The 56,914-nt window shown below is 73.1% G+C and carries 53 protein-coding genes and 2 pseudogenes (1 of these 55 cut by a window edge); 37 read left to right on the top strand and 18 right to left on the bottom strand.

Annotated elements, in window-relative coordinates; genetic code table 11:
• The 3 genes from ACH495_RS20315 to ACH495_RS20305 all read left to right on the top strand — a co-directional run.
• Positions 1-817 carry the 3' portion of a heme o synthase gene (locus ACH495_RS20315; RefSeq protein ID WP_396859289.1) on the top strand. Its footprint begins 143 nt before the window's first position, so only the last 817 of its 960 coding nucleotides appear in the window; the start codon falls outside the window, past its left edge; it ends in the stop codon at positions 815-817.
• Between the two features lie 242 nt (positions 818-1,059).
• Positions 1,060-1,392: a hypothetical protein gene (locus ACH495_RS20310; RefSeq protein ID WP_396859288.1), complete on the top strand. Its 333-nt coding sequence runs from the start codon at positions 1,060-1,062 to the stop codon at positions 1,390-1,392.
• Between the two features lie 13 nt (positions 1,393-1,405).
• A complete protein-coding gene (locus tag ACH495_RS20305; protein WP_396859287.1) occupies positions 1,406-2,323 on the top strand; it encodes a RimK family alpha-L-glutamate ligase in 918 nt (305 codons plus the stop codon).
• Positions 2,324-2,553: 230 nt separating this feature from the next.
• Here the strand turns inward: ACH495_RS20305 and ACH495_RS20300 are convergent, their stop codons facing one another.
• Entirely contained in the window at positions 2,554-3,168 is a 615-nt protein-coding gene (locus tag ACH495_RS20300; protein ID WP_396859286.1) for a TetR/AcrR family transcriptional regulator, read from the bottom strand.
• A 61-nt stretch (positions 3,169-3,229) separates the two neighbouring features.
• Here ACH495_RS20300 and ACH495_RS20295 point away from each other — a divergent pair, with 61 nt between their 5' ends.
• Complete coding sequence (locus ACH495_RS20295; protein ID WP_396859285.1) at positions 3,230-3,919, top strand: lysostaphin resistance A-like protein; 690 nt, start codon at positions 3,230-3,232, stop codon at positions 3,917-3,919.
• 37 nt (positions 3,920-3,956) lie between these two features.
• On the opposite strand, the gene ACH495_RS20290 is transcribed toward ACH495_RS20295, so the two are convergent.
• Positions 3,957-5,624, bottom strand: coding sequence for a right-handed parallel beta-helix repeat-containing protein (locus ACH495_RS20290; RefSeq protein ID WP_396859284.1), 1,668 nt, complete (start codon positions 5,622-5,624; stop codon positions 3,957-3,959).
• A gap of 66 nt (positions 5,625-5,690) precedes the next feature.
• A complete protein-coding gene (locus ACH495_RS20285) occupies positions 5,691-6,635 on the bottom strand; it encodes a heme A synthase (RefSeq protein ID WP_396859283.1) in 945 nt (314 codons plus the stop codon).
• A 116-nt stretch (positions 6,636-6,751) separates the two neighbouring features.
• Between ACH495_RS20285 and ACH495_RS20280 the strand changes: the two genes are divergently transcribed.
• The 11 genes and pseudogenes from ACH495_RS20280 (at position 6,752) to ACH495_RS20230 (ending at position 16,776) form a co-directional block, all read left to right on the top strand.
• Positions 6,752-7,489: a helix-turn-helix transcriptional regulator gene (locus ACH495_RS20280; protein ID WP_396859282.1), complete on the top strand. Its 738-nt coding sequence runs from the start codon at positions 6,752-6,754 to the stop codon at positions 7,487-7,489.
• On the top strand, positions 7,486-8,916 hold the full coding sequence (gene sufB / locus ACH495_RS20275) for a Fe-S cluster assembly protein SufB (RefSeq protein ID WP_181569380.1): 1,431 nt from the start codon (positions 7,486-7,488) through the stop codon (positions 8,914-8,916). Before ACH495_RS20280 ends, sufB begins: the two co-directional genes overlap by 4 nt.
• A gap of 101 nt (positions 8,917-9,017) precedes the next feature.
• Positions 9,018-10,163 (top strand): Fe-S cluster assembly protein SufD, encoded by a 1,146-nt coding sequence (sufD, locus tag ACH495_RS20270; protein ID WP_396859281.1) that lies wholly within the window; start codon positions 9,018-9,020, stop codon positions 10,161-10,163.
• The gene (locus tag ACH495_RS20265) at positions 10,163-10,489 is read left to right on the top strand and encodes a non-heme iron oxygenase ferredoxin subunit (RefSeq protein ID WP_396859280.1); all 327 of its coding nucleotides are present in this window, start codon (positions 10,163-10,165) and stop codon (positions 10,487-10,489) included. Before sufD ends, ACH495_RS20265 begins: the two co-directional genes overlap by 1 nt.
• Positions 10,489-11,262 carry a Fe-S cluster assembly ATPase SufC gene (gene sufC, locus ACH495_RS20260; RefSeq protein WP_281936327.1) on the top strand — a complete coding sequence of 258 codons (774 nt, stop codon included), beginning with the start codon at positions 10,489-10,491 and terminating at the stop codon, positions 11,260-11,262. The genes ACH495_RS20265 and sufC overlap by 1 nt, the downstream gene beginning before the upstream one ends.
• Positions 11,263-11,268: 6 nt before the next feature.
• Positions 11,269-12,573, top strand: coding sequence for a cysteine desulfurase (locus tag ACH495_RS20255; RefSeq protein WP_396859279.1), 1,305 nt, complete (start codon positions 11,269-11,271; stop codon positions 12,571-12,573).
• Positions 12,573-13,031: pseudogene (gene sufU, locus ACH495_RS20250) on the top strand (Fe-S cluster assembly sulfur transfer protein SufU); the annotation flags it as partial. The gene ACH495_RS20255 and the pseudogene sufU, both read left to right, overlap by 1 nt.
• A 71-nt stretch (positions 13,032-13,102) precedes the next feature.
• Positions 13,103-13,504, top strand: a complete 402-nt coding sequence (locus ACH495_RS20245) for a metal-sulfur cluster assembly factor (protein WP_396859278.1) — start codon at positions 13,103-13,105, stop codon at positions 13,502-13,504.
• Positions 13,505-14,034: 530 nt separating this feature from the next.
• Entirely contained in the window at positions 14,035-14,667 is a 633-nt protein-coding gene (locus ACH495_RS20240; RefSeq protein ID WP_396859277.1) for a LysE family transporter, read from the top strand.
• Positions 14,668-14,768: 101 nt separating this feature from the next.
• Positions 14,769-15,407, top strand: coding sequence for an acVLRF1 family peptidyl-tRNA hydrolase (locus tag ACH495_RS20235; protein WP_396859276.1), 639 nt, complete (start codon positions 14,769-14,771; stop codon positions 15,405-15,407).
• 163 nt (positions 15,408-15,570) lie between these two features.
• Positions 15,571-16,776, top strand: a complete 1,206-nt coding sequence (locus ACH495_RS20230; RefSeq protein ID WP_396859275.1) for an RCC1 domain-containing protein — start codon at positions 15,571-15,573, stop codon at positions 16,774-16,776.
• A gap of 88 nt (positions 16,777-16,864) precedes the next feature.
• Here ACH495_RS20230 and ACH495_RS20225 read toward each other — a convergent pair whose 3' ends face one another.
• Positions 16,865-17,782 carry a neutral zinc metallopeptidase gene (locus tag ACH495_RS20225; protein WP_396859274.1) on the bottom strand — a complete coding sequence of 306 codons (918 nt, stop codon included), beginning with the start codon at positions 17,780-17,782 and terminating at the stop codon, positions 16,865-16,867.
• Between the two features lie 246 nt (positions 17,783-18,028).
• On the opposite strand from ACH495_RS20225, the gene ACH495_RS20220 reads away from it, so the two are divergent.
• Complete coding sequence (locus ACH495_RS20220) at positions 18,029-19,636, top strand: ABC-F family ATP-binding cassette domain-containing protein (RefSeq protein WP_396859273.1); 1,608 nt, start codon at positions 18,029-18,031, stop codon at positions 19,634-19,636.
• Positions 19,637-19,765: 129 nt separating this feature from the next.
• Here ACH495_RS20220 and ACH495_RS20215 read toward each other — a convergent pair whose 3' ends face one another.
• Positions 19,766-20,368 carry a cadmium resistance transporter gene (locus tag ACH495_RS20215; RefSeq protein ID WP_396859272.1) on the bottom strand — a complete coding sequence of 201 codons (603 nt, stop codon included), beginning with the start codon at positions 20,366-20,368 and terminating at the stop codon, positions 19,766-19,768.
• Between the two features lie 228 nt (positions 20,369-20,596).
• Here ACH495_RS20215 and ACH495_RS20210 point away from each other — a divergent pair, with 228 nt between their 5' ends.
• The 3 genes from ACH495_RS20210 (at position 20,597) to ACH495_RS20200 (ending at position 23,738) form a co-directional block, all read left to right on the top strand.
• Entirely contained in the window at positions 20,597-20,824 is a 228-nt protein-coding gene (locus tag ACH495_RS20210; RefSeq protein WP_007072022.1) for a helix-turn-helix domain-containing protein, read from the top strand.
• Between the two features lie 46 nt (positions 20,825-20,870).
• A complete protein-coding gene (locus tag ACH495_RS20205; RefSeq protein WP_396859271.1) occupies positions 20,871-21,638 on the top strand; it encodes an enoyl-CoA hydratase/isomerase family protein in 768 nt (255 codons plus the stop codon).
• Between the two features lie 117 nt (positions 21,639-21,755).
• On the top strand, positions 21,756-23,738 hold the full coding sequence (locus tag ACH495_RS20200; RefSeq protein WP_396859553.1) for an ABC transporter ATP-binding protein: 1,983 nt from the start codon (positions 21,756-21,758) through the stop codon (positions 23,736-23,738).
• A 319-nt stretch (positions 23,739-24,057) separates the two neighbouring features.
• Here the strand turns inward: ACH495_RS20200 and mug are convergent, their stop codons facing one another.
• The 6 genes from mug to ACH495_RS20170 all read right to left on the bottom strand — a co-directional run bounded on the left by mug (position 24,058) and on the right by ACH495_RS20170 (position 28,447).
• Positions 24,058-24,678 (bottom strand): G/U mismatch-specific DNA glycosylase, encoded by a 621-nt coding sequence (gene mug, locus ACH495_RS20195; RefSeq protein WP_396859270.1) that lies wholly within the window; start codon positions 24,676-24,678, stop codon positions 24,058-24,060.
• Positions 24,679-24,807: 129 nt separating this feature from the next.
• The gene (locus ACH495_RS20190; RefSeq protein ID WP_396859269.1) at positions 24,808-25,569 is read right to left on the bottom strand and encodes an SDR family oxidoreductase; all 762 of its coding nucleotides are present in this window, start codon (positions 25,567-25,569) and stop codon (positions 24,808-24,810) included.
• Between the two features lie 32 nt (positions 25,570-25,601).
• The gene (locus ACH495_RS20185) at positions 25,602-26,048 is read right to left on the bottom strand and encodes a hypothetical protein (protein WP_396859268.1); all 447 of its coding nucleotides are present in this window, start codon (positions 26,046-26,048) and stop codon (positions 25,602-25,604) included.
• A complete protein-coding gene (locus ACH495_RS20180; RefSeq protein WP_396859267.1) occupies positions 26,045-26,863 on the bottom strand; it encodes a DUF692 domain-containing protein in 819 nt (272 codons plus the stop codon). Before ACH495_RS20180 ends, ACH495_RS20185 begins: the two co-directional genes overlap by 4 nt.
• Positions 26,860-27,780, bottom strand: a complete 921-nt coding sequence (locus ACH495_RS20175) for a TIGR04222 domain-containing membrane protein (RefSeq protein WP_396859266.1) — start codon at positions 27,778-27,780, stop codon at positions 26,860-26,862. The genes ACH495_RS20180 and ACH495_RS20175 overlap by 4 nt, the downstream gene beginning before the upstream one ends.
• 94 nt (positions 27,781-27,874) lie before the next feature.
• Positions 27,875-28,447 (bottom strand): TetR/AcrR family transcriptional regulator, encoded by a 573-nt coding sequence (locus tag ACH495_RS20170; RefSeq protein WP_107162520.1) that lies wholly within the window; start codon positions 28,445-28,447, stop codon positions 27,875-27,877.
• A 79-nt stretch (positions 28,448-28,526) separates the two neighbouring features.
• Here ACH495_RS20170 and ACH495_RS20165 point away from each other — a divergent pair, with 79 nt between their 5' ends.
• From ACH495_RS20165 to ACH495_RS20155, 3 genes are all read left to right on the top strand, one after another.
• A complete protein-coding gene (locus tag ACH495_RS20165; protein ID WP_396859265.1) occupies positions 28,527-29,369 on the top strand; it encodes a carbon-nitrogen hydrolase family protein in 843 nt (280 codons plus the stop codon).
• A 57-nt stretch (positions 29,370-29,426) separates the two neighbouring features.
• Positions 29,427-30,071 (top strand): HAD family hydrolase, encoded by a 645-nt coding sequence (locus ACH495_RS20160; RefSeq protein ID WP_396859264.1) that lies wholly within the window; start codon positions 29,427-29,429, stop codon positions 30,069-30,071.
• A gap of 170 nt (positions 30,072-30,241) precedes the next feature.
• Positions 30,242-31,168, top strand: a complete 927-nt coding sequence (locus tag ACH495_RS20155) for a serine protein kinase RIO (protein WP_396859263.1) — start codon at positions 30,242-30,244, stop codon at positions 31,166-31,168.
• 178 nt (positions 31,169-31,346) lie between these two features.
• Here ACH495_RS20155 and ACH495_RS20150 read toward each other — a convergent pair whose 3' ends face one another.
• Positions 31,347-31,595 carry a DUF2630 family protein gene (locus tag ACH495_RS20150; RefSeq protein ID WP_107162524.1) on the bottom strand — a complete coding sequence of 83 codons (249 nt, stop codon included), beginning with the start codon at positions 31,593-31,595 and terminating at the stop codon, positions 31,347-31,349.
• Positions 31,596-31,933: 338 nt separating this feature from the next.
• On the opposite strand from ACH495_RS20150, the gene ACH495_RS20145 reads away from it, so the two are divergent.
• From ACH495_RS20145 to ACH495_RS20110, 8 genes are all read left to right on the top strand, one after another.
• Positions 31,934-33,271 (top strand): cytochrome P450, encoded by a 1,338-nt coding sequence (locus ACH495_RS20145; RefSeq protein ID WP_396859552.1) that lies wholly within the window; start codon positions 31,934-31,936, stop codon positions 33,269-33,271.
• Between the two features lie 11 nt (positions 33,272-33,282).
• The gene (locus tag ACH495_RS20140; RefSeq protein WP_396859262.1) at positions 33,283-34,143 is read left to right on the top strand and encodes a terpene synthase family protein; all 861 of its coding nucleotides are present in this window, start codon (positions 33,283-33,285) and stop codon (positions 34,141-34,143) included.
• Positions 34,140-35,693 carry a prenyltransferase/squalene oxidase repeat-containing protein gene (locus ACH495_RS20135; protein ID WP_396859261.1) on the top strand — a complete coding sequence of 518 codons (1,554 nt, stop codon included), beginning with the start codon at positions 34,140-34,142 and terminating at the stop codon, positions 35,691-35,693. Before ACH495_RS20140 ends, ACH495_RS20135 begins: the two co-directional genes overlap by 4 nt.
• Before the next feature lie 80 nt (positions 35,694-35,773).
• Positions 35,774-38,227, top strand: coding sequence for a nitrate- and nitrite sensing domain-containing protein (locus tag ACH495_RS20130; RefSeq protein WP_396859260.1), 2,454 nt, complete (start codon positions 35,774-35,776; stop codon positions 38,225-38,227).
• Between the two features lie 66 nt (positions 38,228-38,293).
• Positions 38,294-38,719: a roadblock/LC7 domain-containing protein gene (locus ACH495_RS20125; protein ID WP_181569355.1), complete on the top strand. Its 426-nt coding sequence runs from the start codon at positions 38,294-38,296 to the stop codon at positions 38,717-38,719.
• Positions 38,716-39,105, top strand: a complete 390-nt coding sequence (locus ACH495_RS20120) for a DUF742 domain-containing protein (protein WP_281938657.1) — start codon at positions 38,716-38,718, stop codon at positions 39,103-39,105. Before ACH495_RS20125 ends, ACH495_RS20120 begins: the two co-directional genes overlap by 4 nt.
• Entirely contained in the window at positions 39,086-39,694 is a 609-nt protein-coding gene (locus ACH495_RS20115; protein ID WP_107162530.1) for an ATP/GTP-binding protein, read from the top strand. Before ACH495_RS20120 ends, ACH495_RS20115 begins: the two co-directional genes overlap by 20 nt.
• Before the next feature lie 16 nt (positions 39,695-39,710).
• Positions 39,711-40,181, top strand: coding sequence for a GNAT family N-acetyltransferase (locus tag ACH495_RS20110; RefSeq protein WP_396859259.1), 471 nt, complete (start codon positions 39,711-39,713; stop codon positions 40,179-40,181).
• Positions 40,182-40,457: 276 nt separating this feature from the next.
• On the opposite strand, the gene ACH495_RS20105 is transcribed toward ACH495_RS20110, so the two are convergent.
• Positions 40,458-43,313, bottom strand: a complete 2,856-nt coding sequence (locus ACH495_RS20105) for an aconitate hydratase (protein ID WP_396859258.1) — start codon at positions 43,311-43,313, stop codon at positions 40,458-40,460.
• 156 nt (positions 43,314-43,469) lie between these two features.
• Here ACH495_RS20105 and ACH495_RS20100 point away from each other — a divergent pair, with 156 nt between their 5' ends.
• Both ACH495_RS20100 and ACH495_RS20095 read left to right on the top strand, forming a co-directional pair.
• Positions 43,470-43,826 (top strand): VOC family protein, encoded by a 357-nt coding sequence (locus tag ACH495_RS20100; RefSeq protein ID WP_396859257.1) that lies wholly within the window; start codon positions 43,470-43,472, stop codon positions 43,824-43,826.
• 23 nt (positions 43,827-43,849) lie between these two features.
• Complete coding sequence (locus ACH495_RS20095; RefSeq protein ID WP_396859256.1) at positions 43,850-44,503, top strand: DedA family protein; 654 nt, start codon at positions 43,850-43,852, stop codon at positions 44,501-44,503.
• Positions 44,504-44,611: 108 nt separating this feature from the next.
• Here the strand turns inward: ACH495_RS20095 and ACH495_RS20090 are convergent, their stop codons facing one another.
• Both ACH495_RS20090 and ACH495_RS20085 read right to left on the bottom strand, forming a co-directional pair.
• Complete coding sequence (locus tag ACH495_RS20090) at positions 44,612-45,340, bottom strand: hypothetical protein (RefSeq protein WP_396859255.1); 729 nt, start codon at positions 45,338-45,340, stop codon at positions 44,612-44,614.
• A gap of 54 nt (positions 45,341-45,394) precedes the next feature.
• Entirely contained in the window at positions 45,395-45,583 is a 189-nt protein-coding gene (locus ACH495_RS20085) for a hypothetical protein (RefSeq protein ID WP_139128748.1), read from the bottom strand.
• On the opposite strand from ACH495_RS20085, the gene ACH495_RS20080 reads away from it, so the two are divergent.
• Complete coding sequence (locus ACH495_RS20080) at positions 45,582-46,274, top strand: hypothetical protein (protein WP_396859254.1); 693 nt, start codon at positions 45,582-45,584, stop codon at positions 46,272-46,274. The two genes, ACH495_RS20085 and ACH495_RS20080, sit on opposite strands and share 2 nt — an antisense overlap.
• A gap of 40 nt (positions 46,275-46,314) precedes the next feature.
• Positions 46,315-46,704 carry a hypothetical protein gene (locus tag ACH495_RS20075; protein WP_396859253.1) on the top strand — a complete coding sequence of 130 codons (390 nt, stop codon included), beginning with the start codon at positions 46,315-46,317 and terminating at the stop codon, positions 46,702-46,704.
• Positions 46,705-46,778: 74 nt separating this feature from the next.
• Here ACH495_RS20075 and ACH495_RS20070 read toward each other — a convergent pair whose 3' ends face one another.
• Positions 46,779-48,287 (bottom strand): APC family permease, encoded by a 1,509-nt coding sequence (locus tag ACH495_RS20070; RefSeq protein ID WP_396859252.1) that lies wholly within the window; start codon positions 48,285-48,287, stop codon positions 46,779-46,781.
• 196 nt (positions 48,288-48,483) lie between these two features.
• Between ACH495_RS20070 and ACH495_RS20065 the strand changes: the two genes are divergently transcribed.
• The gene (locus ACH495_RS20065; RefSeq protein ID WP_396859251.1) at positions 48,484-49,137 is read left to right on the top strand and encodes a GPP34 family phosphoprotein; all 654 of its coding nucleotides are present in this window, start codon (positions 48,484-48,486) and stop codon (positions 49,135-49,137) included.
• Positions 49,138-49,189: 52 nt separating this feature from the next.
• Here ACH495_RS20065 and ACH495_RS20060 read toward each other — a convergent pair whose 3' ends face one another.
• Positions 49,190-49,789, bottom strand: coding sequence for a GNAT family N-acetyltransferase (locus tag ACH495_RS20060; protein WP_396859250.1), 600 nt, complete (start codon positions 49,787-49,789; stop codon positions 49,190-49,192).
• A 188-nt stretch (positions 49,790-49,977) separates the two neighbouring features.
• Between ACH495_RS20060 and ACH495_RS20055 the strand changes: the two genes are divergently transcribed.
• Positions 49,978-50,673, top strand: coding sequence for a cellulose binding domain-containing protein (locus ACH495_RS20055; RefSeq protein ID WP_396859249.1), 696 nt, complete (start codon positions 49,978-49,980; stop codon positions 50,671-50,673).
• Between the two features lie 141 nt (positions 50,674-50,814).
• Positions 50,815-56,310 carry a pullulanase-type alpha-1,6-glucosidase gene (gene pulA / locus ACH495_RS20050; protein ID WP_396859248.1) on the top strand — a complete coding sequence of 1,832 codons (5,496 nt, stop codon included), beginning with the start codon at positions 50,815-50,817 and terminating at the stop codon, positions 56,308-56,310.
• Between the two features lie 71 nt (positions 56,311-56,381).
• On the opposite strand, the pseudogene ACH495_RS20045 reads toward pulA, so the two are convergent.
• Positions 56,382-56,914, bottom strand: a pseudogene (locus ACH495_RS20045) (hypothetical protein); the annotation flags it as partial.

Here is a 56,914-nt window from a genome sequence, read left to right as displayed (position 1 = left end):
CGAGTTGCTGCTGGTGACCACCGTGCCGGCGATGATGCTCGCGGACGGCGGCATGCCGTCGCTGTGGCTGGTGGCCGTGGTGCTGGTCGGCGGCTCGCTCGCCGCCGGCGCGGCCAGCGTCCTCAACTGCTACATCGACCGCGACATCGACCAGCTGATGCGGCGCACCAAGCGCCGGCCGCTGCCCGCGCACACCGTGTCGCCGCGCAACGCGCTGGTGTTCGGGCTGGTGCTGGCCGTGGTGTCGGTGGCGCTGATGGCGGCGACCACCAACTGGCTGGCGGCCGGCCTGACGCTCGCCGCGATCGCCTACTACGACCTGGTCTACACGCTGTGGCTGAAGCGGACCACGGCCGCCAACACGTTCTGGGGTGGCGCCTGCGGGGCCGCGCCGGTGCTGATCGGCTGGGCCGCGGTCACCGGTTCGCTGGCGCCCGCCGCCTGGGGCCTGTTCGCGGTGGTCTTCTTCTGGCAGATGCCGCACTTCTACGCGCTGGCCATCAAGTACAAGGACGACTACGCGCGGGCCGGCATCCCGATGCTGCCGGTGGTGGCGTCGGTCCGGCGGGTCAACGTGGAGATCATCGCGTTCTCCTGGCTGACGCTGCTGTCGTCGCTGGCGGTCTGGCCGCTCGGGATGAGCCCGATCTACGGGGTGACCGCACTGGTGGTGGGCGGCATCTTCGTGGTCGAGGCGCACAAGCTGTGCCGGCGTGCGGCGCGCGGCGAGGCGGTCAAGCCGATGCGGCTGTTCCACTGGTCCACGACCTACCTGACCATCCTGTTCGCCGCCGTCGCCCTCGACGCGCTGATCTGAGCGGTTCTCACCCCGTGCGGGATTTCCGCACGTGAGACGGTTCATCAGAAATTTTCTTCCGTTCCTTCACGGGGGGACAAGCCGGACAGAGCGTGACGATCCTGTGCGGGAGATTCGTCCGCATATGACGGATGAATGGGAGCAAATTGCCTGTGGTTCTCCTTAAACCAGTGGGTAATTGGCATCACATTCAGTTCATGGTTCTCGCACATCCGGGTGGAAGTCTGCTTAGGCTTCGCGTCATGGCAGATGGTTCCGATACGACGCTGACGGCTGATCAGACCCCCGAGCAGGCCTCCAACGGCCTGGTCGCGGGCATCAAGTCGTTCGCCGCCGGGCACGGCGGCGCGAAGGCGGTCATCGAGTACGTCGGCAAGCGCGGCGCACGGATCGTCCTCGTGGGTTCCGACGGGGCGTGGGCCGACCAGTTCGCCGACGGCACCGACGTCGCGCGGCAGGCCTGCGTCAAGGCCGGGGTCGACATCGAAAACGCTTGGGAGCGTGAACTGATGGACCAGATGCGTCCGAGCAACGACCTCTGGCGGTCGATGGCCCGGCGCACGATGGCCCGTTGACACACATAACCGCATGACCAACCACCACCAGTCGACCCGGGGGAAACCCCGGGTCGCTCTCGTCACCTGCGCCGCCCTGCCCGACCTCGACCCGGACGACCGGCTCGTGCTCGGCCCGCTCGCCGCTCGGGGCGTGGCCGTCGAGATCGCGGTCTGGGACGACCCGGCCGTCGACTGGTCCCGGTACGACCTGGTGCTGCTCCGCTCGCCCTGGGACTACGCGTTGCGCCGCGACGACTTCGTCGCCTGGGCGCGTACGGTCCCGACCCTGGTCAACCCGGCCGACGTGGTCGCCTGGAACACCGACAAGCGCTACCTGGCGGAGCTGTCCGGCGCCGGGGTGCCCACCGTGCCGACCGCCTGGGTCGCGCCGGGGGAGAGCTGGACGGCACCCGCCGACGGCGAGTACGTGCTCAAGCCGGCGGTCAGCGCCGGCAGCCAGGACACCGGGCGCTACGACCTGGCCGACCCGGAGCACCGCGAGCTGGCGTCGGCGCACCTGCGCCGGCTCGGCGACGCCGGTCGGGTCGCCATGGTCCAGCCGTACCTCGACGCGGTGGACACCGACGGCGAGACCGCGCTGCTCTTCCTGGCCGGCCCCGACGGCCTGGCGTTCAGCCACGCGATCCGCAAGGGGCCGATGCTGACCGGCCCGGACCGGGGCGAGGCCGCGCTCTACAAGGAGGAGCGGATCGACGCCCGCACCGCCACCGACGCCCAGCGGGCCGTGGCGGGGAAGGTGCTGGCCGCCGTGCCGGGCGGCACCGACCGGCTGCTCTACGCCCGGGTCGACCTGATCCCCGGCCCGGACGGCGGGCCCGTGCTGGTCGAGCTGGAGCTGACCGAGCCGAGCCTGTTCGTCGGGTACGCCGAGGGCGCGCCCGACCGGCTCGCCGACGCGGTCCTCACCCACCTGTCCCGTCGTTCCTGACCGCGCCCTGCCCCGGCGCTGTCTGCGCCCTGTCCCGGCGCTGACCGCCCCGGTCCGACCGCTGGCGTGACCCGCCGCCCGCGACCGCCCCCACCGTGAGACACCCATCGTGTTCCACTCGCCGTCCGTCGACGCCGTCGGTGGAACGCCATGGGTGTCTCAGGTCGGCCCAGACACCCACCGTGTTCCACTCGCCGTCCGCCGGCGCAGTGGTGGGAACGGCATGGGTGTCATGTCGGTCCGTCTGTCGGGGGGCCGGGTGGCGGGGCGAGCCGGGCGAGGTGCCGGTCGATCTCGACGTCGGCGCCGGCGGGGTCCAGGCCGGTGGTCAGCACCCGTACGGTGATGCCGTCCAGCAGGGTGACCAGCGCGGTGGCTTCGGCCTGCGGGTCGACCTGGGCGTCGATCTCGCCGGCCGCGCGGCCGGCCGTGAGCAGCCGTTCGAGGTTCGCCCGCAGTGCCGCCTCGCTCTCCGCCAGCAGCGCCGCGATCTCGTCGTCGACAAGGGCCTCGGCGGTGAGGACGAGCCAGACCCGGGCCTCGAAGGCGCGCTCGGCGTCCAGCGGGACGAGTTCCCGGGCCGCCTGGCGGATCACCTCGGCGGTGACGGGGTCGGCGGGGATCGCGCGGGCCCGCCGCACCACCCGGCTGGCCAGGTGGTCGATGGCCGCCCGGACCATGCGTTCCCGGGTCGGCAGGTAGTGCTGGGCGGTGGCGAGGGCCATGCCGGCCTCGGCGGCGACGGCCCGCACGGTCAGGCCGGCCGAGCCGGCGCGGGCCAGTACGACGCAGGCGGCGGCGCCGAGATGCCGGCGCCGTTCCTCGTGGTCCACCAGTTTGGGCACGCTGCGATCATAGATGGTCGGTCATTTGACCGATATAGGTCAGCGATCTAATCTTGCCGGCATGGACGACACCCGCCGGTTCAGCTGGCTCGACCTGATCCTCGTGTTCGCCGTCGGGATCGGGCTGGCGAACTCCGCGGTGGCGGACTTCGTCGCCCGCGGTCCGGCCGGCCTGGGCATGTCGGAGATGGCGTCGTCGAGCATCGCCTGGGCCGTGATCAACGGCACCCAGCTGGCGGTCGGCCTCGCGGTCGTCCACCACCGGTTCGGCGCGCTCGCCCGGCCACTCGTGCTCCACCGTCCCGGGCGCCGTCAGGTCGCGGTCGGTGTCGGCTGGGGCGTGGTGAAGGCCGTCGGCACGCTCGTCCTGCTGGTGGTCCTGCCCGCCGCGCTTGTCGACGGCGGCGGTGGGGAGGGTGGTTACCCGGACGGAAGCCTGCTGGCCCAGTTCGTCTTCGCGTTCGTCTTCGGCGCCGTCGTCTCCCCGCTGTACGAGGAGATCCTCTACCGGGGCGTGTTCTACCAGGGGCTGGCGGCGCGGCTGCCCGCCGTGGCGGCCATCGTGCTGTCGGCGTCCTTCTTCGCCGTGGCCCACCTGCCCCGCGTCTTCAACACCGTCAGCGCGCTGCTCGCCGGCCTGCTCTTCGCCTGGCTGCTGCACCGCTACCGGAACCTCTGGGTGCCGATCGTCGCCCACGCGGTCAGCAACGGAAGCCTGATCGTGCTTGCCTTCGCCGCCGAGGCCGGCTGACCCCGCCACGGCCGCCGAGAACGGCTGAGGCGCCCGCTCAGTCGCGGTCGGTGTGGTTGCGGTCCCAGCGACCGCCGATCGGCGGGGTGTCCAGCCGCAACGCGGCCGCCGACCCGGCGAGGTCGTTGTCCTCGACCACGCACGACACGCAGCTGCCCGCCTCGGTGATCCACAGCCCGTACGCCTGGGTGTCGGCGTCCCGGTGCCAGATCCGGTTGTCGCGCACCGTGGCGGAGTCGAACGGGGCGGCGACGGTGATCCCGGCGCAGGCCGGCGGCCCGCTGGGCAGCTCGTACGCCGAGCCGGGCTCCGGGGTGGCCTCGTTCCAGCCGGTGGCGCCGTCCGGGCGTACCTCGGCCAGGGAGAGCCGGTCGGCGGTGTTGTCGGCGACCACCGCGTCCCGGGTGCCGACCCGGACGACCTTCCCCCGGTGCCCGCCGGGCGGCCAGTCCGCCCCGCCGTCGGTGACCTCGCGCGGGCCGTAGCGCACCGCGTCGCCCGAGCCCCGGTGGGCGGGCGCGGACCGCTGTCCGTTGTCCCGGATCCGGTTGCCGACGATCGACGCGTCCAGCATCGGCCGGTCGATCCGGATCCCGTCCAGCGCGTTCTCCCGGATGTCGTTGTCCTGGACCACCACGTCCGCCGCCGCGCCCCGGTAGCCGTGGCCCAGGTCGTGCTCGTGGTAGCCGTACCCGCCGTTGTTGCTGATCCGGTTGCCCTGCACCGCGTACGGGCCGGGGGTGTTGCCCATGCTGATCCCGTCGCCGACGTTGCAGTCGATCACGTTGCCGGTGAGCAGGCCGCCCCGCCCGGCGACCCCGGCGGTGCCGTTGGCGGAGACGTCGAAGCCGGCCTCCAGGTTGTTGGTCATGGTGCAGCCGGAGACGATCAGCCCGTCCGCGCCCCAGTCCGAGATGCCGAACCGGTTGGCCTGGCTGTGGCAGCCGATGATGCGGATGCCGCGCGGCGGGTCCCAGTAGTCCTTCTGGAGTTCCAGGAAGATCCCGTTGGTGCCGTTGCCGACCGTGGTGCAGTTGGCGATGGTGAGGCGCTCCACGGCGCCCCAGCCGCCGATGCCGACCCCGATCCCGGCGCCGCCCATCTGCTGGCCGTTGTCCAGTCGGCCGCAGCCCACCACGACCACGCCGTCGATCAGGCTGTCCTGGAGGAAGTCGCAGCCGAGGCCGGTGGCGCCGGTGTGGTGGATGTAGAGGTTGCGGAACACGCCCCGCACGACGTACTGCAGGCCGAGGCCCTTGGCCAGGTAGTCGTACTCGGCCAGGCCCACGCCGGAGCCGTCGATCTCGAAGTCGGCGAACGTGCAGTCGGCGATGTGCCGGTCCCGGTCCGCGCCGTGCTGCACCGTGGTCCAGTAGGCCAGCGGCACCGGGTCGGCGCGGTTGCCCTCGTTGCTGAGCAGGAACCGGGTCGCGGCCGGGCCGGCGCCGATCAGGGACACCCCGCTGCGCCAGACCGTGCCGGCGTCGCGGATCGAGTACAGGCCGGGCGGGCAGTGGATGACCCGGGCCCGGCCGTCGGCGTCGTACCCGGCGCCGAGGCGGTCCACCAGCGCGGCCAGGGCCGGCTGGTCGTTTGTCACCCCGTCCCCGGCGAGGCCGTGCTCGCGGGCGTCGCACCACAGCGGCGCGCCGGCCACCGGCGTCAGCCGCTGCGGGGTGGACGTGGCAAGGCCCTTGCGCGACACCGGCGGCTCCCCTCGGGCGTGCGGTCCGTGGCCGCTTTCCCGCTCCCGCCGGGTGGTAACGCCGGCTCAGGCGGCGGCGCCCACCGGCTCGGCGGCGGGCGCGGCCGGGGCCGCCGGGGCGGCCGGGAGCCGCACCCGGGTGGCCCAGAGCACGCCCAGCGTGGCCAGCAGCACCAGGCAGGAGCCGAGCATGTGCGCGGCGACCAGCACCGCGGGCAGGTTGGTGAAGTACTGCACGAAGCCGATCACGCCCTGACCCGCCTCGACCGCGAGCAGCACCGCGGCGGCCCGGGCGGCGCGCCGCGCGCCGACCGCGCGGAACGCGAAGAACAGCGCCACCGAGAGGCCGATCAGCAGGAAGACGCCGTCCGCGTGCACCTGGGAGATCGCCTCCGGGTCCAGCCCGTTGCGGGCCGCGCCGTGGTCGCCGGCGTGCGGCCCGCTACCGGTCACCCAGGTGCCGACCACCAGCACGGCCGCGCTCACCACTGCGGTGATCCGGGCGAGGGTACGCAGCGGCGCCGGCACGGTCGGCGTCACCGGCCCGTCCGGCTCGCCGGTGCGCCGCCAGAGCGCGTACGCGACCGCGATCACCGCCATCGAGGCCAGGAAGTGCAGCCCGACCACCCAGGGGTTGAGGTTGGTGAGCACGGTGATCCCGCCGAGGACCGCCTGGGCCGGGATGCCGAGCAGCACGATCACGGCCAGCGGCAGCAGCCCCCGGCGGCGGGGGCGCTGGGCGAGGACGGCGAGCACCACGGCGAGCGCGATGATCCCCACCGCGAACGTCAGCAGCCGGTTGCCGAACTCGATCACCCCGTGCACGCCCATCTCGGCGGTCGTGGTGTAGGACTCGTCGGTGCACCGGGGCCAGGTGGGGCAGCCGAGGCCGGAGGCGGTGAGCCGGACGGCCCCGCCGGTGACCACGATCGCCACGTTCGCGATGATCGAGGTGTACGCGAGCCGGCGCAGCAGCGTGGGGGAGACCGGGAACCGGACGGAACGCTTCACCTAGCGAATCCTACGCACCGTAGTTGATCCCGATCGGGTGACTCGGCCGCCCCGGTGGTCGGGATCACCGGACCCCGGGTTTGCGGGCCCCGCGCGAATTACGTAACGTTGCTGTTGTGAAAAACGCGGCAGCGCTGTCCGAAGGGTCGGTGACCAGTACGGTCGCCGGCGCGACGGCGCCCGCCGACCTGTCGACCCGCGACCGGGTCACGCAGCTTCTGCTGGAGCGGGGCGCGACCACCGCCGCGCAGCTCGGTTCGGCGCTCGGCCTCAGCCCGGCCGCGATCCGCCGGCACCTCGACGCGATGCTCGCCGACGGTGACGTGGTCGCCCGGGAGCAGTCCGTGCGCGGCAGCCGGGGGCGGGGCCGGCCGGCCAAGGTCTTCGTGCTGACCGAGGCGGCCCGGGTGCGCTGCGGCACCCACCACTACGACAACATGGCCACCGCCGCGCTCCGGTGGATCGCCCGCACCGGCGGGGCGGAGGCGGTCGCGGCGTTCGCGGCCGACCAGGTCGCCGCGCTGGAGACGCGCTGCCGGGCCGCCATGGAGGACGCCGGCGACGCCCCGCTCGCGCGGGCCGAGGCGCTCGCCGGGGCGCTGACCGCCGAGGGTTACGCTGCCAACGCGTCCACGATCGCCTCCGGCGGCCAGCTCTGCCAGCACCACTGCCCGGTGGCGCACGTGGCCGCCGAGTTTCCCCAGCTGTGCGAGGCCGAGACCGCGGTGATCTCCCGCCTGGTCGGCACCCACGTGCAGCGCCTGGCCACCATCGCGCACGGCGACGGCGTGTGCACCACGCACATTCCCGCCCAGTCCGGTTCCACCGTCACCACTGTGAGGACAGATAGATGACCGAGCAGATCGTCCAGCCCCTGACCCAGGAGGAGCAGCTCGCCGCCCTCGGTCGTTACGAGTACGGGTGGGCCGACCCCGACGTCGCCGGGGCCGCCGCCCAGCGTGGCCTGAACGAGGCGGTGGTGCGGGACATCTCGGCCAAGAAGAACGAGCCGGCCTGGATGCTCGACCTGCGACTCAAGGGCCTGCGGCTGTTCGGCCGCAAGCCGATGCCGGCCTGGGGCGCCGACCTCACCGGGATCGACTTCGACAACATCAAGTACTTCGTGCGGTCCACCGAGAAGCAGGCCACCTCCTGGGAGGACCTGCCGGAGGACATCAAGAACACCTACGACCGGCTGGGCATCCCCGAGGCGGAGAAGCAGCGGCTGGTCGCCGGCGTCGCGGCGCAGTACGAGTCCGAGGTCGTCTACCACAAGATCCGTGAGGACCTCGAGGAGCAGGGCGTCGTCTTCCTCGACACCGACACCGCGCTGCGCGAGCACGAGGACATCTTCAAGGAATACTTCGGCACGGTGATCCCGGTCGGCGACAACAAGTTCGCCGCGTTGAACACCTCCGTCTGGTCCGGCGGCTCGTTCATCTACGTGCCGAAGGGCGTGCACGTGGAGATCCCGCTCCAGGCCTACTTCCGGATCAACACCGAGAACATGGGCCAGTTCGAGCGGACGCTGATCATCGTCGACGAGGGCGCGTACGTGCACTACGTCGAGGGCTGCACCGCCCCGCTCTACTCCTCCGACTCGCTGCACAGCGCGGTCGTGGAGATCATCGTCAAGAAGAACGCGCGCTGCCGCTACACCACCATCCAGAACTGGTCGAACAACGTCTACAACCTGGTCACCAAGCGCGCGGTGTGCCACGAGGGCGCGACCATGGAGTGGGTCGACGGCAACATCGGTTCCAAGGTCACCATGAAGTACCCGGCGGTCTACATGACCGGCGAGCACGCCAAGGGCGAGGTGCTCTCGGTGGCCATGGCCGGTGAGGGCCAGCACCAGGACGCCGGCGCCAAGATGGTGCACGCGGCGCCGCACACGAGCAGCACCATCGTGTCGAAGTCGATCGCCCGGGGCGGCGGCCGCACCTCGTACCGCGGCCTGGTGCAGGTGCTGGAGGGTTCGCACAGCAGCCGCAGCACGGTCAAGTGCGACGCGTTGCTGGTCGACACCATCTCCCGCTCCGACACCTACCCGTACGTCGACATCCGCGAGGACGACGTGTCGATGGGGCACGAGGCGACCGTCTCCAAGATCAGCGACGATCAGCTCTTCTACCTGATGAGCCGTGGCCTGAGCGAGGACGAGGCGATGGCGATGATCGTGCGCGGCTTCATCGAGCCGATCGCCAAGGAGCTTCCGATGGAGTACGCGCTGGAGCTCAACCGCCTGATCGAGCTGCAGATGGAGGGCGCGGTCGGCTGACCGCGTGACCGCGCGGCCCGGACCCGTCGGGCCGGGCCGCGCGGGCTCCGACCCACCCTCCGGTTAAAGACACCGCCGTCGCTGAACAGACCAAGGAAGAGATGACTACCCAGGCTTCCGCGCCGCCCACGACCAAGTCGCAGGCGCTCCGCTCGTACGACGTCGCCGACTTCCCGGCCCTGACCGGCCTGGAGGAGGAGTGGCGCTTCACCCCGCTCAAGCGCCTCCGTGGCCTGGCGGGTGACGGCTCCGGGGCGTCGCGCGGCACGGTCCGGCACGAGTACGGCGACCTGCCCGAGGGCGTCACCGTCGACCGGATCGGCTCCGACGACCCGCGGGTGGGCAGCGTGCTCACGCCGTTCGACCGGGTCAGCGCGCTGGCCTACGGCGCGGCCGAGGACGCCCTGCTGGTGGCCGTCGCCCGGGACGCCGTGGTGGACGCCCCGGTGCGCCTGCGGGTGGTCGGCGAGGACGCCGGCTCGCTCGCGTTCGGCCACACGTTCGTCGAGGTGGGCCGCTTCGCCGAGGTGACTGTGGTGCTGGAGCACGTCGGCTCCGCCACGCTCGCCGACAACGTCGAGGTGACGGTGGCGGACGGGGCGAAGCTGACGCTGGTCACGCTCGCCGACTGGGCCGACGACGCGGTCCAGGCGCAGCACCTGAAGGTGCGGCTGGGCCGGGACGCCAAGGTCGTGCACGTGCAGGTGAGCCTCGGCGGTGACCTGGTCCGGCAGCACACCACAGTGGAATACACCCAGCGCGGCGGCGAGGCCGAGCTGTACGGCCTCTACTTCGCCGACTCCGGTCAGCACCTGGAGCACCGGCAGCTGGTCGACCACACCGTGCCGGACTGCCGCAGCAACGTCGGCTACCGGGGCGCGCTCCAGGGCGACGACGCGCACACCGTCTGGGTCGGCGACGTGCTGATCCGGGCCGAGGCGACCGGCACCGACACGTACGAGATCAACCGGAACCTGCTGCTCAGCGACGGCGCCCGCGCCGACTCGGTGCCGAACCTGGAGATCGAGACCGGCGAGATCGCCGGCGCCGGGCACGCCAGCGCGACCGGCCGGTTCGACGACGAGCAGTTGTTCTACCTGATGGCCCGCGGCATCCCGGAGTCCGAGGCGCGGCGCCTGGTGGTGCGCGGCTTCTTCGCCGAGCTGATCAACAAGATCCCGGTCGAGGACCTCCGCGAGCGGCTCGGCGACGCGATCGAGGCCCGCCTCACGAAGGCCGGCGCCTGATGATCAGGATCTGTTCGACCGAGGACGTGCCGAAGGGCGCCGTGATCAGCGCCGACGTGGACGGCGTGCAGATCGCGCTCGTGCACGGCGAGGACGACGCGTTCTACGCCGTCCGCGACGAGTGCTCGCACGCCGCCGTGGCGCTCTCCGAGGGCGAGGTCTCCGGCTGCACGCTGGAATGCTGGCTGCACGGATCCCGTTTCGACCTGCGTACCGGTGAGCCCACCGGGCTGCCCGCCACCGAACCCGTACCCGTCTACCCCGTCGAGGTCCGCGACGGCGAGATCTACGTCAGCATGACGCCGAGCAATGGAGTGACGCGATAATGAGCACCCTGGAGATCCGCGACCTGAAGGTGTCGGTCAAGCTGCCCGAGGGTGAGCTCAAGCCGATCCTGCACGGGGTCGACCTGACCGTGCGCTCCGGTGAGACGCACGCGATCATGGGCCCGAACGGCTCCGGCAAGTCGACGCTGGCCTACTCGGTCGCCGGCCACCCGAAGTACGAGATCACCGGTGGCGAGGTGACGCTCGACGGCGAGGACGTGCTCGCCATGTCCGTCGACGAGCGGGCCCGTGCCGGCCTGTTCCTGGCCATGCAGTACCCGGTCGAGGTTCCCGGCGTGTCGGTGGCCAACTTCCTGCGTACCGCCAAGACTGCCATCGACGGCGAGGCGCCGAAGCTGCGCACCTGGGCCGGCGAGCTGCGCGGCGCCATGGAGAAGCTCCAGATGGACCCGGCGTTCGCCCAGCGCAACGTCAACGAGGGCTTCTCCGGCGGTGAGAAGAAGCGGCACGAGATCGTGCAGCTCGAGCTGCTCAAGCCGAAGATCGCGATCCTCGACGAGACCGACTCCGGCCTCGACGTGGACGCGCTGCGCGTGGTCAGCGAGGGCGTGAACCGGGTCCGCGACACCGGCGACACCGGAATGCTGCTGATCACCCACTACACCCGGATCCTGCGCTACATCAAGCCGGACTTCGTGCACGTCTTCGTCGCCGGCCGGATCGTCGAGCAGGGCGGCCGGGAGCTGGCCGACAAGCTCGAGGAAGAGGGCTACGAGCGGTACGTCGCCGGGGCCGGCGCGGCACGGGCCTGACCTGCCATGACCTCCATCGCGATCCCGGCGGGCATGCCGCAGTACGACGACGTGCCGCGCCTCGACACCGCGGCGGTGCGGGCCGACTTCCCGATCCTGGACCGGGAGGTCAACGGCCACCCGCTGGTCTACCTGGACAGCGCGAACACGTCGCACAAGCCGCGGCAGGTGCTCGACGTGCTCACCGAGCACTACGCGATGCACAACGCCAACGTGTCGCGTTCGGTGCACACGCTGGGCACCGAGGCGACCGAGGCGTACGAGGGCGCGCGGGCGAAGATCGCCGCGTTCGTCAACGCGCCCAGCGTCGACGAGGTGGTGTTCACCAAGAACTCCACCGAGGCGATCAACCTGGTGGCGTACGCGTTCTCCAACGCCTCGCTGCGCGCGGACGGTGACCCCCGCTTCCGGCTCGGCCCCGGCGACGAGATCGTGATCTCCGAGATGGAGCACCACTCGAACATCGTCCCGTGGCAGCTGCTCGCCGAGCGCACCGGCGCGACGTTGCGCTGGTTCCCGGTCACCGACGGCGGCCGGCTGGACGAGTCCGGGCTGGACGACCTGGTCACCGAGCGGACGAAGATCGTCTCACTGGTGCACGTGTCGAACATCCTCGGCACGGTGAACGCCACCGCCCGGATCACCGAGCGGGTCCGGCAGGTCGGCGCGCTGCTGCTGCTCGACTGCTCCCAGTCGGTGCCGCATTTGCCGATCGACGTGGTCGACCTGGACGCCGACTTCATCGTCTTCACCGGGCACAAGATGTGCGGCCCGACCGGCATCGGCGTGCTCTGGGGCCGGGGCGAGCTGCTCGCCGCGATGCCCCCGGTGCTGGGCGGCGGTTCGATGATCGAGACGGTGACGATGGCGCGGTCGACGTTCGCCGCGCCGCCGGCCCGGTTCGAGGCGGGCACGCCGCCGATCGCCGAGGCGGTCGCGCTCGGCGCGGCGGTGGACTACCTCACCGGCGTCGGCATGCGGGCGATCCAGTGGCACGAGAAGGAGCTGACGGCGTACGCGCTGGACGCCCTCGCCACCGTGCCGGGCCTGCGGATCTTCGGCCCGTCCGTGCCGGTCGGCCGGGGCGGGACGATCTCGTTCGCGCTCGGTGACGTGCACCCGCACGACGTCGGGCAGGTGCTCGACTCGCTCGGCGTGCAGGTGCGGGTGGGCCACCACTGCGCCAAGCCGGTCTGCGCCCGTTTCGGCGTGCCGGCCATGACGCGGGCGTCGTTCTACCTCTACACCACCACGGCGGAGATCGACGCCCTGGTGACGGGCCTGGAACAGGTGCGGAAGGTGTTCGAGTGATGCAGCTCGACCAGCTCTACCAGGAGATCATCCTGGACCACTACAAGCACCCGCACGGCCGCGGCCTGCGGGAGGCGACGGACCCGGCGGCCGTGGTCGGCGAGGCGCACCACGTCAACCCGACCTGCGGTGACGAGATCACCGTGCGGGTGGCGACCGACGGCACGGTGTTCACCGACATCTCCTACGACGGGATGGGCTGCTCGATCAGCCAGGCGTCGGCGAGCATCCTGCACGAGCTGCTGCGCGGCCGGGCCGCCGGCGACGCCGCGGTGGTGCACGAGGCGTTCGTCGAGTTGATGTCCGGGCGGGGCCAGGTCACGCCGGACGAGGACGTGCTCGGGGACGGGGTGGCGTTCGCGGGTGTCGCGCGCTACCCGGCCCGGGTCAAGTGCGCGTTGCTGTCGTGGATGGCGTTCAAGGACGCCGCGGCACGCGCCGGGGTGGGCGTGAGCCCCGAGGTGAAGGCGAATCATCAATACCGCGCGGCGGCGTCCCAGGCCGGTGCCGGGCGAAGCGAGGGGGCGGCATGAGCGAGGACGAGACCACCACGACGCCGGAGACCGGCGCGGTGGCGACTGACAGCCCGGTGACGCCGGCCAACGGCAAGGCCGCCGTCGGCGACGTCGAGGAGGCGATGAAGGACGTCGTCGACCCCGAGCTGGGCATCAACGTGGTCGACCTGGGTCTGGTGTACGGCGTGCACGTGGACGACGAGAACGTGGCCACGCTGGACATGACGTTGACCTCGGCGGCGTGCCCGCTGACCGACGTGATCGAGGACCAGGCCCGGCAGGCGCTGACCACCGGGCCGGGCGGCGGTCTGGTCAACGACATCCGGATCAACTGGGTGTGGCTGCCGCCGTGGGGCCCCGACAAGATCACCGACGAGGGGCGGGACCAGCTCCGCTCGCTCGGCTTCAACGTCTGACCCGTTCCGCGGGTCACCGTACGAGGGCGCGGCTCCCCTTCGGGGGCGCCGCGCCCTCGCTTTCCTCGCCCCTCCACCCCACCCCCTCCGCCCTCCGCCCTCCGCCCTCCGCCCTCCGCCCTCCGCCCTCCGCCCTCCGCCCTCCGCCCTCCGCCCTCGCCCCCACGCGCCCTCGTCCCTCGCCCCCGCGCGCCCTCCGCCACTTCGTCCGCTGATGCACGGAAAGAGGCCCTTTCCCGCTGCGGATACGCCCTCTTTCCGTGAATCTGCGGGCGGGGCGGGCGGGGGCGAGGCGGACAGGGGCGAGGCGGACAGGGGCGAGGCGGGCGGGGGCGAGGCGGGCGGGGCGGGGCGGACGGGGGCGGGGCGGGGTGTGGGGGTGTGGGGAAATGGGTGGTGGGGGTGGTGGGCGGGGCGGAGGATGAGCGGGTGATCGAGGCGTACCCGAAGCAGGTTCCTGTCCGCGTGGCGACCGCCGCGCGTCGACAGCGCACCGCGCCGCGGGTCGCCTCACGTCACCGTCCGCCGTCGTGACCGGGGCGTTCCTCGCCGGTCTGCTGGCCGGCTACGGCGTCGCCGTGCCGGTCGGCGCGATCGCCATTCTCATCCTCGGCCTGAGCGCCCGTGCCGGCTTCCGCGTCGGCGCTGCCGCGGCGCTCGCGGTGGCCACCGCCGACGGGCTCTACGCCGCGCTGGCCGCGCTGGGCGGTGCCGGGCTGGCCGGGGTGCTGGCCCCGGTGGCCGGGCCGCTGCGGGTGGTGGCCGCGCTGGTGCTGCTCGGCATCGCCGCCCACGGCCTGTGGCGGGCCTGGTCCGGCCGGCGGGCCCGGGAGGTCGCAGAGGCGCCGGCCGGACGCGGCCTGCACACCCCGGTCCGGGCGTACGCGGCGTTGCTCGGGTTGACGCTGCTGAACCCGGCCACGGTGCTCTACTTCGCCGCGCTGGTGCTCGGCCGCCGGGACGCCGCCGACCCGGACCCGAGCGCCGCGGCGTTCTTCGTGGCCGGTGCGTTCCTGGCGTCGGCGAGTTGGCAACTGCTGGTGGCCGGCGGCGGGTCGATGGTCGGTCGCGCGCTGGCCGGCCCGCGCGGTCGCCTGGTCACCGGCCTGGTGTCCAGCGCCCTGATCGCCGCCCTGGCGGCGGCGACCCTGTGGTCCGGCTGACCCGTGCCGGTCAGCCGTCCGGCGGGCCGATGATCCGTGCCGTCGCGCCGTTCGACCGCGCCGGTCGGCGGGCCCGGCCCGGCGTGTCGTACCGTCGTGGCATGAGCAGTCGACCCGCAGCCGGAGGTGGCCGGTGGGTCGAGGTCGACCCGGGCCGCGTCGCCCGCTGGGTCGAGGGCTTCACCGACCGGCACGGCCCGCCCACCACCACCGTCCAGGGGTACGGTCTGCTGCTCACCGCCCCGGACGGTGCCACCGCCGAGCTGCACACCCCGCCCGGTGCGCGGCCCACTCCGGACCTGACCGCGTTCGCCGGCGTCGCCGCCGCGCCCCGCCGGCTCGGCCTGCTGCTGGCGCGCAAGGGCGCGGTGGCGGTCGGGGTGGCCGACGGGACCGAGCTGCTGACCTCCAAGGTGGACACCCGGTACGTGCAGGGCCGCACCGCCGCGGGCGGCTGGTCCCAGCAGCGGTTCGCCCGGCGACGCGACAACCAGGCGAAGGCGGCGCTGGGCGACGCGGCCGATCTCGCCGTACGCCTGCTGTTGCCGGCCGCCGGCACGCTCACGGCGCTGGTCTGCGGCGGTGACCGGCGCGCGGTGGACACGGTGCTGGCCGACCGGCGGCTGGCCCCGCTCGCGGCGCTGCGCGCCGACCGCCTCCTCGACGTGCCCGAACCTCGACACGCGGTCCTGGTCGCGGCCGTCGCCGCCGCCCGGGCGGTCCACATCCTGGTCCGCTGAACGGGAAAGATCACATCAAGCCGGTCAATCCCGCTTGCTCCTAGTGCATCGAATCGAATCGATGATTACAGTCGGTGTCACGAAGTGGTGGGTCTCCGGGCGACCCGCAGGGCAGCTTCGCCTCCGCCGTTCACGCATCGACATCGTTGGGAGACAGCATTTCATGAACGGACATCAGGACGGCCGGCTGCGGAACCGGTGGCGCCGTGCGACGAGGCTCCTCGCCGCCGCGGCGGCGATGTGTACCGGAAGCGTCGTGCTCACCGCCGCGCTGACCACGGGCCCGGCGGCCGCCGGCGAGCGGGTCGCACTGGCCGCCCCGGCGGTCACCACCGTCACCGCGGGCGGCGCGCACACGTGCGCGATCCGCGCCGACGGCGGGCTGTGGTGCTGGGGCTCGAACTACGGCGGCCAGCTCGGCGACGGGACCACCACGAACCGGAGCACCCCGACGCGGGTCGGCACCGCCAGCTGGGCCGGTGTCGACGCCGGCTCCGGGCACACCTGCGCGGTCCGGACGGACGGCACGCTGTGGTGCTGGGGCTCGAACTTCCGGGGCCAGCTCGGTGACGGCACGACCACGAGCCGGAGCGCCCCGGTGCAGGTCGGCACCGCCACCACCTGGGCCCGGGTCGACGCCGGTCCGGCACACACCTGCGCGGTACGGACCGACGGCACGCTCTGGTGCTGGGGGTTCAACCGGACCTCGCAGTTGGGCGTCGGCAGCTCGCCCTACACCGCGACCACGCCGCTCCAGGTCGGCACCGCGACCAACTGGGCGAGCGTCTCGACCGGCTTCGCGCACACCTGCGGCGTCCGCACCGACGGCACGCTGTGGTGCTGGGGCCTCAGTTCGGACGGGCAGCTCGGTCTGGGCACGCTGGGCTCCCAGACCACGCCGGCGCAGGTCGGCACCGCCACCACCTGGAGCGGCGTCACGGCCGGCTACGCGCACACCTGCGGGATCCGGTCCGGCACGCTGTGGTGCTGGGGTGAGAACGGCTACGGGCAGTTGGGCGTGAGCGGCAACTACCAGACCGCGCCGGTCCAGGTCGGCACCGTCGCCACCTGGAGCCGGGTCGCCGCCAGCGGCGACGCGACGTGCGCGTCCCGCTCCGACGGCAGCCTGTGGTGCTGGGGCAAGAACGCGACGGGGCAGGTGGGCGACGGCACCACCACCCACCGGTTTGCGCCGACCCGGGTCGGCACCGCCACCACCTGGACGGGCGGTCTCGCCGTCACCGACCACAGCTGCGCGATCCGCACCGACGGCGGCCTGTGGTGCTGGGGTGACAACAGCGGGGGGCAGCTGGGCGACGGCACCACGGTCGGGCGGTCCAGCCCGGCCGAGGTGATCCTGCCGGCCTGATCCGCCGGCATCACGACGTCGGGCCGTCGGCCTGCGCCGCTGGATCTCTCAGCGGGCAGGCCGACGGCCCGGGGCGGCAGCCGTGTCGTTACTGCCCGGCGCCGAAGGTGTCGCAGGCCTTCGGGTCGCCGGTGGAGAAGCCCTTGGTGAACCACTGCTTGCGCTGCTCGGAGCTGCCGTGGGTGAACTCGTCCGGGTTCACCGGCCGGCCGGAGCGCTGCTGGATGGCGTCGTCGCCGATCTTCTCGGCGGTGTCGATCGCCTGCTGGATGTCCTGGTCGGTGATGCTCTTGAAGATCTTCTGCCCCTGCTCGTCGGCGGTGCCGGTGGCGTTCTTCGCCCAGGCGCCGGCGTAGCAGTCGGCCTGGAGCTCCAGCTTGACCGAGAGCGCGTTGGCGTTCTGCGGGTCGCGCTGCTGCTGGCGGCGCATCTGCGCCTCGGTGCCGAGCAGGTCCTGCACGTGGTGGCCGTACTCGTGGGCGAGCACGTACGGCTGGGCGAACTCGCCCTTGGCGCCGAGCTGGTCGGCGAGCAGGCGGTAGAACGTGAGGTCGATGTAGACCAGGTCGTCGGCCGGGCAGTAGAACGGGCCGACGCCGGAGTCGGCGGCGCCGCAGCCGGTGCTGACGTTCTGGCTGAAGAAGACCGTCTTGGACGGCTTGTACTGCTCGCCGAAGACCTCCGGCATGGCGGTGCGCCAGTATGCCTGGATCGAGTTGACGTAGAGCGCGTTGCGGCAGTCGAGCTGCTTCAGCGCGTCGTCCGCCGAGCACTTCTGCTCGAGCGACGTGTTGTCGCCCTGCTGCGGGTCGCCGCCGCCGTTGGTGGCCGCGTTGAGGCCGAAGCCGCCGCCCACCAGGGCGACCAGCACGGCGATGATGATGCCCACGATCCCGCCGCGACCGCCGCCGGTCGGGATCGGGATGCCCATCCCGCCTCCTCCGCCGGACCCTCGCCGGTCGTCCACCTGGCTGGTGTCGACCCGCGCGTTCTCATTCAGCTCCATGTTGACCCCGATCACCGATGTGTCCGTGTGTGGTGGTTGCGGTACCGGACCGGGTCCGGACGGCGGATTCGGTACCCGATGATCTTGTCCGGTAATCCGGCGGGACGATCGCGGCGCGCCCGGTACACTGGAACCGTGCTGCGCTGCGAAGGCTGAACGGCCCCGCGCCGACGGGAGAACGAGACCCGCCGGCGCTTTCGCGTGCCCTGAGTCAGCCCTTCCGGACCCGAGAGCGAGTACTCCGAAATGATCACTGCCACCGGCCTGGAACTGCGCGCCGGTTCCCGGATCCTGCTGTCCGACACCACCCTGCGGGTGCAGCCGGGGGACCGGATCGGCCTGGTCGGGCGCAACGGCGCCGGCAAGACCACCACCCTGAAGGTGCTCGCCGGGGAGGGCCAGCCGTACGCCGGGCAGATCGACCGGCGCAGCGCCATCGGCTACCTGCCGCAGGACCCGCGTACCGGCGACCTGGAGGTCACCGGCCGGGACCGGGTGCTCTCCGCCCGCGGCCTGGACGTGCTGATGGCGCAGATGAAGGAGCTGGAGGACAAGCTCGCCGAGGGTGCCGACGACGAGCGGCTGGTCCGCCGCTACGGCGCGCTGGAGGACCAGTTCGCCTCGCTCGGCGGCTACGCGGCCGAGGCCGAGGCGGCCCGGATCTGCGCCAACCTCGGCCTGCCCGACCGCGCCCTGGCGCAGACCATCGGCACGCTCTCCGGCGGTCAGCGCCGCCGCATCGAGCTGGCCCGGATCCTGTTCCGGGACGCCGGCGAGAACGGCGGCGGCATCCTGCTGCTCGACGAGCCCACCAACCACCTCGACGCGGACTCGATCACCTGGCTGCGCGGCTTCCTCGCCAACCACAAGGGCGGCCTGATCGTGATCTCCCACGACGCGTCGCTGCTGGAGGCCGTGGTCAACAAGGTCTGGTTCCTGGACGCCACCCGGTCCGTGGTCGACAGCTACAACCTCGGCTGGAAGGCGTACCAGGAGGCGCGGGAGACCGACGAGCGGCGCCGCCGCCGGGAGCGGGCCAACGCGGAGAAGAAGGCCGGCGCGCTGATGGCGCAGGCGGACAAGATGCGGGCCAAGGCCACCAAGACGGTCGCCGCGCAGAACATGGCCCGCCGCGCCGAGCGGCTGCTCTCCGGCCTGGACGAGGTCCGGGTGTCGGACAAGGTGGCCAAGGTGCGCTTCCCCAACCCGGCACCGTGCGGCAAGACGCCGCTGACCGCCGCCGGCCTGTCCAAGTCGTACGGATCGTTGGAGATCTTCACCGACGTGAACGTCGCGGTGGACCGCGGCTCGCGGGTGGCCATCCTCGGTCTGAACGGCGCCGGCAAGACCACGTTGCTGCGGATGCTCGGCGGGCTGCTGGAGCCGGACACCGGCGAGGTGCGCCCCGGGCACGGCCTGCGGCTCGGCTACTACGCCCAGGAGCACGAGACGCTGGACGTGGACCGGACGATCCTGGAGCACATGCGCAGCGCCGCGTCCGACCAGACCGACACCGACCTGCGCAAGATCCTCGGCGCGTTCCTGTTCTCCGGCGAGGACGTCGACAAGCCGGCCGGCGTGCTCTCCGGCGGGGAGAAGACCCGGCTGGCGCTGGCCACGCTGGTCTGTTCCGGGGCCAACGTGCTGCTGCTTGACGAACCGACGAACAACCTCGACCCGGTCAGCCGGGAGCAGGTGCTCGACGCGATCGCCCGCTACCCGGGCGCGATCGTGCTGGTCACCCACGATCCGGGGGCGGTCACCGCGCTCAAGCCGGACCGCGCCATCCTGCTGCCCGACGGCGACGAGGACGCCTGGTCCGACGACCTGCTGGAACTGGTCGAGCTGGCCTGACCCCGCTCGCCCTTCCTCCCCGCCTTCCCCGTTGATCATGAAGTTGACGGCACTTTTGGAGATCCACATCGCCGTCAACTTCATGATCGACGGGCTGGGTCGGGGTAGGGCGGGCGGGTGGGGTGCCGGTCAGGGCAGGAGGGCGGCCAGGTGGGGGAGGACGCCGGAGGTGAGCAGGATGGTCGCGCCGATGACGATGAAGATCACCGGGACCAGCCAGTGGCCGGCGCGGCCGACCAGAGCCACCACCCGGGGATGGCCGCCGAGCGCGGCGGCGACCGCGCACCACACGGCCACCAGCAGCGCGAACACCAGCAGCCAGACCAGACCGGTGGCCGGGTCGAGAGAGCGGAACACCGGTACGTAGACGGCGATGTTGTCCGCGCCGTTCGCCACGGTCACCCCGGCGACGCCCAGCAGGCTGCCGACCACCGCCGGCGGCTCGTCGTCGTCACCGTGGGACAGCAAGGCGCGGACGCCGAGCGCGATCGGCAGCAGCCCGAGCAGCCCGGGCCACGGGTCGGGCACCACCAGCAGCCCGGCGGCGGCCACCACCGCGACGGCTACCAACGCGCCGATGCCGGCGTACTGGCCGGCGACGATGTGCCAGGGGCGGGGCCGGCCGCCGCGCCGGGCCGCCACGAACAGCACGGTGAGAACGACGACGTCGTCGAGGTTGGTGGCGGTGAACACGCCGGCTGCGCCGACCGCGGCGGTGATCAGATCGGTCACCCGGGGCAGGGTACGGGCCCGCCGGCGGGGCCGCCTCCCGGAGCGGACCGAACGGGAAAAGGGCCAGGCGGTACGGATCAGAAGGCCGGGAGGATCACCCTATCGGGAAGCTGACATTGCGTAGCGTGTCGGTTGGCGAATAGTTGATATCTGGCGCATGATCGTCCGAGGCGGTCTAATAGGTGGGACCGTATCCGAACCGCACAGTCTGGGACGTGAGGAATCAGCATGGCAGCCACCGGCACAGCCACCAGCACTGAGAAGGGTCGCCGGATCGTCGGGGCCGAGCGTCAGACGCTCGCCAAAGACCTGGTAAAGCGGTACACCGGGGGTGAGAGCATCCGTGCGCTGGCGGCCTCGACCGGCCGTTCCTACGGGTTCATCCACCGGGTGCTCACCGAGTCCGGGGTGCAGCTGCGGCAGCGCGGCGGCGCCCGGCGCCGCAAGAAGGCGTGACCCGCCCCCCAGCGTCGTCCATCAGCGTCGCGCTCCGGGTGGTCCGGTGACCACCGAGACGACCGGAGTTCGACTCGACTGCGACGGGCCGGTCGCGACGGTGACGTTGTGCCGGCCCGACGTGCTCAACGCCCAGACCCCGGCGATGTGGCGCGCCATGAGCGACTTCTCCCGGGACCTGCCCGGTGACGTCCGGGTCGTCGTCGTACGCGGCGAGGGGCGGGCCTTCTCCGCGGGCCTGGACCTGGCGGTCGCCGGTGCCTCCGGGCCGGGCTCCTTCGCCGAGCTGGCCACGCTCTCCGAGTCCGAGTGCGCCGACCGGATCGCCACCTATCAGGGCGGTTTCACCTGGCTGCACCGGCCGGACGTCATCTCGATCGCCGCCGTGCAGGGCCACGCGATCGGCGCCGGCTTCCAGCTCGCTCTCGCCTGCGACCTGCGCGTGCTCGCCGCCGACGCCCGGCTCTCGATGGCCGAGGTGACGCTCGGGCTGGTTCCCGACCTGGCCGGCACGCGCCGCCTGGTCGAGCTGGTCGGCTATTCCCGGGCCCTGGAGATCTGTGCCACCGGCCGCCGGATGGACGCCGCCGAGGCGGACCGGATCGGCCTCGCCACGCTCGTGGTGCCCACCGACGAGCTGGACGCCGCGGTGCGCGACCTGGCCGCCGGGCTGCTGGCCAACAGCCGGGACGCCGTCGTGGAGATCAAGGCGCTGCTCGCCGGCGCGGCCGGGCGGTCGCACGCCGAGCAGCAGCGGGCCGAGCGGGAGGCCCAGACCCGCCGGATCCGGGACCTGGCCGGGCGCGGCGAATAGCGGTAAGGACCGTACGGGAAGATCTGGGTTACTCGCGAGGTTGTCACAGGCGTCGGGAGAATTGACCCCGACGGTTCACGCTGCCCGACGACCCGGAGGTGACGAGTGTCCAACCACATGGCCGGCGGCGGCATGGGCGGCTGGAGCATGCTCCGGTCGTTGCGCAACCGCGACGAGGTCTCCGCCCACCAGCTCAAGCGCGGCACCGCTCGGCGGATCGTCGCGTTCGCCCAGCCCTACCGCCGCGACATCGTCGTCTTCCTGCTCACCGTGATCGTCGCCGCGGTGATCGGCGTGGCCACCCCGCTGCTCGCCGGTGACGTCATCGACGCGATCGCCGGCGGCGGTTCCGACGCCCGCGACACCGTGGTCCGGCTGGCCCTGATCATCGCCGTCCTGGCCGTGGCCGACGCGCTGTTCTCGCTTGCCCAGCGGTGGTATTCGGCCCGCATCGGCGAGGGCATCATCCTCGACCTGCGCACCCGGGTCTACGACCACGTCCAGCGGATGCCGCTGCAGTTCTTCACCCGCACCCAGACCGGCGCGCTGGTCAGCCGGCTCAACAACGACGTGCTCGGCGCCCAGCGCGCGTTCACCTCGACGCTGTCCGGGGTGGTCAGCAACGTCATCCAGCTCGTGCTCACCGCCGGCGCGATGCTGGTGCTGTCCTGGCAGATCACCGTGCTGGCGCTGGTGCTGCTGCCGATCTTCATCATCCCGGCCCGCCGGGTCGGCCGCCGGCTGGCCGAGATCACCCGCGAGTCCTACGACCTCGACGCCAAGATGAACGCCACCATGACCGAGCGGTTCGGCGTCTCGGGCGCGCTGCTGGTCAAGCTCTTCGGCGCGCCCGAGGTGGAGGCCGACCGGTTCGCCCGCCGGGCCGAGCGGGTACGCGACATCGGCATCCAGTCCGCGATGTACTCCCGCACGTTCTTCGTGGCGATGCTGCTGGTCGCCTCGCTGGCCCAGGCGTTGACCTACGGCATGGGCGGCTGGCTCGCGGTCACCGGCGCGGTCAGCGCGGGCACCGTCGTCAAGCTGGCGCTGCTGCTGACCCGCCTCTACGGTCCGCTCACCGCGCTGTCAAACGTCCGGGTCGACGTGATGAGCGCGTTGGTCTCCTTCGACCGCGTCTTCGAGGTGCTCGACCTGCGTCCGGCCATCGCGGAGAAGCCCGACGCGGTGCCGGTGCCGCCCCGCAACGGCCGGGTCGAGTTCCGTGACGTGCGCTTCCGCTACCCGAGCGCCGCCGAGGTGTCGCTGGCGTCGCTGGAGGAGGTCGCCACGCTGGACCGGACGGTGAACGAGCCGGTGCTCAAGGGCGTCTCGTTCGCCGTCGAGCCCGGGCAGATGGTGGCGCTGGTCGGCCCGTCCGGCGCCGGCAAGTCGACGCTGTCCATGCTGATCTCCCGGATCTACGACGTCAGCGACGGCCAGGTGCTGGTCGGCGGCCTCGACGTGCGCGACGCGACGCTCGCCTCGCTGCGTGACGAGATCGGCGTGGTCACCCAGGATTCGCACCTGTTCCACGAGACGATCCGGGAGAACCTTCGTTACGCCAAGCCGGACGCGACCGACGACGAGATCTGGGCGGCGCTGGCCGGGGCGCAGGTCGCGGACCTGGTCCGGGCCACGCCCGACGGTCTCGACACCACGGTAGGCGAGCGGGGCTACCGCTTCTCCGGCGGCGAGAAGCAACGCATCGCCATCGCCCGGCTGCTGCTCAAGGCCCCGTCGATCGTGATCCTCGACGAGGCCACCGCGCACCTCGACTCGGAGAGCGAGGCGGCGGTGCAGCGGGCGCTGTCCGTGGCGTTGACCGGGCGCACCGCGCTGGTCATCGCGCACCGGCTCTCCACCGTGCGCGACGCCGACCAGATCCTCGTGCTCGACGAGGGGCGCATCGTCGAGCGCGGCCGGCACGAGGAGCTGGTGGCGGTCGGTGGCCTCTACGCCGAGCTCTACCGGACCCAGTTCGCGGTCAGCGACTCGCCGACCCCGTACGTCGAACCGGAGCAGCCGGAGCCGGTGGTGACCACGGTGCCGATGGGCACGTACGTCGCGCAGGAGGCCATGCCGCCGTCGTCGGCGAACTAGGCGTTCCGCCCCCCGGCGCCGGTGACCCGATCGGGCGACCGGGTCTGCTGGCGCGGCACCGGCCGCCGGGCCCCGCCCCGCCGAGGCCCGGGGGAACCACCGCGTGAACACCAGCGAGGTCAGCCCGGTGAGCGCCGCGACCACGGCCACCACGAAGGGTGCGACCCCGCTGGCGATGCCGCGCTCGATCACGTCCTACGGCCCGGACGCGACCAACCCCTGCACGACGGCGATTCTCGCAGCACGCGTCTACCCCACGCGGTCCCGCCGTCGCGGTACGTCACCGCAGGCCGGGAGGTCGTGAGCGGAACCGGAGGCGCTACGCGCCGGTGACCGCGGCGCGCAGTTCACCGAACGCGGCGCCGAGCGTCTCCGGGGTGAAGTGCGCGTTCAGCCCGCTCGGGTTGGGCAGCACCCAGAGCCGCGCCGGCCCGAGCGGCTCCGGCTGCGGCCCGAAGCCGGCCTTCGGCCGGGCGAACCCGATCCGGTAGGCGGTCACCCCGACCACCGCCACCCAACGCGGCCGGTGGCGCTCGACCTTGTCGGTGAGCACCCGCGCGCCGTCGACCAGTTCCCCGGCGGTCAGCTCGTCGGCGCGGGCGCTGGCCCGGGCCACCATGTTCGTGATGCCCAGCCCCAGCGCGGGCAGCTCGTCCTGCTCGCTGGGGTGCAGCAGGCGCGGGGTGAACCCGCCGCGGTGCAGCGCCGGCCAGAACCGGTTGCCCGGCCGGGCGAAGTGCCAGCCGGTGGCCGCCGACCACAGGCCCGGGTTGATGCCGACGAAGAGCACGTCCAGGCCGGGCGCGATCACGTCGGGCAGGAGCCGGTCGGCCGCCGCCGCGAGTTGCTCCCGGCTGGGTCGCGGGTGGCGCCGGGCCGGCGAGCCGGGACCGGTCGCGGGCTCGGGCCGCCCGCCGGCGGGGCGGCGTCGGTCGTTCATCGCCGTGCCGCCGCGGGCCGCTGGCGCATCGGCGTGCCGGCTCCGAACCGCTGGCGCATCGGCGTGCCGGCTCCGAACCGCTGGCGCGTCGGCGTGCCGGCACCGGGCTGCGAGGTCACCGACGTGTCCTCACAGGCCACGCAGCGCGCCGCCGTCGACCGGCACGGTGACCCCGGTGACGTAGCTCGCGGCGGGGGAGAGCAGGAACGCGGCGACCCGGCCGAACTCGGCGGGATCGCCGATGCGGCCCAGCGGGATCACCGCCTCCGCCTCGGCGCGGGCCCGGTCGGCGTCGCCGGAGGCGGCCAGCAGCTCCCGGTTGCGGTCGGTCATGATCCGGCCGGGCAGCAGGCTCACCACCCGTACGCCGCGCGGGCCGTACTCGTCGGCCATGTCCTTCGCCACCCCGGCCAGGCCGGGCCGCAGCCCGTTGGAGATGCCGAGGCCGGCCAGCGGCGCGCGCACCGAGGTGGAGAGCACGAGCGCTATCGCGCCGCCGTCGGTGAGCGCGCCGGCCACCGTGCGCGCGACCCGGACGCTGCCCAGGAAGACCGTCTCGAACGACTCCCGCCACTGGTCGTCGGTGACCTCGGCGGCGGTGCCCCGGGGCGGTCCGCCGACCGAGACCAGCGCGCCGTCGAGCCGGCCGAAGTGTTCGCGGGCCGCCGCGACGAGGCGGTCCGGGGTGCCGGGATCGGCGAGGTCGGCGGTCAGCCCGATGGCCCGCGCCGGGTCGCCGAGCGCCTCGACGGCGGCGGCCACCCGTTCCGGGGCCCGGGCGGCGACCACCACCCGGGCGCCGTCCGCGACGAGCTGCCGGGCGGTGGCGAGACCGAGGCCACCGGAGGCGCCGGTCAGCACGTACACCCGGTCGGCCAGTCCGAGATCCATGGGCCCGATCCTGCCGCATCGGGCCGGAGCTGTCAGCGCGGGGCGGGCCGCAGCAGGCGTACCCGGCCGGCGAGCTGGACCGCGACGGCGCCGCCGGTGCGGGCGAACGCCGGGAGGCTACGGGGTCGGGGCGCGCCGCGGCCGTCGTAGCGGCTCGCGGCCTCGCGCCCGGCCAGCTCGTCGGCGCCCAGCGGCGGCAGCGTGCCCCGGTCGCGCAGCTCGCGGGCCAGGTCCCAGCCGTCGCGCAGCGAGCCGTTGGTGGGGCGGCCGGCCGCCCAGTCGACGAACACCGCCGGCCAGTCGGCACCGAGGCCGGCGGCGAGCAGCGGCCAGTGCCGGGCCACGTCGCCGGCGCGTTTGCGTATCAGCGCCCGGCGGGCGGCCTCGACCGGCGCCGGGGCGAAGCCGGGCGGCAGCGGCCCGCCGGCGACCAGCGCCGCGACCAGCTCGGCCTGCCGGGCCGCCAGGTCGCCGCTCACGTGACCACCGGGTGCCCGGAGGCGGCGGCCAGCGCGTCCAGCTCGCCGCGCAGCTCGGCGGCGGGCGGGTAGTGGCCGTCGCGTTCCAGCAGCAGCGCCGGCGGCCGGCGTCGGTCGCACAGGTCCCGGACCAGGTCGAGCACCTCGGCGGGGACCGGGTCGGTGTGCGTGTCGTGGTAGAAGCCGCCGGCCTCGGCGCCGCCGGCCACGTGGACGTAGGCGATCCGCTCCAGCGGCAGCCGGTCCAGCAGCGCGGCCGGGTCGCCACCCCGGTTACGCGCGTTGGCGTGCACGTTGGCGACGTCGAGCAGCAGCAGCGCGCCGGTGGCGTCGAGGATCTCGGTGAGGAAGTCGGCCTCGTCCAGCTCGTCGTCGGGCCAGTCGAAGAGCGCCGCGATCGGTTCCAGCGCCAGCGGCACCGGCAGCTCCGCCTGCGCCCGCCGCACGTTGGCCACCACCGCGGCCACCGCCTCCCGGCTGCGCGGCAGCGGCAGCAGGTGGCCGGCCTCCAGGCCGCCGGCCCGCACGAACGCGATGTGCTCGCTGACCAGCGGCGCGTCCAGCGCCGCGGCCACCCGAGCCAGGTGGGCCACCCGGGCCGGGTCGACCGGTTCCGCGCCGCCGAGCGAGAGCCGCACCCCGTGGGGTACGACAGTGACGCCGCGGGCGCGCAGCTCGGCCAGACCGTCGGGCAGCGGCCCCGCCGGGGCGACCGCCTCCGCGACCACCTCGACGAAGCGCAGCCCCGGCAGCTCGGCCACGAAGCCGGCGATCTCGGGCCGCCAGCCGATGCCGACGCCGGACGGGCCGCTCATCCGCCGCACCCGCCACCCCCGCAGCCGCCGCCCCCGCCGCAGGAGCTGCCGCCGCCGCAGGAGGAGGAGCCGCCGGAGCAGGAGGAGGAGCCGCCGCACGAGCTGCCGGAGCTGCCCGCCGTACCCATCGCCTGACGCTGGATCTCGGCCTGCTCCGCGAAGCCCGGGTCCATCGTCCAGAGGGTGGCGGTGCCGTACAGCGCCACCGCCATGGCGGTGGCCGACGCGCCGTACGTGGCGTAGGCCGGCGCGGCGGCGGGGCGCAGCGCGGTGTGCCGGCGGCGCAGGTCACGCAGCGCGGCGGTGGCCGCCCGGGTGCGCCACGGCACGCGGTTGAGCAGCAGGAACGCGACGACGAGCGGGACCAGGGTGAGCAGCAGGAAGCCGGCCGGCCGGCCGTTGGTCAGCCCGACGAAGGCACGCGCCACGCCGAGCACCAGCAGCAGGCCGAGCAGCGTGGACCCGCGTCGCAGCGTGCGGCGCCGTTCCGGGTCCAGGGCCAGGCCGCGGCGGACCAGGCCGTCGCGCAGCTCGTCGAGGGCCCGTCGGACCCACTCGTCACCGGCCAGTTCCCGGGCGCGCAGGCCACGGCCGGCCGCGTGGTGGACGGCCTGGTCGAGCGGGGTGAGCCCGGCCGGCAGCGGCCCGCCGGTGGCGAGCCGCCGGTCCGGGTGCACGCCCACCGCGCCGGCCCGGCGCAGCCCGCCGAGCGACGTCCAGACCGCGAGTTGGTCGCCCCCGTTGAGGTACGCGACCTGTTGCGGCCCGAGCGAGCCGTGATCGGCGACCGGGGTGCCGGCCAGCGCGCGGAACCGGTACACCGTGGCGCCGACGACCAGCACGACGGTCGCGACGAGATACCAGCGCAGGAAGACGGGGCCGGGAATGCCCCAGGTGTCGGCCGCGAGGACGGTCATGCTGTGCTCCTGTCGCGAGGGGGGTCGCGGCTCATTGTGGAGCAGGTACGCCAGTGTCGATCTCCGCGGTGCGGGCAGTTACCGGACCGAGACGTCAGTGCCGGCGGACGGCCTCCTCGACCAGGTCCAGCACGCGGGTCAGGTCGCCGGCCGGCCGCCCCATCGCCAGGTGCAGCACCAGCCCGTCGTAGGCCAGCTCCAGGAACTGCGCCAGCACGTCGATCGGCACGTCGTCGCGGAGCACGCCGGCCTCGCGTTGGCGGAGCAGCCGCTCCCGGGTGGCCTCGGCGATGGCCGCCGAACGCTCGGACCAGCGCTTGGCGAACGCCGGGTCGGTCCGCAGCCGGCGGGAGACCTCGAGCTGGCTGCCGAGCCAGCCCGTGGTGTCCGGGGAGACCGCCCGGGCGAGCAGGTCCCGCATCACCTGGACCAGGCCGTTGCGGGCGACGGTCTCCACCATGGCGGCGGCGTCGTCCTCGGCCACGGCGAGGAAGAGCGAGTCCTTGTCCCGGAAGTGGTGGAAGATCGCGCCCCGGGACAGGCCGGTGGCCTCCTCCAGCCGCCGCACGGTGGCGCCCTCGTAGCCGTGCCGGGCGAAACACGCCCGCGCCGCGGCGAGGATCTCCTGCCGGCGCGCGTCGAGCTGGTCCTGACTTACTCTGGGCACCGGACGATCGTCGCAGGTGGCGGGGGGTCGACGCAAACCGTACGTACGGCTTGCGAGACGGGTTCGCTACGATCCGGGCGTGCCGCTCCCCACCGCCCCGCTGACCGTCGCCGCCGTGCAGGCGCAACCGACGCCCGGCGACGTCGCCGGCAACGCCCGCGCCGCCGCCCGCCTGGTCGGCCGCGCCGCCGGGGCACGCGTCGTGGTGCTGCCCGAGCTGTTCCTGCCCGCGTACCACCCGCCGACGCTGGGCGCCGACCCGGACGGGACGGACGTGGCCGCCGACCCGGACGGGCGGGTCGACGACGCTCGGCTGGACCCGCTGCGCGCCGCCGCCCGGGACGGCGGGACCGCCGTGGTGATCGGCGCGGCGGTCCGCCACCCCGACCGGCGGCGCACCATCTCGTCGCTGGTGGTGGACCCGGCCGGCACGGTCACCGCGGCGTACGACAAGCAGCAGCTCTGGCGCGGCGAGCGCGAGCTGTTCGACGCCGGCCGGCGCGGTGCCACGCTGCTGGTCGACCGGTGGCGGTTCGGCCTCGGCATCTGCTACGACGGCTGCTTCCCGGAGCACGGCCGGGCCGCGGCGGGCGACGGCGCGCACGGCTACCTCTGCCCGAGCGGCTACCTGGCCGGCTCGGCGCACCGCCGGGACCTCTACTACCCGGCCCGCGCGCTGGACAACACCATGTTCGTGGTCTTCGCCAACGCGGTCGGCGGCGTGGATCCCTGGCGGTTCAACGGTGGCGCGGCGGTCTACGACCCGGAGGGCCGGCCACTGGCCCGGGGTGCGGACAGCGGGGAGGACGTGCTGGTGGCGACGCTGGACCCGGCCGTCCTGGCGGACACCCGCGCGGCACACACCATGCTGCTCGACCGGCTGCCCGACGGCGGCGCCGCCCGCACGACGCTCGTCGCCTGACCGCGACCGGGACCCTCGGCCCTGCCGGTGCTCCGGCCGTTCCCGTAGGGTGCTCAGGTGCCGTTGCTCCTGCTCGCTCTGGACGACACCCTGCTGGACCGCGACGGGCCGTTCCGCGCCTGGGGAGCACGCTTCCTGGAGAGCATCGGCGCGCCGCCCATCGACCTCGACTGGCTGGTCTCCGTCGACGCCGACGGGTTGACCAACCGCTGGGACGTGGCCGACGCCATCCGCGACCGCTACGGCCTGCGCATTCCCTCGATCGACCTGGTCGAGGAGCTGCACGACGGCGTGGTGGCGCTCATGCGGCTGGACCCGCTGGTGGCCTGCGCGCTGCGGATCGCCGCCGACGCGGGCTGGGTGCCGGTCGTGGTCACCAACGGCGCGTCGCGCCAGCAGGACACCAAGATCCGCAAGACCGGCCTGGACCGGTACGTCGCCGACTGGGTGATCTCCGAGGAGGCCGGGGTCAGCAAACCCAATCCGCGGATCTTCGCGCTCGCCGCCCAGCGGGCCCGGTTGCCGCTGCGCGGCGCGTGGGTGATCGGTGACAGCCCGGAGGCCGACATCGGCGGCGCGACCGCGGTGGGCCTGCCCAGCGTCTGGCTGCACCGCGGCCGCCGCTGGTCGGATCCCCGGTTCGCGCCGACCCGGGTGGAGGACGGCCTGATCCCGGCCGTGGCCGCGGTGCTGGCGGGCTGAGCCGGGCCGCGCGAAAACCGGTTGCGCCCGCCCGGGACGGCCCACGAGCATGGGGCCGCGCGAGGGCGCAGCCGGGGTCGCCCGGTCGAGGAGGGGAGGTCGGTCATGGCCGTCTTTGCAGGGTCGTTCCACCTGCCCCCACCAGACTCGACCGAAGGACAGATCCACCTGTGCGCGATCACGACTTCCCGGCGCAGCCGCGCCGTGGCCGCGGCAAGAGCCGCTTCGACGACGACGAACCCGACTACCTGAAGCGGGGCCGGCCGGCCCCGACCCTCGCCGACCCGGACGCCGAGCCCGACGCGGAGGACCGCTGGTCCTCCTGGGACCAGGCCGTCCACGGCCCGGAGCCGCACCCGGCCTGGCTGGTGACCGAGCTGGCCGCCCGGGACACCGAGCTCGGGATGCTCAAGACCGGCAAGGAGGCGGACGTCCACCTGGTCCGCCGCGCGGTGCCGGACACCGACCGGGGCTGCCTGCTGGCGGTCAAGCGCTACCGGGACGCCCAGCACCGGCTCTTCCACCGCGACGCCGGTTACCTGGAGGGCCGCCGGGTACGCCGGTCGCGGGAGATGCGGGCGATGGCCGGGCGCACCGCGTTCGGCCGGCAGATGATCGCCGGCCAGTGGGCGGCGGCCGAGTTCGCCGCGCTGTCCCGGCTCTGGGAGATCGGCGCCGCCTCCGGGCGGATCGCCGTGCCCTACCCGGTGCAGTTGCTCGGCACCGAGCTGATGCTGGAGTTCGTGGGCGACGCCGAGGCGGGCGAGGCCGCGCCCCGGCTGGCCCAGGTGCGGCCCGACGACGACGAGCTGCGCGACCTGTGGAGCCAGTTGGTCGACGCCCTGGTCGTGCTGGCGCGGGCCGGGTACGCCCACGGTGACCTGTCCCCGTACAACCTCCTGGTGCACGCCGGTCGGCTGGTCATGATCGACCTGCCGCAGGTGGTGGACGTGGTGGCCAACCCGCAGGGAGCCGAGTTCCTGGCGCGGGACGTGCGCGTGGTGGCCGCCTGGTTCACCGCCCGGGGGCTGCCCGCCGCCGACACCGACCCGGCGGCGCTGACCGAGGCGCTGTTGCGGGAGGCGGGGATCCGCTGAACCACGAGCGTCCCGGGCGGGATCCGTCCCGCTCGGGACGCCGGCTCGGCCCTGCCGTCCGGGACGGCGGTGTCGGCCTTGCCGTCCGGGACGGCGGTGTCGGCCTTGCCGTCCGGGACGGCGGTGTCTGCCCTGCCGTCCGGGACGGCGGTGTCGGCCTCGCCGTCCGGACCACGGGTCACTGGAGGTAGCGCTCGACCTCCGGCACCGGGCGCTCGCCCTGGGCGTCCGGGTCGCCGTGCGCCTGCCGGGCCGCCCGGCGGCGGCGGAGCAGGTCCCAGCACTGGTCCAGGGACTCCTCCAGGTGCCGGAGCCGCTCGCGGGCCTCGTCGTCGGTGCCGGCCTCGTGCTGCTGCGCGCCGGCGCGCAGCCGGTGCTCCTCGTCGACCAGTTCGGAGATCCGGCTCAGGATGGTCTTGTCGTCCATGCCCGAAGCTTGGCACAGCCGACGCGCCCGCGCCCGCGTTCCCGCGCGCGGGGAGTGTTAAGCGGGGTCCCGGCCTATACCGCATGCGTTAAGCGGGGGCCCCGCCTTACCCGCAAACCTTTCGGCGTGACGCATATCCCACCGGCTCCATTCTCGACAAAGAGATTGTTGTTAAGTGAAATATCCTCCGGCCTGGGCTTTTGATTCATCGCTCAGGATGGCATGCTCGCGAGCAACGTTCACGGGTCGAGACGGGGTAACGACCCTCAGCTACCCGAGGGAGCGTTCAGGTGGTCGATTCGCCCGGCCTGTCCCGGCCCACCGGCCGGCCGCACGCCGTGCCGCTGCGGCAGATCCTGCCCGCCGTCCTGCGGGACCCGGCCCGCGCGCTGATCGACGTCGGCAACCGCACCGGCGGCGACGTGGTCCGGCTCAACCTCGGCTCGTTCCGCCCGTACCTGGTCACCCATCCCCGGCACGTGCAGCACGTGCTGCGCGACCGGGCGGACAACTACGAGCGGGCCGGCGACGGACTGTTCTGGCGCCCGGTCAAGCGGCTGTTCGGCGAGGGCATCCTCGGCGAGGGACAGATCTGGTCGGCCAGCCGCCGCATGCTGCAGCCGATGTTCACCGCCAAGCGGGTGGAGGCGCTCATCGACGGCATGGCCGACGCCATCTCCGACGCCGTCGACGAGCTGGACGAGCCGTACCGCGCCGGGCGACCTGTCGACATCGGCGTCGAACAGGCCCGCATCGTCAGCCGGGCGATCATGAAGGTGCTCTTCGCCGACCGCATCTCGGTGCCGGACGCGATGCGCGTGATCGACGCCCAGGACCGCATCGCCACCGCGGTCATCCCCCGCATCGTCGTGCCGTTCGCGCCGCTGTCGCTGCCGATGCCCGGCGACCGGGCGTTCCGCCGCGCGGTGCGCGTGGTGGACGACGTGCTGGTGCCGATCGTCCGGCAGACCCGCGACGACGCCGACTCCGGCGACGACATCATCTCCACGCTGTGGCGGGCCCGCACCGAGGACGGCCGGCAGCTCGACGAGCGGCAGGTCCGCAACGACACCGTGGCCATGTTCGCCGCCACCACCGAGACCACCATCAACGTGCTCACCTGGGCCTGGCCGCACCTGCACCAGCACCCCGAGGTCGCCGAGCGGCTCTACGCCGAGATCGACGAGGTGGTCGGCCACGGGCCGGTACGCCGGGAGCACCTGACCCGACTCACCTACACCAAGATGGTGCTGGACGAGCTGCTGCGGCTCTACCCGATCGGCTGGATCATCCCGCGCCGCGCGGTCGCCGAGGACGTCATCGACGGCGTGCCGATCGAGGCCGGCGCCACCATGGCGGTCAGCCCGCTGATCACCCAGCGGATGCGGCAGTTCTGGGACCGGCCGGACGAGTTCGACCCGGAGCGGTTCCGGCCGGAGCAGGTCCGGAACCGCCACCGCTACGCCCACTTCCCGTTCGGCGGCGGGCCGCACCAGTGCCTCGGCATGTACCTGTTCTATCTGGAGGCCCAGCTCATCCTCGCCACGATGCTCAGCCGCTACCGCTTCCGGCTGCACCGCACCGGCGTGCCCGGGCTGCGGCTGGCGGCGGCGCTGCGACCGCGCGAGCGGGTCGAGCTGACGTTGCTCGCGGCCGGCCGGGCGGAGCCGGTGTGACCGGCGGACCGATGCCTGACGTGATCGCCGCCGCGGCGGAACAGGGCCGGATCTCCGCGCTCGTCGCGCACGGCCAGCGCGGCCTGCGACGGGTCGCCGCCGCGCACCCCGACCTGTTCCCCGGCGACCCGTTCGACGCGACGCTGTTCGGCAGCATCGCCTCGGCGATGGCGTTCAGCGCCCCCTGGCACACCGCCGCCGAGCTGGCGGTCACCAACCGCGCGGTGCTGTGGGGCTTCGCGGTCGACTGGCTGGTCGACCACCGGGCGACCAGCCGCGCCGAGGTGGACCGGATCACCCGTACCTGCCTGGACGTGCTCGACGGAGCCGAGGTCGACGACCCGCTCGGCCGGTTCCTCGCCGAGCTGCGCGACGACGTCGCCACCGCACCCGGCTACCACGCCCTGCGCGGGCGCTGGCGCACCACGATGGAACGCACGCTGGACGCGATGGCCCGCGAGTGGACGTGGCGGCGCACCGGCCGTCCCACGCTCGCCGAATACCTCGCCAACGCGGACAATCTCGCCGCCACGGTGGTCAACGTGGCGCACTGGATCCACACCGGATCGGTCGCCGACGCCGCCGAGCTGGACCGGCTGATCGAGGTCGGCGACGAGGTGCAGCGGGCGTTGCGGCTGGTCAACGACCTCGGCACCCATCGTCGGGACGCGGCGTCGGGCGACCTCAACGCGCTGCTGCTGGTGGACGACCCGGCGGAGGTCGAGCGGCGGTTCGCCGAGCAGGTCGACCACTGCCGCGTGCTGCTGGCGAAGCTGGCCGACGAGGTGCCCCGGGAAGCCGACTTCCTGTCCCGCCAGCTCGGTTTCACCACCGGGTTCTACCGGCACACCGACTTCTGGGGCGTGCGGTGAGTCTGACCGCCCAACCCGCGACCCGGACCGGGCCCGCGCGGGAGCTGGTCGACGCGCTCGCGGACGACCCGACGGGGCAGACCTCGCCGTCGGTCTACGAGACCGGCCGGCTCGTGGCGCTGGCGCCCTGGCTGCCCGGCCACGACGCGCGCCTGGCCTGGCTGCTCGACCGGCAGCGCCCGGACGGCGGTTGGGGCGGCCCCGGCGGCTACGCGCTGGTGCCGACGCTGAGCGCCGTCGAGGCCCTGCTGGCCGAGCTGCACCGGGCCGGGCCGGCGGCGACGCCGTCCGCCGCCGCGCACCGTGGCCTGGCGTTCCTGGCCGCCGCGCTGACCGGTGACACCCCGCCCGACCTGCCGGCCACCGACCTGATCGTGCCGGCGCTGCTGGCCGCCGTGGACCGGCGGCTCACCGGGCCGGCGGGTCCGCCGCCCGGGCTGGCCGGGTGGGCGGACCGGCCCCGCCTGCCGCTGCCGGCCGGTCTCGACCCGGCCCGGCTGACCCGGGTACGCGGACTGCTGGCCACCGGCCGGCCGGTCCCGGAGAAGCTGGCGCACGCGCTGGAGGTGACCGGCGAACTGGCGTCCGGGGCGGCCGGTGTCCGCCCCTCGGCGAGCGGGTCGGTGGGTGCCTCCCCGGCCGCCACGGCCGCCTGGCTCGGTCGGCCCGAGCCCGGTCCGGCCCTGGACTACCTGTGTACGGTCGGCCGGGCCGGGCCGGTGCCCTGCGCGAGCCCGATCACCGTCTTCGAACGGGCCTGGGTGCTCGCCGTCCTGGTCCGGGCCGGCGTCCCGGTGCGCGTGCCGGAGCCGGTGCTGTCCGAGCTGCACGCCGCCGTCGGCAGCGCCGGCGCGGCCACCGCGCCCGGCCTGCCGGCCGACGCCGACACCACAGCCGTCGTGCTCTACGTGCTGGCCCGCCTGGGCCGGCCGCTCGGCGTCGCCCCGCTCGCCGGGTACGACACCGGGCGCCACTTCTGCACCTGGCCGGGGGAGGACGGCGCCTCGCTGACCACCAACGCGCACGTGCTCGACGCGCTCGGCGAGCATCCCAGCCGGCCCGGCGTGACGGCGGCCCGGCGCCGGGTCGCCGACTGGCTGGTCGAGCGGCAGGAGCCGGACGGGCGGTGGGACGACCGCTGGCACGCCTCGGCGTACTACGCGACGTACGCGGTGCTGCTCGCCCTGGCCGACCACGCGCCGGACGGCGCGGCCCGGACCGCCGTCGAGCGGGGCGTCGGCTGGCTGCTGGACACCCAGCGGTCCGACGGATCCTGGGGGCGCTGGCACGGCACCGCCGAGGAGACCGCGTACGCGGTGCTCGCCCTGGCCGGCGCCGGCCGCGCGGGGGACGCCCGGATCGCCGCGGCACTGGCCCGGGGGCGGGTCCGACTGTCCGAGCTGGACGGACGCGACGGCGGGCCGGCACTCTGGCACGACAAGGACCTCTACCGTCCCACCCGGATCGTGCGCGCGGCGGTGCTGGCCGCGTCGGGGCGGGCCGGCTGGGCGTCGCCGCGTCCGGCACCCACCATGATCAGGATCGCTTGAATGGAGTTCACGACGGCTGCTAGCGTGCGCCGGAGTCGATCGGATTCCGGACCGACCGAAGACCGGGCCAGGACGGTGTGATGGGTTCCCGCAGTACGAATCTCCGTACGAAGATCATCGCCCTGCTGGCGTCGCTGACGGCGCTCTGGGCGTTCGCGGCCTGGGTGACCGTGCGGGACGGGTTCAACCTGCTCGGCGTGCAGGCGCTCAACGCGCGGGTCTTCGAGCCGAGCGATCCGCTGCTGCTGGAGCTGCAGAGCGAGCGCCGACTCTCGCTGCGCTACCTGGGTGAGTCCGACCCCGGGCAGTTGCAGGAGCTCCAGGCCCAGCGCGGGCGCACCGACACCGCGGCCACCGCGCTGTGGGACTCGGTGCAGGACTGGCGCACCGAGGTCCCGGCCAGCGAGGAGCTGGAACAGCGGCTCGCCGAGCTGAAGGCCGAGCTGGGCCAGCTCGTCCAGGTGCGCGACGAGGTGGGCCGCAAGACCATCGACCGGACGGCGACGCTGAGCGCGTACGACGAGGCGGTCGACGGCATCTTCGCCGTCTTCGACGCGCTCGGCGGCCTCGACGACGACCAGATCGCCCGGGACACCGCCGCGCTGATCGACCTGAACCGCTCCCGCGAGCTGCTGTCCCAACAGGACGCGCTGCTCACCGGCGCGGTCTCGGCCAACCGGCTGACCGTCGCCGAGCAGACCGCGTTCGCCCGGCTGGTCGGCGCCCAGTGGTTCCTCGCCGACCGCACCGCCCGCGAGCTCGCCCCGACCGACCGGGCCCGCTACCAGCAGATGGTCGAGGGCGAGGCGTTCGGCCAGTTGCGCACGCTCCAGGACCGGGTGCTCGCGGCCAAGGGCGAGGACGTCCGTCCGCCGGTCACCGCCGCGGCCTGGCGGGCCGCCGCCGACCGGGCGATGGCCGACCTGCGTGGGGTGATCCTCGCCGGTGGTGAGGACATCGTGTCCCGGGCGACCCCGGTCGCGGTCGGCGTCATCGTCCGGCTGGTGCTCGCCGCCGGTCTCGGCCTGATCGCCGTCGTCGCGTCCGTCATCGTCTCGATCACCACGACCCGCGCGCTGGTCCGGCAGCTCGAACGGCTGCGCGAGGCCGCCTTCCGGCTGGCCAACGAGCGGCTGCCCAGCGTGGTGGAGCGACTGGGGCACGGCGAGGAGGTGGACGTCGCCCGGGAGGCGCCACCCCTGCAGTTCGGCGACGACGAGATCGGCCAGGTCGGCAAGGCCTTCAACGTGGTCCAGGAGACCGCCGTCCGCACCGCCGTCGAGCAGGCCGAGCTGCGCCGCAGCGTCCGCGACGTGTTCCTCAGCCTGGCCCGGCGCACCCAGGCGCTGGTGCACCGCCAGCTCACGCTGCTCGACGCGATGGAACGCCGGGAGCACGACGCCGAGGAGCTGGAGGACCTGTTCCGGGTCGACCACCTGGCCACCCGGATGCGGCGCAACGCGGAGAACCTGATCGTGCTCTCCGGGTCGACGCCCGGTCGCGCCTGGCGGCGCAGCGTGCCGATGGTCGACGTGGTGCGCGGCGCGGTCGCCGAGGTCGAGGACTACACCCGGGTGACCGTCCGGCCGCTGGGCGCGGTGTCGCTGACCGGCCGCGCCGTCGGTGACGTGATCCACCTGCTGGCCGAGCTGATCGAGAACGGCCTGTCCTTCTCGCCGCCGCAGACCACCGTGGAGGTGCGCGGCCAACTGGTCGCCAACGGCTTCGCCATCGAGATCGAGGACCGGGGCCTCGGCATGAGCGGCGACGAGCTGGCCGCCGCCAACGCCCGCATCGTGGACCGGTCGGAGCTGAACCTGGCCGACGCCGCCCGACTCGGCCTGTTCGTGGTCAGCCGGCTCACCGAGCGGCACGGCGTGCGGGTGCAGCTCCGGGAGTCCGCGTACGGCGGCACGACCGCGGTGGTGCTGATCCCGCGGGAACTGATCACCACGGACGCCGGCGACCCGGACGGGTCCGGCGACGTCCGCGCCCGCACCGCCCCGTCGGCGGCGGTGCCGGCCGCGCCGGCGGACGACCCGACCCGGCCCGGCGAGGAGACCGTCGCGGTCCGGGCCGGCGCGGCCGGCGACGCCGCCGTGGCCGAGCCGGTCGACGCCGGTACGCCCGAGGCCGAGCCGGCACCACCGGCGCCCCGGCTGACCCCGTCCGGGCTGCCGGCGCGTACCCGCAAACGGCAGCCGGCGGTGGCCGGGCCGACCGCGGAGCTGGCCGTGGTCGAGAACCGCGTCGCACCGGCGGCGGCGGTCGAGGAGACGACCCCGCCGAAGACCGACGCCGGGCTGCCCGTGCGGGTACGCCAGGCCAGCCTCGTGCCGGAGCTGCGGCACGAGCCGTCCGAGGTGGACGACGACGGGGCGGACGACACGGCGCGCGCGCCGGAGCAGGTACGCCGGATGATGAGCTCCTACCAGAGTGGAACCCGACGTGGCCGCACCGACGCGGCGCGGCTGCTCGGCGGGGCGCACGGGGCCGGTGACGGGCCGGCCGACGGAAACGAGCAGGTCACCTGACCGGGCGTCGACGCCGACGCATCCGGGACGAGAACGGCACACCAGCCGGGGAGAAGAGGACGACGAGTGGCGCAGAAGACGGCTTCGAGCGCGGATCTTGCGTGGCTGCTGGATGACCTGGTCGGCCGGGTCAAGCAGGCGGAACACGCCGTGGCGCTCTCCACCGACGGACTGCTGATGGCCTCGTCCCGCGGGTTGAGCCGGGACGACGGCGAGCACCTGGCGGCGATGGCGGCGGGCATCCAGAGCCTGGCCCGGGGCGCGGGCAAGCGGTTCGGCGGTGGTCAGGTGCAGCAGACCATCATCGAGATGCAGTCCTCCTTCCTGTTCGTCACCGCGGCGGGCCGGAACGCCTGCCTCGCGGTGCTGGCGTCGGAGGACGCGGACGTCGGCCTGATCGCGTACGAGATGGCCATGCTGGTCACCCGGGTCGGCCGGTTCGTCGCATCACCCACCCGGGAACAGCCCCTCGGCGAGAACGCGGCACGATGACCGGCCGGGGGGAGCCCACCGAGCAGGAGTGGGTCGACGACCACGCGGGTCCGGTGGTCCGCCCGTACGCGGTGACCGGTGGCCGGGCCCGCCCGGTGACCGGCACGTTCGACCTGATCTCCCTGGTGACCGCGACCCGCACCGAGGTCGGGTCGGAGTCCGGGCTGGGCCCGGAGCACGTGGCGATAGTCGGCCTCTGTCAGCGGATCCTCTCCGTGGCCGAGATCGCCGCCCACCTCGACCTGCCGGTGGGCACCGTCCGGGTCCTCCTCGGAGACCTGGCGGCCCGCAGTCTGGTGCAGGTACGCGAGCCGCGCGCCACCCCCGCCGGCCTTCCCGACGAGCATGTTTTCGAGGCGGTAATCAATGGACTACGGGCGCTCTGAGCGGCCGGCGGGAGCGGCGCCGCTGCCCACCGCGATCAAGATCCTGATCGCCGGTGGTTTCGGCGTCGGCAAGACCACCATGGTCGGCGCGGTCAGCGAGACCCGGCCGCTGCGTACCGAGGAGGTGCTGACCGAGACCGGGATCGGCATCGACGACCTGTCCGGGGTGGAGGCGAAGTCGACCACCACCGTGGCGATGGACTTCGGCCGGATCACGCTCAGCGACGATCTGGTGCTCTACCTGTTCGGTACGCCCGGCCAGGACCGGTTCTGGTTCGTCTGGGACGAGCTGGCGCTCGGCGCGCTCGGCGCGGTGGTGCTCGCCGACACCCGCCGGCTGGCCGACTGCTTCCCGTCGATCGACTACTTCGAGGGGCGGGGCACGCCGTTCGTGGTGGCGGTGAACTGCTTCGAGGGGGCCCGGCAGTTCCGGCTCGACGAGGTCCAGGCGGCGCTCGACCTGGATCCGGGCGTGCCGGTGGTGCTCTGCGACGCGCGTCAGCGCGAGTCGGCCAAGGAGGTGCTGATCACGCTGCTGGAGCACGCCATGAAGCTGCGTGAGGCGCGTCGGCGGGCCGCCGGTGACTGAGGTGACCCTCCGGGCGATGACCCCGGACGAGTTCGACCGCTGGCAGACGGAGCTGGCCACCGAGTACGCGCGGGAACATGTCTCGGCCGGCAACTGGACGGCCGAGGAGGGGCCCGGCCGGGCGCGCAAGGCCATCGCCGCCCAGCTGCCGGACGGCCTGGCCACCGCCGGCGAGCTGCTGCTGGTCGGTGTGCTGGCGGACGGGTCGCCGATCGGTCGCCTGTGGATCAGCCTGACCCATCCGCGCGGCCTGTCGCACTGCGCCTTCCTCCAGGACCTCGAGGTGGTCGCCGACCACCGCGGTCAGGGCCTGGGCCGGGCGCTGCTCGCGGCGGGGGAGCGGGCGGCCCGGGAGCGGGGCGCGCGGGCGCTCGAACTCAACGTGTTCGGGGCCAACGAGACGGCCGCGACGCTCTACCGCACGTCGGGCTACCGCGTGGTCACCCAGCAGATGCGCAAGGACCTGACCGCCGGTGAGCGTGACTGAGCGTCACCTCGCGAAGGAACACATCGCTGTTGGGCGGTATACCTCTCAGGCATAATTATGCCTCTGAGGTATACCGCTCTGACGTGACACGAATTCCCGGGCCGACACGCCCGGAAGTCAGGGCATCGTCGCCGTGCCCTCGCCCGGGTGAAGGTCGTACTGGAATCCGCGGCGGACGCCACCGGGACCGCTCGCCGGTAGGCCGACGCCCAACACGGTACGGCGAAGGCCGCCCCCCGCCGGAGCGGGAAGCGGCCTTCGACCAGCCGTACGCGGTCAGTTGGCGATCATGCGGCGCAGCACGTACTGGAGGATGCCGCCGTGCCGGTAGTAGTCCGCCTCACCGGGGGTGTCGATGCGGACCACGGCGTCGAACTCCACGCCGGTGTCGGTGGTGACAGTCACCGTGCGCGGGGTGTCGCCGTCGTTCAGGGCGGTGACGCCGCTGATCGAGAACGTCTCGGTGCCGGTCAGGCCCAGCGACTCGGCGGTGGTGTCCACCGGGAACTGGAGCGGCAGGACGCCCATGCCGATCAGGTTCGAGCGGTGGATCCGCTCGTACGACTCGGCGATGACGGCCTTCACGCCCAGCAGCATGGTGCCCTTGGCCGCCCAGTCGCGCGACGAGCCCGAGCCGTACTCCTTGCCGGCCAGGATGACCAGCGGGACGCCCGCCTCCTGGTAGGCCATCGAGGCGTCGTAGATCGAGGACTGCTCGCCGGTCAGGTGGTTGACCGTGAAGCCGCCCTCCACGCCCGGGACGAGCTGGTTGCGCAGCCGGATGTTGGCGAACGTGCCCCGGATCATCACCTCGTGGTTGCCCCGCCGCGAGCCGTACGAGTTGAACTCGTGCCGGGCCACGCCATGCTCGGCCAGGTACGTGCCGGCGGGGGAGTCCGCCTTGATCGAGCCGGCCGGCGAGATGTGGTCGGTGGTCACCGAGTCGCCCAGCTTCGCCAGCACCCGCGCGGGACCGATGTCGGAGACAGGCGCCGGCAGGCGCCGCATGCCCTCGAAGTACGGGGGCTTGCGCACGTAGGTGGAGTCGCCCGCCCAGGAGAACGTGTCACCGGTCGGGGTCGGCAGCGACTGCCAGCGCTCGTCGCCGGCGAACACGTCGGCGTACGCGGCGCTGAAGCCGGTGGCGCCGATCGCCGAGGCGATGACGTCCTGGATCTCGGCGGTGTTCGGCCAGATCTCCCGCAGGAACACCGGGTTGCCCTGGGCGTCCTCACCGATCGGCTCGTTCGCCAGGTCGATGTCCATCGTGCCGGCGAGCGCGTACGCGACCACCAGCGGCGGGGACGCCAGGTAGTTCATCTTGACGTCCGGGTTGATCCGGCCCTCGAAGTTGCGGTTGCCCGACAGCACCGAGACGACGGCCAGGTCGCCCTCGTTGACGGCGGCGGAGACCTCCTCCGGCAGCGGGCCGGAGTTGCCGATGCAGGTGGTGCAGCCGTAGCCGACCAGGTTGAAGCCGAGCTTCTCCAGGTAGGGCGTGAGGCCGGCGCGGTCGTAGTAGTCCATGACGACCTTCGAGCCCGGCGCGAGGGTGGTCTTCACCCACGGCTTGCGGGCCAGCCCCTTCTCCACCGCGTTGCGGGCCAGCAGCGCGGCGCCGATCATCACCTGCGGGTTCGAGGTGTTGGTGCAGGAGGTGATCGCGGCGATCACCACGGCGCCGTGGTCCAGCTCGTACTCGACGCCGTCGGTGCCGGTCACCCGGACCGGGTTGCTGGCCCGGCCGCCCGCGCCCACGGCGGCGGTCTCCAGGTCACGCGGCGCGTCCGCCGGGTCGTTGACGCCGTTGGCCGGGGCGTCGCTGGCCGGGAAGGACTCGGCGCTGGCCTCGTCGGCCGGGCCGTCGGTGCCGAACGGCTTCTGCTGCTGCGGCACGCCCGGCTTGCGGCCCGGGTCGCCGCCGGTCTCGTCGGCCGCCACGTAGTCGGTCAGCGCCGAGCGGAACAGCGTCTTGGCGCTGCCCAGCGGCACCCGGTCCTGCGGGCGCTTCGGGCCGGCCAGGGAGGGCTCGATGGTGCCGAGGTCCAGCTCCAGGCGCTCCGAGTACTCCGGCTCGTGGTTCGGGTCGTGCCAGAGGCCCTGCTCCTTGGCGTACGCCTCGACCAGCGCGACCTGCTGCGGGTCGCGCCCGGTCAGCTCCAGGTAGCGCACCGTCTCGCCGTCGATCGGGAAGATCGCCACGGTGGAGCCGTACTCCGGCGACATGTTGCCGATGGTGGCGCGGTTGGCCAGCGGCACCGCGCTCACGCCCGGCCCGTAGAACTCGACGAACTTGCCGACCACGCCGTGCTTGCGCAGCATCTCGGTGATGGTGAGCACCAGGTCGGTGGCGGTGGTGCCGGCCGGCATCTCACCGGAGAGCTTGAAGCCGACCACGCGGGGGATCAGCATGCTGACCGGCTGGCCGAGCATCGCGGCCTCGGCCTCGATGCCGCCGACGCCCCAGCCCAGCACGCCCAGGCCGTTGACCATGGTGGTGTGCGAGTCGGTGCCGACGACCGTGTCCGGGTACGCCTGGCCGTTGCGCTCCATGATCGTGCGGGCCAGGTACTCGATGTTGACCTGGTGCACGATGCCGGTGCCCGGCGGGACGACCTTGAACTCGTTGAACGCGGTCTGGCCCCAGCGCAGGAACTGGTAGCGCTCCTTGTTGCGCTCGTACTCCAGCTCGACGTTGCGCTCGAACGCGTCCTCGCGGCCGAACAGGTCGGCGATGACGGAGTGGTCGATGACCAGCTCGGCCGGCGCGAGCGGGTTCACCTTGGTGGCGTCGCCGCCGAGGTCGCGGACCGCCTCGCGCATGGTCGCCAGGTCGACGACACAGGGCACGCCGGTGAAGTCCTGCATCAGCACCCGGGCCGGGGTGAACTGGATCTCCACGCTCGGGTCGGCGGTGGGGTCCCACGCGCCGAGCTGCCGGATGTGGTCGGCGGTGATGTTCGCGCCGTCCTCGGTCCGCAGCAGGTTCTCCAGCAGGATCTTGAGGCTGTAGGGCAGTCTGTCGTGCCCCGGCACCTGGCCGATCCTGAAAATCTCGTAGCTCGCGTCTCCGACGCGTAGCTGGGTCTTCGCACCGAAGGTGTCGAGGCTCGCCACGTCGTACTCCTTCACACCAGCGACCGTGAGTAGTCCTGAGCAGTTTGTCGCACCGACCGGGGCGCCGCCGTGCTTAGGCGACACTTACCTGCGCCGGTCTCTACAAAACCGTACGTCCGTCTTGCTATTCGCGCAACCTCGTGCCACGCTGCGGGACGAGGAGGTGCCACCATGATCCACCACGTCCTGCTCGCCTGCCCACGCGGCTCCGAGGACCTCTCCCGCTCCTTCTACGCCGGCCTGCTCGGCCTCACCGAGAAACCCAAACCCCCGGCCCTCGCCGCCCGCGGTGGTTGCTGGTTCACCGGGTACGGCGTCGAACTGCACCTCGGCGTCGAGGACGACTTCCGCCCCGCCCGCAAGGCCCATCCGGCGCTGGTCCGCACCGACCTGGACGAGCTGGCCGCCCGGCTCCACGCCGCCGGCCACGCCGTGACCTGGGGCGACGACGAGATTCCCGGCATGCGGCGGTTCCACACGTTCGACCCGCACGGCAACCGGCTGGAGTTCCTGGCCCCCGCGGGGTGACCGGGCGGAGGTAGGGTCGGCGGGTGGTCGACGTGCAGCACTGGCTCTCCGCGCTACCCCCGGCCGTGATCTACCTGATCGTCGCCGGGGTGATCGGCGTCGAGAGCATGGGCGTCCCGCTGCCCGGTGAGATCGTGCTGGTCAGCTCCGCCCTGCTCGCCGCCACCGGGGTGGTCCAGCCCGAGTGGGTGGCCATCGCCGCCGCGACCGGCGCGATAGTCGGTGACTCCATCGGGTACGCGGTCGGCCGTCGCGGGGGCCGGCCACTGCTGGAACGGCTGGGCCGGCGCTTCCCCAAGCACCTCGGCCCGGCGCACCTGGCCCGCGCCGAGCAGAGCTTCGCCCGCCACGGTGTGTGGGCCGTCTTCTTCGGCCGGTTCGTCGCGCTGCTGCGCATCCTCGCCGGCCCGCTGGCCGGGGCGCTGCACGTGCCGTACCGCCGGTTCCTGGTGGCGAACGCGGCCGGCGGGCTGGTCTGGGCGTTCGGCACGACCTACCTGTTGTTCTACGTCGGGCGGGCCGCCGAGCACTGGCTCAAGGACATCTCCTGGGCCGGGCTGGTGCTCGCCGTGCTGGCCGGCCTGGTCAGCACGTGGTGGCTGCGCCGCCGCGCGAAGCGGCTGGCCCCGGTCGAGACGCCCGAGCAGGCCGAGCCGGTCGGGGCGACGGAACGCTGACGCGACCGGGCCCGACCCCCGGGTTCACCGCGCGCCGATCATGAAGTTGGCGGGCCGACACGCCGACAACCAGGCAGCCAACCTCATGATCGCCGCGGGTGGGCGGGTTCAGGCGGTGAGCAGGTCGAGCAGGGCGTCGCGGGCGGCGCGTACGGCGGCCCGCGACTCCTCGGTGTGGTCGAGGGCGTCGAATCCGTGCCGCCCGTCCGGCACGTCGACCACGTGCAGCGGCAGCCCGTGCCGGGTTGCGGCAGCCGTGAACGCCGCGATGGTGGACGCCACCTCGGGCCGGTCCCGACCGACCCGGGTCAGCACGAGCGGCGGCCGGTCGACGTCGCCCGTGGTGAGCGCGTCGAGCGGGTGGAAGCGCGGGTCGACCGGGGGCCATTCGGGGAGCGGAGCCAGCAGCGGGTACGTCGCGGCGAGGCCGCGCAGCCAGCCCGGCGGGTCGCGGAGCCAGTCGCCGAGCAGCAGGCCGGCGCCGGAGAAGAACCAGAGCGCCAGTCGCTCCGGGTCGACGCGGGGATCGGCGCGGAGCAGGTCGGCTGCGTCGGCGACCCGGGCGGCGACCGTGATCAGGTCGTCCGGGCCGGCCACGGCGAGCCGGGGGAGTGCGGCCACCACGCCCTGTTCGGCGAGCAGCGCGCCGTAGCCCCGGTAGAGCGGCCACTCCCGGGCGTCGGGTGCGTCGGGCGGCCCGGGAACGCCGTGCACCACCACGACCGCGGGATGACGGCCGTCGCCGGCCGGCAGGTGCAGGTCGACCTCGCCGTGCCGCTCGACCGGGGCGGCCGGCGGGTCGAGAACAAACTGTGTCTCCCAGAAACTGTTTGCCATGGTGGCGATGCTAGGGCAGAGCGCCGTCGCGCGCCGCCCCGGTTGTCCTGGAGATCAGGAGGACGACGCCTTGGCGTGCCGCTCCCGCAACCGGTCCCGGATCTCCTCCGGCGTGTACGCCCGGCGCTGCCGTTCCGCCCGCGCCACCACCACGCCCGTCGCCGCGACGCCCGCCAGACCGGCCAGGCCGAGCAGTTTCCACCACCGCATCCGTTGCCGCATCGGCTTAGGGTAGTCCTCCATGAGCATCAGCCTGGACGAGGCCGTGGAGCTGACCCGCACCGGCGACCTGTGGGTGTTCCGCGGGCGGAGCGTGCCCGACCGCGCCATCCAGTTCACCACCAACAGCCCGGTCAACCACGTGGGGATGGCGGTGGTGCTGGACGACATGCCGCCGTTGATGTGGCACGCGGAGCTGGGTCGTTCGCTGCCGGACATGTGGACCGGCACCCGCCAGCGCGGCGTGCAGCTGCACGACCTGCGCGACGCGGTCTGCGTGTGGGCCAACCGGTACGGCCAGCGCGGCTGGCTGCGCCAGCTCGACCCGCCCGCCGACGCCACGATGGAGGAGGCGGTGCTGCGTACCGTGGCGCGTCTGGACGGCACGCCGTTCCCGTCCACCGCGCAGCTCGCCTGGCGTTGGGCCCGGGGCCGGGTGCCGCAACCACCGTGGCGCCGGTCCACCTCGGACGCGGGCCCCGTGCCGGGCGACCGCCGCGCGCCGGACGCCGGGGGACAGGCACGTGACCGGGCGCTGGAGACCGCGTACTGCGCGGAGGTGGTGGCGGTGACCTACGAGGCGATGGGGTTGCTGCCGGCCGGCCGCCGGCCCAACTGGTACGACCCGGGACGGTTCTGGAGTGGCGACGACCTGGCCCTGACCGGCGGCGCGCAGCTCGGCGCGGAGATCGAGGTGCGCATCCCGCCGCGCTGACCAGGTTTGCCGGGCCGGTGGGCCGGTAATGGAGAGCGTCGTGACGGCTTCCACCGACCTCGACACGCTCTCCGACTTCTTCGACCGGTACGGCGTGGCGCTGACCAACGCCGACGTGCCGGCCATCGCCGCCTGCTACGCGCTGCCCGGGCTGGTGGTCGCCGACACCTACAGCTTCTCGTTCACCTCGCCGGCCGCGGTGGCGCTCAGTTTCGTCGGTGCCGCGCCCGACTACCAGGAGCGGGAGCTGGTCGCCGCGAACGCGCAGATCGAAGACGTGCAACAGGTCTCGGCGCTGCTGACCGAGGTGGCGGTGCGGTGGGAGTTCCTGGACAGCCAGGGCGGCGCGGTGCCCGGCGAGCACTACCGCTACCTGCTGCGGGCCACCGACGAGGGCCCGGCCATCTGCACCGTCATCCGCACCGCCTGAGCCGCCCGCCCCGGGTGTTAAGCGGGGCCCCCTCCTCTACCGAAGACGTTAAGAAGGGGCCCCGCCTTACGTGCTCAGCGGTGGCTGCCGGCCCACCGGTCGGGCTCGGGGGCCGAGTGCAGGCCGGGCTCGTGCAGGCCCTCCTCGTCGAGCTGGCCGATCCGCCGGTAGGTGTCCGGCCGGCTGGTGCGCAGCACGCCGCCCCAGATCAGGCCGAGGGCGCCGGCCACCACCGGGATCGCCGGCAGCAGCCACTTGAGGTAGCTCGCGGTGTCCGGTGCGAGCAGCGCGTCGAAGTTGAACAGCAGCACCAGCAGCACGGCGGCCAGCAGGACGGTGCCGAGCGCCGGGGCGATCGCCCGCTGCCAGGCCGACTCCGGGCCGCCGCGGCCCCGGAAGAAGCCGACGACGGAGGCCGAGGTGAGCGTCATCAGCAGCACGACGCCGACCGCGGCCGAGCCGGACAGCCAGGTGAACAGGTCGATGACCGGGTCCCGGCCGGACATCGCGAACCCCACGAAGACCACCACGGCCAGGACGCTCTGCACCAGCGAGCCGGCCACCGGGGCGCCGCTGCGGCTGGAGGTCGCGCCGAGGAAGCGGGGCAGGACGTTCTCCCGGCCGAGGGCGAACAGGTAGCGGGCCACGCCGTTGTGGAACGACAGCAGGGCGGCCAGCACGCTGGTGATGAACAGGACGTTCGCGATGTCCGCCACCACGGCGCCGGAGTACTGGTCGAGGGCGCCGAAGATCACGCCGGGACCGGCCTCGGCGCTGGCCTGCGGCGCGTTCTCCGGCCCGGTCAGCACCGTGAGTGCCCAGGCGGAGAAGGCGTAGAACAGGCCGGTGAACGCGACCGCGATGTAGGTGGCCCGGGCCACGGTGCGGCGCGGGTCCTTGACCTCCTCGCTGTAGATGGCGCCGCTCTCGAAGCCGGTGAAGGAGGCGATGGTGAACGCCAGCACGGCGCCGAACCCGGCCCCGAACAGGTGGCCGGGGCTGATGCCGGCGGTGGTGACGGCGCCGCCGGCCGGGTGGGCGAACGCCACCAGGTCGAAGATCAGCACGGCCACGCACTCCAGGACGAGCAGCACCGCGAGGACGCTGGCGTTCAGGTCGATGCGCAGCACGCCGAGCACGGCGATGAAGACCCAGGCCAGCAGCGCCCAGACCCACCACTTGAGGTCCAGCCCGGCCTTGGCCGACATGAAGTCCGACATGATGGCGCCGAACAGCCCGTATAGGCCGATCTGGATGGCGTTGTACGCGGCCAGCGCGACCGCCGAGCCGGCCACCCCGCCGGCCCGGCCGAGCCCGTTGGCGATGTACGCGTAGAACGCGCCCGCGTTGGCGACGTACCGGCTCATCGCGGCGTAGCCGGTGGCGAAGATCGCGAGCACGGCCGCGAGCAGCACGTAGCCCAGCGCGGCGCCGATGTTGCCGCTGACCGCGTACATGGTGGTGACGCCACCGCCGAGAACGGTCAGCGGGGCCGAGGCGGCGACGGTGAAGAAGACGAGATGGGCGGTGCCGAGACGGCCACGGCGCAGCCCACCGTCGGAGAAGAACGGATCGGAGGACAAGGCTTCTCCAGGGGAGGGGAAGGGGTTTGAGGTGTCTACTTCAGAACAACCTCAGGCAGGGTATTGGTGATCACGGATCGTCACAAGCCCACTTCGATATCGATTAGGACGCGTGTGTACGACCGGAATTGAGCTGTGCGTGGTCATGCCGTACCGTCCCGTGTCGACGATCACGGCCACCGTTCGAGGATGGACCATGACCTACCCCGGGGCACAAGCCACGTACCGGCTCGCCGATGCGCTGTTCCTCATCGGACATGACGAGTTCACCGGTAAGCCGCACGTCGCCGTCGACCGGCTGGAGTGCGGGCTGGCCGGCGCCGCGCTCGCCGAGCTGATGTTCGAGGGCCGGATCGCGCTCGACGGTGGCGGCATCGCCGCGGTCGACCCGCGGCTCTGGCAGGAGCCGCTGACCGACCTGCTGATCACCGAGATCCTGCGCCGCGAGGGCGCGCATCCGGCCCGGTTGTGGATCCGCTACCTGCGGACCCAGCTCAACATCAACGAGCGGGTCGGGACGCGGCTGGTCACCGCCGGCGTCCTCCGCCGGGAGCAGGGCAAGCTGATCGGTCGCCAGGTGCGCTGGCCGGCCATCGACCCGAACCAGGCGGCCTCGCCACGGGTGCGGCTGACCGCCATGCTGATGCACTCGTCCCCGGCCGAGCTGGACCCGGGCACGCTGCTGCTGGCGAGTCTCGCCGAGGCGGTCGGGCTCGCCGCGCACATCTTCGACCCGCAGGTGGGCGGCCGGATGCGGGACTGCCGTCGGTTCCTGCCGGCGCAGCTCGACGGGCTGCTCGCCGCGGTGGTGGGTGCGTTGGACGTCAGCACCACGACGGTCCGCCGGTGACGTACCGCCGGTGACGTCCCGCCCCGGCGGACCGGGACGGGACGGGCACGCCTCAGGCGGGCTCGCGCCACATCGGATAGAGGCGGGGACCATCCGGCAGGTCCAGCGTGGTCGGTCGACGCCGGAAGCCGAGTCGCTCGTAGAGCGCGGCGTTGCGCGGCGAGCTGGCCTCCAGGTACGCGGCGGTGCCGGCGCGGTCCAGCCCGGTCAGCTTGTCGCGCAGCAGCGCCGAGCCCACGCCCTTGCCGTGGTGCGCCGGGTGCACCGCGATGAACGGCAGGTACCAGTGCGGCTCGGCCGGGTGGTTCGCGGTCATCTGCTCGTCGAGCATGCCGAACCGCTTCATCGCGTCCGGCCCGATCGCGGCCTCCAGCTCGGCGAACTCGTCGCCCTCGTCGGCGCCGTGGTCGTCGCCGACCGGCAGCCAGAGCGTGGCGCCCAGCCCGTCGCCGGCCACGTGGACCTCACCGGTCCGCAGCGCCAGCGCGACGAACGGCCCGAAGAAGGCGGGGTGCACCCGCGCCCGGTGGTCGTCCGCCGGGAAGATCCAACTGCTCACCGGGTCCTGCATGAACGCCTCGGCGAGGATTCCGGTCACGACGGCGGCGTCCGCGGTGGACGCGCGCCGGATGTTGCCCTGCCACTCAGTCACTGGCCACCCGTCCTGCCGGCTCAACGAGCCATTGTGGTCATCGATCGGCGTGCAACGTATCAGGTGGCCGCGCCGCGCGGCAGGCCCCCGGACCGGACACTCGCCGCGAACCGGTCCGCTGGCTAGGCTGGCGCAGTCCGCCGACGGGGGAGGCCAGCCGGGCGGTTCCGCCCGTCGACAGGAGGAGCATGTCCCACAACCGTCGCGCCGCCCCGTCACCCGGGTCCGCCATCACCTCGTCGCCCTGGGTGGTCGTGGCGATCGGCGTGATCGTGATGGTGGTGCTGCTGGCGGTGGCGCTCGGTTCGGTGCGGGGCCGGCGGACGTTCCCGGCGTCGCCGACCGATCCGGCGATGTCGCTGCCGGGTCTGCCGACCGCCGCGGCGACCTCGCCCACGGTGGCGGGGGGACCGCCGAGCACGCCCGGGCGGCCGGTGCTCCCGGGGCTGTCGCCCCGGTCGACGGTGCTGCCGGCCCGGCCGACGCCGGCCGTGTCGACCGGCAGCCCGCGCGGCGACGTCCGTCCGGCGCCGCCGGCGCCGCCACCGCAACCCCCGGCGCCGCCGTCCGCGGTGACCGGCCGGTACGCGGTGGTGAGCAGCTTCGACGGCGGCTTCATCGGCGAGGTGCGGCTGGTCAACACCGGGGGTACGGCGCACGGCTGGACGGTGCGGCTGACGTACCCGCAGGGCCGCCTGGTCACCGCCTGGGTGGAAGGCGCCGAACAGGGCACCTTCGGCTTCGACGGCGGCGTCTTCACCTATCGCAGCGGCGTCGACCTGGCGCCGGGCGCGTCGGTGCCGGTGCGCTTCCACCTCGAACGGACCGGCACCACCCGGCCGGAGAGCTGCACGGTCGACGGCGTGACCTGCGCCGGTCTCTGATCCAGCCGTCCGGACGACCGCACGGTGTCCGGACGGTTTTGCAAGACGGCTGTCGTGTTTCGACTTTGTTTGCAAGCTATTGCAGAATGTTTCGGCAAGAGCTAGCGTGCGGGCGAATCAGCGACCAGAGAAAGGCCGTCGATGAAACCGACGCCGATATCCCCCAAGGCGTTGCTCGCCCTGGTCTCCTCCCTCGTACTCACCCTCGTCGGCGTGCCGGTGGCCCTCCACCAGCTCGGTGCCGACGGCGCCCACCGCGTCACCCCCGACGTGCTGGCCGCCGGCAACGCCCCCCAGTGGAACCGGGAGCCGTCCGCGGAGGCGCTGCTGAAGGCGGGCACCACCACCGCCAAGGCGGAGCAGTTCTACTTCGTGCTGCCGGACCGCTTCGCCAACGGCGACAAGCGCAACGACACCGGCGGCCTGCGCGGCGACCGGCTCGCCACCGGCCTGGACCCCGCGGACAAGGGCTTCTACCACGGCGGTGACCTCAAGGGCGTCATCGACAAGATGGACTACATCCAGCAGATGGGCACCACCGCCATCTGGCTGGCCCCGATCTTCAAGAACCGGCCCGTGCAGGGCACCGGCGCCGACGTCTCGGCCGGCTACCACGGCTACTGGATCACCGACTTCACCCAGGTCGACCCGCACTTCGGCACCAACGCCGAGCTGAAGAAGCTGGTCGACCTCGCGCACCGGCGCGGCATCAAGGTCTACCTCGACATCATCGTCAACCACACCGCCGACGTCATCCGGTACGCCGAGGACAAGTACGGCTACGTCGACAAGAAGACCGAGCCCTACCGCGACGCGCAGGGGCGGGCCTTCGAGGACCGCAACTACGCCGACGGCACGCGGAAGTTCCCGCAGGTCAACCGGGATTCGTTCCCGTACACCCCGACGTTCGCCAGCCCGGCCGACGCGAAGGTCAAGGTCCCGGCGTGGCTCAACGCCCCGACCATGTACCACAACCGCGGTGACTCCACGTTCGCCGGGGAGAACAGCGAGTACGGCGACTTCTTCGGCCTCGACGACCTGTGGACCGAGCGTCCCGAGGTGGTCCGCGGCATGACCGACATCTACGGTCAGTGGATCGGCAAGGCCGGCGTCGACGGCTTCCGCCTCGACACCGTCAAGCACGCCAACCTCGACTTCTGGCCGCAGTTCACCCGCGGCATCGACGCCTACGCGGCGAAGGCCGGCAAGAAGGACTTCTTCATGTTCGGCGAGGTCTACAGCGCCGACCAGGAGATCGAGTCGACGTACGTGCGGCAGGGCGGCCTGCCCGCCACGCTTGACTTCTCGTTCCAGGAGGCGGCGCGCGGCTACACCGCCGCCGACGGCTCGGCCAAGGCGCTCGCCGACGTCTACGCCAAGGACGACCTGTACGCCGCCCGGGACACCGACGCCAACCGGCTGCCCACGTTCCTCGGCAGCCACGACATGGGCCGGATCGGCTCGTTCATCGCCGCGGCCGGCGGTGACGACGCCACCCAGTTGCGCCGCGACCAGCTCGCCCACCAGCTGATGTTCCTCACCCGCGGCCAGCCGGTGGTCTACTCCGGCGACGAGCAGGGCTTCACCGGCCCCGGCGGGGACAAGGACGCCCGCCAGGACATGTTCGCCTCGCGCACCGCGGACTACCTGGACGACGACCTGATCGGCACCACCCGCACCCACGCGTCCGACCAGTACGACACCCGGCACCCGCTCTACCGGACCATCGCCGAGCTGGGCAGGCTCCGGGCGGCGCACCCGGCGCTGCGCGACGGCGTCCAGGTCACCCGCTACGCGGCCGACGGCCCCGGCGTGTTCGCGTTCTCCCGCGTCCTGCCCGCCGAGCGGGTGGAACACGTCGCGGCGGTGAACAACGCCGCCACCCCGCAGACTGTCACCGTGGACACCTGGTCGGCCGGTGCCCGCTTCACCGGCATCTACGGCGGCGCCGCCGCCGCGACGGCCGGCGCCGACGGCAAGCTGAGCGTCACCGTGCCGGCCATGTCGGCAGTGGTGCTCAAGGCCGACCGGGCGATCCCGCCGGCCGGCGCGGCCCCGACGATCACGCTGACCGAGCCGGGTGACGCACCGGTCGCCGGCAAGACCGCCATCACCGCCCAGGTCGGCGGCGACCCGCTCGCCACCGTCACGTTCGCCGCCCGGGTGCCCGGCGGGAAGTGGACGCTGCTGGGCAGCGCCCACCGTGCCCCGTACACGGTCCACCACGACCTGACCGGCCTGCCCGGCGGCGCGACCGTGGAGTACAAGGCGGTGGTCCGCGACGGCAAGGGCCGCACCGCCGCCGCCCGCACCACCGGCACGGTCGGCACCCCGGCCCAGGGCGCGTCCCGGGACTGGGCGATCGTGCACTACCAGCGCCCGGCCGGCGGATACGCCGACTGGGGGCTCTACGCCTGGGGCGACATCGACCCGGCGTACGCCACCGAGTGGCCCAAGGGGCAGCCGTTCGCCGGTGAGGACGCGTACGGCCGGTTCGCCTGGGTGAAGCTGAAGCCCGGCGCGAAGTCCGTCGGCTTCCTGGTGGTCGACTCCGACGGCAACAAGGACGTGGCCAACGACCGCACCATCGACGTGACGCAGACCGGCGAGGTCTGGGTCAAGCAGGGCGACCCGACGCTCTACCCGACCCGGCAGGCCGCCACCGGCGAGCCGGACCCGGCCGTCGACCAGGGCACCGCGGTCATCCACTGGCGCAAGGCCGACGGCAACTACGACGGCTGGGGCCTGCACCTGTGGGACGGCGCGGCCAACCCGACCGACTGGGCCGCCCCGCTCAAGCCGGAGAAGATCGACGCGTACGGCGCGGTGTTCCGGGTGCCCCTGGCCGCCGGCGCGACCGGGCTGAGCTACATCATCCACAAGGGCGACGAGAAGGATCAGCCGGACGATCAGCGGCTCGACCTGACCGGCGTCGGGCACGAGGTGTGGCTGCTGGCCGGCGTCAAGGGCCGGCTGCTGCCGGCGACCAGCTCCGGCGTGGCCAAGGACGTCGACATCGCCAAGCAGAAGGCGCAGTGGATCGACCGGTCCACCGTCGCCTGGGCCACCGGCCCGACCGACGGCAAGAAGTACGCGCTGGTCGCCGCCCCGGCCGGCGGGATCGGCGTCGCCGACGGCGAGCTGACCGGGACGTACACCACGCTGCCGCTGCGGGCGCAGCGCAACGGGCTGACCGAGGCGCAGCGGCAGGCGTACCCCCAGCTCTGGGCCTCTCGCGCCTTCTCGCTTGACCGCGCCGACCTGGCCAAGGTGCCGGCGGCGCTGCGCGGGCAGCTCGTGGTCACCGAGCGGGACGCCGAGGGCGTGCTGCTCGGCGCCACCGGCGTGCAGATCCCCGGCGTGCTGGACGACGTCTACGCGGCGGCCACCGGGGTGAAGCTCGGCCCGACGTTCGCCGGTCGGGTGCCCACGCTGGCCGTGTGGGCGCCGACCGCGCGGAAGGTGTCGCTGCAACTGTTCGACTCGCCGACGGCGCAGCCGAGCACGGTGGCGATGAGCCGCAACGACCGCACCGGCGTCTGGTCGGTGCGCGGCACCACGGCGTGGACCGGCCGCTACTACCGCTACCAGGTGGAGGCGTGGCAGCCGGCCGCGCAGAAGGTGGTCACCGCGTCGGTGACCGACCCCTACTCGGTGGCGCTCGCGCCGGACTCCACGCACAGCCAGATCGTCGACCTGACCGACCCGGCGCTGGCGCCGGCCGGCTGGGCGAAGCTGCGCAAGCCGGCGGCCGTGCCCGCGTCGAAGGCGCAGATCTCCGAGCTGTCGGTGCGGGACTTCTCCATCGCCGACACCACCGTCCCGGCCGAGAAGCGGGGCACCTACCTCGCGTTCACCGACCCGAACACGGCCGGGATGAAGCACCTGCGGGCGCTCGGCGACGCCGGGGTCAACTACCTGCACCTGCTGCCGGCGTTCGACTTCGCCACCATTCCGGAGAAGCGGGCCGACCAGGCCCAGCCGGCCTGCGACCTGGCCAAGCTGCCGCCGGACTCGGACCAGCAGCAGAAGTGCGTCGCGGCGGTGGCCGACAAGGACGGCTACAACTGGGGGTACGACCCGCTGCACTACACCGTGCCGGAGGGCGGCTACGCGGTCGACCCGAGCGGCGCGAAGCGCACCACCGAGTTCCGGCAGATGGTCGCCGGGGTGAACCAGGCCGGCCTGCGGGTGGTCATGGACGTGGTCTACAACCACACCTCGGCCGCCGGCACCGACGGGAAGTCGGTGCTCGACCAGGTGGTGCCCGGCTACTACCACCGGCTGCTGGACGACGGCACGGTCGCCAACTCGACCTGCTGCGCCAACACCGCCCCGGAACACGCCATGATGGGCAAGCTCGTGGTGGACTCGCTGGTCACCTGGGCCACGGCGTACAAGGTGGACGGGTTCCGGTTCGACCTGATGGGCCACCACCCGAAGGCGAACATCCTGGCCGTACGGGCCGCGCTGGACAAGCTCACGCTCGCCCGCGACGGCGTCGACGGCAAGAAGATCATGCTGTACGGCGAGGGCTGGAACTTCGGCGAGGTCGCGAACGACGCCCGGTTCACGCAGGCCACCCAGGCCAACATGGCCGGCACCGGGATCGGCACGTTCAACGACCGGCTCCGCGACGCGGTGCGCGGCGGCGGCCCGTTCGACGCCAACCCGCGGGTGCAGGGCTTCGCCTCCGGCCTGTTCACCGACCCGAACGGCGACGAGGTCAACGGTTCGGCCGCCGAGCAGAAGGCCCGGCTGCTGCACGCCCACGACCTGATCAAGGTGGGGCTGACCGGCAACCTGCGCGACTACCGGTTCACCGACTCCGCCGGCAGGCGGGTGACCGGCGCGCAGGTCGACTACAACGGCGCTCCGGCCGGCTACACCGCCGCGCCGGGCGAGGCGGTCACGTACGTCGACGCGCACGACAACGAGATCCTGTACGACGCGTTGGCGTACAAGCTGCCGCAGGGCACCTCGGCGCAGGACCGGGCCCGGATGCAGGTGCTCGCGCTGGCCACCACCGCGTTCGGGCAGGGAACCGGGTTCGTGACGGCCGGCTCGGAGCGGCTGCGCTCCAAGTCGCTGGACCGCAACTCGTTCAACTCCGGTGACTGGTTCAACCAGATCCGCTGGGACTGCGCCCAGGGCAACGGGTTCGGCGCCGGTCTGCCGCCGGAGCAGGACAACAAGGACAAGTGGCCGTACGCCAAGCCCTTGCTGGCCGATGCGAAGCTGGTCCCGGATTGCGCGGCGATCGACCTGGCCGACGCCCGGTACGCCGAGCTGCTCCGGATCCGCCGGTCCTCGCCGGTGTTCGGGCTGCCCAGCGCCGAGCAGGTGCAGAAGCGGGTCGCGTTCCCGCTGTCCGGGGCGAAGGAGACCCCCGGCGTGCTCACCATGACGCTGGACGCCCGTGGGCTGGGCGGGGCGTGGAAGTCGGTGACTGTGGTCTTCAACGCCACTCCGGAGACGGCGAAGCAGACCGTGACCGGCCTGCGTGGGGCGAACGTGGCGCTGCACCCGGTGCTGCGGAACTCGGCCGACCCGGCGCTGCGGACGGCCTCGTTCGACCGGTCCGGCGGCACGTTCACCGTGCCGGCGCGCAGCGTGGCGGTGTTCGTCCAGAGCTGACCGCGGCACGACCGACCGGCCCCCCTGCCACTGGTGGCAGGGGGGCCGGTGCGTACCCCGGGTCCGTCAGGTCAGTTGAAGCAGTCCTTGACGGTGTTGGCGCAGTTGGTGGGGTCGTTGTCGCTGATGAGGGACTCGTCGTCGAGCTTGACGCGGCCCTCGTTGTTGAGGATGCCGCCGGCGACGCGGTGGAGCTTGCCGGCGTCGGTGGCGGTGTTCTTGGTGACGTGGGTCTTGGTCAGGGTGATGGTGGCCTTGTTGTTGAAGATGCCGCCGCCGTTGAGGGCGGTGTTGCCCTTGACCACGGTGTTGCGCAGGGTGAGGGCGGCGTTGTCGTCCTCGTCGTGGTCGCGGGTGAGGAAGCCGTCTTCGATCTTGACGAGCCATTCGCCGTTGTAGATGCCGCCGCCGAAGCGGTTGGCGGTGTTGTCGACGATGACGCTGTCGGCGATCGTGGTGCTGCCCTCGTCCTTGGTGTTGGGGTAGCCCCAGTGCTTGCCGCCGGTGACCACGATGCCGCCGCCGTCGCCGTCGGCGTGGTTGTTGGCGATGACGACCTTGTCGAGGTCGAGGTCGGTGTTCTCGGCGTAGATGCCGCCGCCGT

This window comes from Micromonospora sp. NPDC018662, from assembly GCF_044391475.1.
Lineage (GTDB): Bacteria > Actinomycetota > Actinomycetes > Mycobacteriales > Micromonosporaceae > Micromonospora.
Note: the sequence above shows the minus strand (reverse complement) of the source record. Positions and strands in the feature narration are given on the sequence as shown.

Excerpts from the sequence above, each read along its gene's own strand:
- ACH495_RS20200 (WP_396859553.1), top strand. The coding sequence starts at position 21,756 with ATGGCCGGCGGCGGCATGGGCGGCTGGAGCATGCTCCGGTCGTTGCGC.
- ACH495_RS20190 (WP_396859269.1), bottom strand. The coding sequence starts at position 25,569 with ATGGATCTCGGACTGGCCGACCGGGTGTACGTGCTGACCGGCGCCTCC.
- sufB (WP_181569380.1), top strand. The coding sequence starts at position 7,486 with ATGACCGAGCAGATCGTCCAGCCCCTGACCCAGGAGGAGCAGCTCGCC.
- ACH495_RS20235 (WP_396859276.1), top strand. The coding sequence starts at position 14,769 with ATGAGCAGTCGACCCGCAGCCGGAGGTGGCCGGTGGGTCGAGGTCGAC.
- ACH495_RS20065 (WP_396859251.1), top strand. The coding sequence starts at position 48,484 with ATGACCTACCCCGGGGCACAAGCCACGTACCGGCTCGCCGATGCGCTG.
- ACH495_RS20085 (WP_139128748.1), bottom strand. The coding sequence starts at position 45,583 with ATGGAGGACTACCCTAAGCCGATGCGGCAACGGATGCGGTGGTGGAAA.
- ACH495_RS20230 (WP_396859275.1), top strand. The coding sequence starts at position 15,571 with ATGAACGGACATCAGGACGGCCGGCTGCGGAACCGGTGGCGCCGTGCG.
- ACH495_RS20150 (WP_107162524.1), bottom strand. The coding sequence starts at position 31,595 with ATGGACGACAAGACCATCCTGAGCCGGATCTCCGAACTGGTCGACGAG.
- ACH495_RS20080 (WP_396859254.1), top strand. The coding sequence starts at position 45,582 with ATGAGCATCAGCCTGGACGAGGCCGTGGAGCTGACCCGCACCGGCGAC.
- ACH495_RS20310 (WP_396859288.1), top strand. The coding sequence starts at position 1,060 with ATGGCAGATGGTTCCGATACGACGCTGACGGCTGATCAGACCCCCGAG.
- ACH495_RS20130 (WP_396859260.1), top strand. The coding sequence starts at position 35,774 with ATGGGTTCCCGCAGTACGAATCTCCGTACGAAGATCATCGCCCTGCTG.
- ACH495_RS20255 (WP_396859279.1), top strand. The coding sequence starts at position 11,269 with ATGACCTCCATCGCGATCCCGGCGGGCATGCCGCAGTACGACGACGTG.
- ACH495_RS20115 (WP_107162530.1), top strand. The coding sequence starts at position 39,086 with ATGGACTACGGGCGCTCTGAGCGGCCGGCGGGAGCGGCGCCGCTGCCC.
- ACH495_RS20100 (WP_396859257.1), top strand. The coding sequence starts at position 43,470 with ATGATCCACCACGTCCTGCTCGCCTGCCCACGCGGCTCCGAGGACCTC.
- ACH495_RS20305 (WP_396859287.1), top strand. The coding sequence starts at position 1,406 with ATGACCAACCACCACCAGTCGACCCGGGGGAAACCCCGGGTCGCTCTC.
- sufC (WP_281936327.1), top strand. The coding sequence starts at position 10,489 with ATGAGCACCCTGGAGATCCGCGACCTGAAGGTGTCGGTCAAGCTGCCC.
- ACH495_RS20220 (WP_396859273.1), top strand. The coding sequence starts at position 18,029 with ATGATCACTGCCACCGGCCTGGAACTGCGCGCCGGTTCCCGGATCCTG.
- sufD (WP_396859281.1), top strand. The coding sequence starts at position 9,018 with ATGACTACCCAGGCTTCCGCGCCGCCCACGACCAAGTCGCAGGCGCTC.
- ACH495_RS20110 (WP_396859259.1), top strand. The coding sequence starts at position 39,711 with ATGACCCCGGACGAGTTCGACCGCTGGCAGACGGAGCTGGCCACCGAG.
- ACH495_RS20175 (WP_396859266.1), bottom strand. The coding sequence starts at position 27,780 with ATGACCGTCCTCGCGGCCGACACCTGGGGCATTCCCGGCCCCGTCTTC.
- ACH495_RS20140 (WP_396859262.1), top strand. The coding sequence starts at position 33,283 with ATGCCTGACGTGATCGCCGCCGCGGCGGAACAGGGCCGGATCTCCGCG.
- ACH495_RS20210 (WP_007072022.1), top strand. The coding sequence starts at position 20,597 with ATGGCAGCCACCGGCACAGCCACCAGCACTGAGAAGGGTCGCCGGATC.
- ACH495_RS20265 (WP_396859280.1), top strand. The coding sequence starts at position 10,163 with ATGATCAGGATCTGTTCGACCGAGGACGTGCCGAAGGGCGCCGTGATC.
- pulA (WP_396859248.1), top strand. The coding sequence starts at position 50,815 with ATGAAACCGACGCCGATATCCCCCAAGGCGTTGCTCGCCCTGGTCTCC.
- ACH495_RS20180 (WP_396859267.1), bottom strand. The coding sequence starts at position 26,863 with ATGAGCGGCCCGTCCGGCGTCGGCATCGGCTGGCGGCCCGAGATCGCC.
- ACH495_RS20120 (WP_281938657.1), top strand. The coding sequence starts at position 38,716 with ATGACCGGCCGGGGGGAGCCCACCGAGCAGGAGTGGGTCGACGACCAC.
- ACH495_RS20245 (WP_396859278.1), top strand. The coding sequence starts at position 13,103 with ATGAGCGAGGACGAGACCACCACGACGCCGGAGACCGGCGCGGTGGCG.
- ACH495_RS20055 (WP_396859249.1), top strand. The coding sequence starts at position 49,978 with ATGTCCCACAACCGTCGCGCCGCCCCGTCACCCGGGTCCGCCATCACC.
- mug (WP_396859270.1), bottom strand. The coding sequence starts at position 24,678 with ATGAACGACCGACGCCGCCCCGCCGGCGGGCGGCCCGAGCCCGCGACC.
- ACH495_RS20225 (WP_396859274.1), bottom strand. The coding sequence starts at position 17,782 with ATGGAGCTGAATGAGAACGCGCGGGTCGACACCAGCCAGGTGGACGAC.
- ACH495_RS20090 (WP_396859255.1), bottom strand. The coding sequence starts at position 45,340 with ATGGCAAACAGTTTCTGGGAGACACAGTTTGTTCTCGACCCGCCGGCC.
- ACH495_RS20295 (WP_396859285.1), top strand. The coding sequence starts at position 3,230 with ATGGACGACACCCGCCGGTTCAGCTGGCTCGACCTGATCCTCGTGTTC.